Genomic DNA, 57,671 nt, shown 5'->3' with positions numbered 1-57,671 from the left:
GCATGCCCAGTGCTCCTGAATTGTCTTCTAATGGCATACATCACGGAACTTTCAGACATGAGTATGGCGATAGTACTCTTAATACCGAGAGAGGATGGCAGGTGGACTTAAATCTTACCTATCATACAGAAGGTTTTCATGCCAGTCTTACTCCATTTTATAACTACTTTAAACACTTTATATATCTTAGCCCAACCGCGCAATTCTCTACCTTACCAGAAGGTGGCCAGGTTTATCGATATACTCAGGATAATGCCATTTTTGCCGGAGGTGAAGCTACTATTGAATACCATTTTATAAAAGCTCTTCACATCAAAACTGGTTTAGAATACATATGGAATTATAATATGAATAATAATCTGGCACTTCCATTTACTCCGCCATTTTCTATTCTAGGTGAAGTTGAATATAAGTTGCCTTTTAAATATACTTATTTCAACAATATGTTTGTTGGAATTTTAACACACTACTTTGCTGATCAAAACCGAGTTGACAGAAATGAAAAACCTACTCCAGGCTATACTCTTTTAAATTTTTCAACTGGTTGGGACATTAATATTAAAAATACAGCCTTGAAATTTATTTTTACAGTCCAGAATCTTGCTGATGTGCAATACATGAACCATCTAAGTAGATACCGTCTGCTAAACCTCCCTGAACAGGGACGTAATTTCAATATTACATTGAAATTACCTTTTACAATAATAGGTAAGAAATAAATGGTAATTATTTTGAATCAAATAAACGATGGTAAATTCATTCAAATACTACCTCTATTACTTTCGCACTTGAATTGTTGAATGTATCGTATCCTATTACGCTAAAAATATGCTTACCTGTAGTAGCAGAGGGTGGTATTTTTAATTTTAAATCAAAAGAAGCTTCTGTACCTTGTTCTTCGGGAAAGAATTCCTGAATAGGGAAGAACTCAGTACCTTTAGGATCCTTGTAGGTGATTTCAATTTTTCCATTGGAAAGTGAATTATTATCAGTTATACTACCTGAAAAACTCAATTCTTCTCCCCTTGTTATATTTACTGTGCCAGAAGAAGGTTCAGAAAGTGATATCTGTGGAGGTACATTATCAATTGCATTTTCAACTTTAATACTATAAATTAATGGGTCTGCCTCGTTTCCGGCTTCATCAAGACATAAAATTTGTAAGTGGTAATCTCCTGCAAGAGCATCTTCAGGAACTTGCAACTCCTCTTTAATTGAAAGGTCATTGCTATTAATATTCTCTATCTTTAACAATTGCCAAGAAGAACCTAAAATTCTGCTGTGCGAGTGACAATCAAAATTATTATGAACATCAATTTTGTATTGTGATAGGTTAAGATTGTCTGTAAAGCGTAAATTCAATACAACAGAGTTGCCTGTAGAAACATAAATTATATTTTGCTCAGTAGAATTACAAACCAGACCCTCTTTCGCTTGAGGCGAGGTATCTACCATAACTATAGTAGGTTTTTCTATATCCGGCCCTTTATCTATTGAATCATTTTCAGAACAGCCATATCCTACTGCAGTAAACAGTATGAATAATACGTAAATTTTTTTTGTATACTTTCTCATTTGACATCTAAACTTGAAGGAAACCTCGCTTTTATCCATTTTATCTGACCTCTATGACTTATTTCGTCTTCCATTACATGAAACCATTTGTAATAATTATTTGATCCGGAAACGCTTTGTACATACAACCACTCATCCTCTTTATTTTGTAGTTCCTTTATGGTTTGTGACCTAATATTATGCAAACATTCCAAATAGTAATGAATATCATTACCTTTTATTAAACCTAAATCCAGCTCCCCTGGTAGAGCACCTTGCCAAAATATTCTTTCCGCACTATTTAAGTCTCTTCCATTAAAAGTAAGGTTATAATACCATGTTTCAAGTGCAGCTATGTGTTTTAATAAAGTGCCGATTGAATTCCATCTATTATTATCATTAAAATCCAATTGCTTTACACTCAGCTTCATTACTTCTTGTATGGTGACAGAGCGTGTAATACTCATCATCGCTACAAGATGTCCAATTTGTTGATCAAAACCATTTACTTCGTTGATAACCCTGATCATTCTTTGGTAAATCCATTGTCCATAGCCAAATAATTTCAGTTTACTACTACCCTCGCAGCTAATTTTGTAATACCTGATTGTATAGTTACAATATAAACACCTGATGATAAACTGTTCGTATCAATTTTCTGTATATACTCACCTGAAACCAAATTACCTGTATTATCAGTATAAAGTATTTCTCCACTAAGAGATAGCAGGTTTATTGTAACATTGGATTTCTTGGTTAAAAAATACCTGACAGAAACTTCACTTAGAGCAGGATTAGGAAAAGGGGGATACAGTGTAAGCTGATTATGGCTTACCAATTTATCTTTTATTCCAGTAACAGGGCCATCCTTAAATTCAACGATAGGAAATATAGCAAAATGAGTTGCTACAGGTGTAAAGTTCTGAGTGTAAAAATCTCTCCAAAGCCTTGTGCCATGGTTATGGTATCTGATGGCATTTCTACCATATAAAGCAAGGTCTTCTTCTGTCCTTGAACCATCTTCTCCACTTAAAACAGCAATTGTGTCACCCGCATAGCCACCATGTGCATAGTCTTTCAAATTAAAAGACACGTAAAACGAATCCTTAACACCTATTGGCTCATCAAAAAAGGTGGTCATAGATTCTCCAGATAAATCAATATCTTTATATGCCACCTCTTTTGTTCCTAAAATTGATCCTGGAAGTTTACTGGTGCTAACTTCGTATACATTAAATTCTGCGATATTATCATTGGTATTTATCCCGGTGTGGTGACTTATCACTCCCACTACAGTAGTCGCACCATCAATGTAATATTTCTCAGCAAATTCCTCCCTGAGCAAGTTACTATGGCCTGTATAGTAGCCCCAACCAGTTTCATAAGTATAGGCGGTTAAAGAAGTACCTTGCGGTAGATTCCGCAAGGTATCTCTCTCTTCTTGGGTGAACCCATCATACGAAATGATTAGAAGAAAAAAACAGAAATATATGTGCTTCATATTATTAGTAGTTTCCTGGTCAAAATAAGTCGGTCTTCTTTATTTGTTATTTTATCAAAATTTTTCTTTGTATTGATGACTTACCGAAATTAACATTAAGAATATACATGCCTTCAGCTAATGAAGAAGTATGATAAGTTTTAGATATTTCACCCTGCTTAAGGTTTATAACATCTTTTTGCACTATACGCCCTTGCATATTATAAAGATTAATATGCAAATTTTCTTCTATTGGCAATCCATTAACGGCTATCGTAAAGTAGCTTTCTGATGGATTCGGATAAATGCTTAGGGAGTTATTCAGTTTTTCTTCGGCTCCCAGTGCAATCTGAGTAGTGAAGTTAGTGGCACTTACTGCGGTACCTTCAGGTGTAGTTACGGAGATAGCTCCACTTGCCAATCCATCTGGTACAGTAGCCACTATAGTTGTATTATTTTCTACTGTGAATTCAGCATCTACATCTCCAAATTTAACTGAGATGGCACCTGTAAAAGCAGATCCTGTAATAGTAACCAAATCACCTTTACGACCTTCTTCAGGCGTAAAACTAAAGATATTCAGAGCGTTATAGTATTTTAGTATTGCTCCACTAGAACCAACGAGCCAACCTGAATTAACAGTTAAAAAATCAAGGCCATAAAATGTTCCTGCTAAATCTTGTTCAATAGCCCAATTTTCTCCCCCATCGGAAGTAAATAAAACGATTCCCTGCCTACCAGTTATAAAACCTGTTGTGTCATCAAGGAATTGAACTTCATATAAATCAACAGGTAAATATATGTCATCGTTTATATACTCTACCGGACTTGTTTGAGGAGTCCAATTTTCTCCACCATCTATCGTATGCAGAATTTCACCTACATTACCCACAGCCCATCCACTATTCTCATTGATAAAGAACACAGAATTCAGTGTTGCCTCACTTTCACTAGTCTGAATATTCCAACTACTACCTCCATCAACAGTGTTTACAATTGAACCGTCATCACCTACAGCCCATCCCGTATTGTTATCGGTAAAATATACCGATCTTAAAACAGTTTCTGTATTGCTATTTTGGAAGCTCCAGGTGGCTCCACCATCTGTAGTTGCAGAAATGGCCCCCAAAGAGTCGCCTACAGCCCAACCCCTCTCGTTACTGGTGAAAAACACACTACGAAGATGTTTGCTAGTGCCACTTTCTTGAGGAGTCCAATTACCTCCTTTATCAGTTGTTTTCAAAATAGTGCCCTCATTACCAACAGCCCAACCTGTATTTTCATCACTAAATACCAGAGAGTTAAGTGTGTTTTCGGTGTTTGCGGACTGTGGTAACCATTCATTGCCACCATTTGTGGTACTCAAAATCGTTCCTGCATTTCCTACTGCATACCCCTCTGTATAGCTGGTAAATTCAACTGACCTTAAAGTAGTCACTACTCCATCCCTTTTTGACTCCCAATTCAATCCTCCATCAGTTGATTTTAGGATTAAACCTGCGGAACCTATTGCGTAGCCTATGTTATCATTTAAGAAGACCATATTTAGTAGTGATTCTCCTCCGGGAGCCGCATAAATTTCCTCCCATGAGTCACCGCCATTAGTAGTTTCCATAATCTTACTTCTACCAGCTATATAACCATGCTCAGCATCAAAAAAATGTAATCCTCCTACATAGCTCATAGTAGTTTGATCAGCTGTAGGCTCCCAGGTTTCCCCACCATCAGTAGTTTTAATAATTTTGCGCACAGTTGAGCTTTGGAAAATTGTGGTAGTGGCATAACCAATATTTTCATCTTGAAATTGCATTGAAGTAAAGAAAGCAAATCCCTGGTCAGGCTCAGTTGTGGTTTGTTTTACCCACGTGTTTCCTCCATCTGTAGTTTTGAAAATTTCATATTCATAACCACCGATCCAACCGATGTTTTCATTTAAAAAGAACACTGTAGTAAATCCACTACCGCTAAAAGAGTTATGCTCTTGTTGTGTCCACGTTGTACCACCATCTTCAGTATATAGTATTACCGGAAAATCAGACCCTCTACCAACTACCCAACCCTTATTCTCATCGATAAATTGAACATCCCAGAACCTTCCGTCACTAATGCCTGTGTTTAAAGCTGTAAAAGAACTACCACCATCTGTAGATTTATAAATATTGCCAGCATCCGTTACCATGTATCCTGTACTGGCATTAACGAAATCAACGGCCCATAAACCTTCTCCTTCAAATCCGGTGATTTCCCAATCTTCTCCACCATTAGTAGATTTCAAAAATTGACTATCCCTGTTTCCTGCAATAAATAATGTATTTTCATCCAAAACATCCAACCCGTAAAAAAAAGAGGTAGTAGTGGAAGGGTTTTGCCATACTAGTTCTACTTGAGCAAGTAATAGCTGTATTGGGCAAACTTGCAAAAGCATTATGGACATTAATTTGTAAAATGTGCGTAAAATTTTCATCATGTTTTAAAGTTTACTGTTTGGTTAGTTTGAACATGTAGTTGCCTGTTTCCCCTCTATTTTGCGGATTCCCCTCCTTTTTGACAAAACTCATGATTAAGGTGGTTACGTTTACTTCTATGTCAATAATGGTTCCGTCTGCTCTTTGTATTTTGTTAAAATTCCCCTCTACAAAAGACCATACCCCTTCGGTTGGCCACACTTCAGGGTATGTGTTGGTTGTTGTGTATCTATTCTCTCCAATGGTTATAGAAAAACCTAGCCATTGATTAGATTTGATATTATCTCTGGTAACAGCTCCCTCTTCAACTACTTCCCATGTTCCTAAAAGCGCCTGAAATTGAACCTCTTCATTGCTTAAACTTTCGTCATCATCTTTGCAAGAAGCGCAAATAATGATCGGCAGAAGAATCATTAAAAATCTGGTAATCCTTTTTTTCATGTAAATTTTATTTAGTGGTTGTATAGTATATGATGTTTGAAAACAGTAAGAAGCTTTAGTTGGTAATTCAAATGCCTAAATGATTAATAAATTACAGTTAGTTAATAGATTAACTAAAGCAACTCCATTGCAAATAATATAAATAAATTTGCAAATGCAACAAAGTTGCGGTTATTTTATTGAAAAAAATATGAAGAATTCTACCCGTGGTGATAGCTCTATATATGAAGCACTTATTTCTTTAGCTAACAACATTTTAGCTAATGCAAAAGAGGATGAAAAAGGGATTTATTGGGAGACTGAGGAAGTGTCAATGATAGGAATGCATTGGCAAAGTAATGGAACATTATTTACAGGAAGTGCTGGTATTACTTTATTCTTCATTGAATTATATCAATTTACTGGTAATATAAAATACATGAATGCAGCAAAAAGAGGTAGTAGTTGGATTAAAAACTATGCCGCTTCAGCTAAAATAAAGCATCCTGCTTTTCATATCGGAAATACAGGCATTGCTTTTGTGCTTACCAAAATGTACGAGGTCACCCAAGAATCCAACTATCTTGATGAGGCACTATCTATAATAAAAGAAACGTCAGAACAAATTAAGCGAAATGATTTGTCGGCAGATTTAATAAGGGGAAGCGCTGGAATTTTGCTTTCTTTAACATACCTACATTCTATTCATCAAAATGATATTTTAATTCCATTAATAGAACATCAGCTTAACCAATTGATCCAATCAGCAATGCTTTCAAAAACAGGTATTAAGTGGGATTACAAAGAAAAAAATATTAACAGTCTTTGTGGAGTCTCTCATGGTGCTTCTGGTATAGCATATGTTTTCTTGGTTTTAGGTAAATACTTTCAAAACGAGGCGTTCTATTGGCTGGCAGAGCAGGGGTTTCGTTACGAAAGAGAGTACTACAATAAAGATATAAATAATTGGGAGGATCTTAGACTTGTTGTAAATCAAGAAAAGGCTATAACGGCTTATAAGTCAAATAATATGGATTATTTCTTAAAAGGAAGAGATACCAATTGTTGGAGCCATGGTGCGGCAGGTATAGGCGTTGTGAGGCTTTTTGCTCATCATTTAATTGGAAATACTGATTATTTGGATGAAGCTGAAAAGGCAATATTAAAAACCTGGGAGACAGATATTCAAAATAACATCACTAATGCCAAATGTAATTATGCTAATGGCAAAGCTGGTAATGCTGAATTATTTCTAGAGGCTTTTTGCTATCTGGATAATCCAATTTACCTGGAATATGCAAGACAAGCGGCTTTCACTATTATTGATAACCTCAACGATATTAACCCCTCCAACAAATCACAAAACCGACAAGATGAAGGATTATTTCTTGGCAGGACTGGATATGCATACTTTTTCCTTCGATTTCTCTCTCCAGATAAAGTAAGTTCAATTCTATTTCCGAAAATAAAGGGGCGTTACAAAAATGATAGTTTGGAGCATGATAGTATAATTAATATCACTGTTGAGCAATTGAGAATGAAAATCTATGGAAAATATTTTCCTGAGACAATAACTCTTTTAAATGAAAGAGTTAAAAATGCATTCCCAGAGTTAATTCCAGATTATAATAAGAAAGCAACGGATTTTATAGAGTATTTAAAAGAAATAATCGATAGAGAAAAACACTATGATCTCAAGCAATCCTTTGAACTTGAACATACTTGCTACCAGATATTTTTGAATAACACTAGCTACCTGTATACTGCCACCAGAAATGCTTGCTTACATCAAGAAACAAAGGAAATAAATAAATTGGATGAGTCTGAAATTGTTAAAAAGAAAGTAAAATTATGCAACAATATTGTTCTTAAGGTTTCTGAGGATAATAATCTATTAATTGATTCTATTATAGAAACAAAATTTAATAATTACTTTATTTCTATAAATCAAAGAGACAATACTTCTAAAAAACATTTTCTAAGTAGCTTCTCTTACAAAATACTTTATGCAATGAAAGATGGTATACAGATAAGTAAATTGGTTGCAGACTTCTTAAAAGCTAATGAAAATTCTATTGTTGATACTGAAACAGAAAAAATCCAGACCTTACTAATAAATCAAGTAAGAGCTTTTGCTGAGGGGAGAATAGTGTGTTTTGAATAAAAAGGGACAGATAAACTGCCCCTTTAATATAAAATATAAGAGATACTATATTGCTCTTACTTCTTTTGCAGCACAGTGATCCGGATCAAGAACAGGATCAGTATGAATAGTTGTATGTGATGGGTCTGTATCAAGACCACCTAATACATTCTTTTCAACTTCTGAGTCAAGACTTGTGACGAAGCTCTGCACTTGCAAATCTTCAAGATTCAATTTTTCACTTTTTGAATTTTTCATTTTATAAAAAATTTTGGTTAAAGCTTACTCTAATACGGTTTTCAGCATCCCCGTTGTTGCAACAATTTAAAAGTAGAAAAAAAGAAATATAAACGCAACCAAGTTGCATTTTTATTTGAGTATTACTTAATTTGGGAAATACCAAAATCTGGAGCTTAGACTTTTATGAAAAAATTCCCTTTCTACAAGCAGTTAGATAAAATGGACTGTGGCCCTACCTGTTTAAGAATGATTGCTAAGTTTTATGGAAAATCTTATTCTCTTGAAAGGCTAAGACAAAAAAGCTCTATTTCAAGAGAAGGAGTATCTCTTACGGGAATAAGTGAAGCTGCGGAAGCAATTGGGTTTAGGACTTTATCTGCACGAATGCCATATAAGGAATTAATGGATCATGCTCCCTTGCCTTGTATAGTACATTGGCGTGAAAGACATTTTATTGTAGTATATGCCTTTAAGAAAAATAAAGTCTTTGTGGCGGATCCCGCTCATGGCCTTATTAGATATTCAAAAAATGAATTTTTAGAAGGTTGGTTTAATTACAAGAAGAATAATGCTGAAACAGGAATAGCACTATTTTTTGAACCATCTCCTGAATTCTATAAAACTGATGACGATAGTGAACTAAGTAAGTCAAGTTTCAAATTCTTACTATCGTACTTAAAGCCTTATAGAAAATACTTGGTGCAATTGGTACTGGGAATGCTATTGGGTAGTATACTATTGCTCATTTTTCCCTTTCTTACTCAGGCTATAGTAGATGTAGGTATTAATAATCAAGACATAAGCTTTATTAATCTAATTCTGATTGCTCAACTGATGTTATTTTTTAGCAGAACAGCAGTAGATTTTATACGAAGCTGGATACTTCTTCATATCGGAAGCAGAGTGAATATTTTTCTCATTTCTGACTTTCTCATCAAAATGATGAAGCTCCCACTGGTTTTCTTTGATACTAAAATGGTAGGAGACCTTCTGCAGCGCATAAATGATCATAAAAGGATAGAAACCTTTCTAAGTACATCTACTCTAACCGTGTTGTTTTCCCTTTTAAATTTTCTAGTTTTTGGTGTTGTGTTAGCCTACTACGACATTCAAATTTTTAGTGTGTTCGTAATTGGTAGTGTTTTATATGCTTTCTGGATATTGGTTTTTGTAAAAAAGAGGAGAGAGCTAGATTATAAACTTTTTGATCAGCTGGCTCGAAACCGGAATACATTAATTCAACTGATTTCCGGAATGCAGGAAATACGACTCCATAACGCAGAAAGGCAAAAACGCTGGGAATGGGAGAGAATTCAGATTAAACTTTTCCAGGTAAATGTCAAAAACCTTTCACTAAACCAATATCAACAGGCTGGCTCAATTTTTATAAATGAGTTAAAAAATATACTTATAACATTTCTAGCAGCAAAATCAGTTATTGATGGTGAAATTACATTGGGGATGATGTTAGCCGTACAATATATTATAGGCCAATTAAATGCACCTCTTACTCAGTTGATGGGTTTCGTTCATACAGTACAGGATGCTAAAATAAGTCTGGAAAGATTAGCTGAAATACATGACAAAGAAAATGAAGAAGATAGCAATGAGGATAAAGTTTCCATATTTCCCGAAAATAAATCATTATTTATAAAAAAGCTTCACTTTCGTTATGAGGGTTCGCAATCTCCTGAGGTATTAAAGGATATTACGATGAGTATTGCTGAAGGCAAAATAACCGCTATTGTGGGAGCCAGTGGTAGTGGAAAAACTACGTTGGTTAAGTTATTGCTGAAAATATATAATCCTACTTCCGGGGAGCTAAAGCTCGGAGATATAAACCTGTCAAATTTTAGTAATAAAGTATGGAGAAGAAAATGTGGTTCTGTACTACAAGATGGGTATATTTTTTCGGATACGATAGCGAAAAATATAGTTATTGATGATGAAAACATTGATAGACAGCAATTAATATATGCTGTAAAAGTAGCTAACGTACAAGATTTTATTGAATCACTTCCTTTAGGTTATAATACCATGATAGGAAGAGATGGACATGGGTTAAGCCAAGGGCAAAAACAAAGAATTCTTATTGCCAGAGCTGTTTATAAAAACCCTGAGTATATATTTTTTGATGAAGCGACTAATGCCTTAGATGCAAATAATGAAAAAATAATAATGGAAAACCTGGATAGGTTTTTTGAAGGCAGAACTGTAGTAGTAGTAGCTCACAGACTGAGCACTGTTAAAAATGCTGATAAAATAATAGTTATGGATAAGGGACAGATTATTGAAGTGGGTAACCATCAGGAGTTAGCTCTGCAAAGAGGTGCATATTTTAACCTCGTTAAGAACCAGTTGGAATTAGGTAATTAAATCAATATAGTATGCCCCGGAATAAAATAGAAGATGTGCGAAGCGAAGAGGTTCAGGAGGTGTTGAGCCAAATACCTGGCTGGATCATAAGGTGGGGTATAACTGTGATTTTTGTATCAGTAGGGTTACTTCTAATAGCAAGTTGGTTTATTAAATATCCTGATACTATTTCAGCAAAGGTTATTATCACAACAGAGAGTGCACCCGCTACTATGATAGCAAGATCCAACGGCAGGTTACTCTTTTTTTCCAAAGATCAACAAAAAGTAAAGGAAGGAGATTTTCTTGCTGCTATAGAAAATCCTGCGAATATTGAAGATGTGTTTTATTTGATTAACAAGTTCAATAATCCGAATATGGATTTCAGAAAATTATTCAGTTTATCTCCAGATTCTCTGAAAGAAAATCTCAATTTAGGGTCATTGCAAAATAGCTATATTGAATTTATAAGCTTGCTTAAAAGCTCTTCATTATACAAACAACTTAACTTTTATGAAAAGCAAATCAATATTGTTCAATCAAGAATCAATAATTATAGACAGCTTAACCTGCAGTTAAAAAAGCAAAATGATATAGTATCTCAAGAGTTAGCTTTATCTAAAAAGAAGTACACTATCGATTCTATGCTTTTAAAGCAAAAAGTAATATCAGAACTTACTTTCGATGAATCAAAAAATAATTACCTGCAAAAGAAAAGGATTTTTGAATCAGCAATAGCTGACATGATTGATAATCAGATTTCGACCTCTCAGCTGGAAGCAAATCTATTAGAACTCAATATTCAACAACAGGAGAAAGAAGCAAATCTTATAAATGAAATAAAAGATTCATTTAAAACTCTGAAAAATGAGCTTGAAAAATGGAAGGAACAATATTTAATAGAGGCTCCTATTGATGGCAAGGTAGCATTGTCAAATTATTGGAGTAATAATCAATTCATTCAGGAAGGCGAAGAGCTAATGACAATTATTCCTAATTCAACAGATATATTTGGTTATACTTTGATGCCCATTTCCGGCTCAGGAAAAGTGGAGGTTGGGCAAAGAGTAAATATCAGATTTGAAAATTATCCCTCCCATGAATATGGAATGGTTACCGGAGAGGTAGAGTCAATTGGACTTTTACCAAAAGATGAGGTTTACACAGTAAGGATTGGCTTGCCAAATGGATTAATCACTAGCTATGGTAAAAAGCTTTCATTTCGACATGAGATGCAAGGAAGTGCCGAAATTGTTACTCAGAATAAGCGACTTATTTCAAGAATTTTCAATCGCTTTAAATCGCTAATAGATCGTCCAAACTAGTAGAGTAGAACTTGACCTTTCAACCAATTAATAATTAATCATATGAATTTATTTCCTCACATACTTTGTAGAATAGCTGGTGGTTCATTCAATGAATTTGCAGAAAAAATGTGTTTTCATGAACTAAAAGATATAGTTTCTTCTCAATTTTTAAATCATCAGAAAAGGAATACTGCAAAATTAGAATTTTGCGAAAATTTAAAAATTTTCATAAAGAATAAACAAGATTCAAAAATTCAAAATCTGTTACAAAACTTCAGGCGAGATGTCTATAATGATAGGCGAATAAAAGAAGAAACGGAATCGGAAATAAGAAGCGTATTTAACAGCCAATTAAATGAAGAATGGGGCAATTATCTGCAAATAGTAAAAGAACAAAAGGCTTTACAGGAGAAAGCTGAAATAGCTTATAATCAAGAAATCAATAAAACAAGAGGCAATATCAAATCTTTATTGCTAAAAGATAATTTACAAAATGGATTATTGCTATCAAGTAACACTTTGCTAGATCAAATACCGAAAATTATCAATAAACACCCAAAAGGTTATTCCAAAAAAGAAATAAAAGTAGAACTTAGCTTATTACAATATTTAAGCAGAATTTACACAAAAACATCTCCATTTAGTAGTTTCACAAATCTCACATTGGCAGAGGCTAAATCTGAAGTAGAAGAATTAATAAAGCTTACTGAACCTGCGGATAGCAAAGAATTAATCACCAGCCATGTGCGATTGAATAATTATTTATTTAAGTACCTGAAAAGCATACTTATTCAATACAGGCCTGCTTATTTAAAAATATATATAAGACCTAACCCTACTATTGAGATTAAGGAAAATCACTTTCATTACCTCACAAACATTCATAATATTGAATCTTTCCAACAAATTTCAACAAATGCTTTTTTAAACCTCTTACTTGATTTATTAAAGGAAAATAAGCAAGGGAAAAGATTTGAAGCACTTATCAATGATACTATTGATCAGGTAAATGCAACCGAAACTGAGGTGGAGAATTATATAGTGCAATTAGTAAATCTTGGTTTTTTGGAGTATAATTTTCAGGTATCCGGACTTGACCCAGATTGGGATTTAAAGATGATTGATACCTTCGGCCCCCTTATAAAAAGCAACGCCCTTATTGAAGAACTTGTACAAAGCCTTATTAGCATAAGAAAACTAATGCAAAAATATCAAAAAGCAACAGTTGAGGCACGTAAGGTGATATTGAAAGAGGTATATAGTAAATTTAAAAACGTATGTTTTAAAATTCACAAAGCAGTTGGTTTGCCTGAAGATGAAAGAGTTATAGAACACAATAACTCTTATGCTAAATCGGAAAACTCCAACAACAATAACCTTCCAGTTGATAAAGAAAGGCCAAGTGTATTCATTCATAACAATCTTTCAAAATTCAATTTTAAACCTGAGCAGTTATTATATGAAGATACTTCCCGGTCCACATCTTTATTTTTTGACAAAGAGAGTTTACAGGATTTTGTAAGCAAATTAGATGGGCTATTACAGGAGTTAAAACTATTTAAAGGGGATACCATTGAAAAATTAAAAATGCAACATTATTTCTTACAGAAATATGAAAAACAAGCTCATCCTAGTGTACTTGAATTTTATCAAAAATATTATAAAGATTTAAAATTACCCGAGCTTGCTTTGCAAGAAAACTTAAAAAAAGATTCCAAACACACAGAGCTAAATGATTTACAAAAACAATCTGAAGGGGGGAGCTTAAATGTTCAGGTAGAAAAAATACCTCCTGTTTTGGAAAAAAGATTTGAGGATATAAGAAACTGGAAAGAGAATTTTCTTCATAAAGCCTCATTCTCAGGCATAAATAAAAGTAATGAAGTAATCTTAAATAAGACAAATCTTCTTTTTCAGCCTAAAAACACCAAGGAGAGATCAAGAGGCTCATTAGGAGCATTTATACAGTTTTATGTAGAAAAGGATAAAACAGGAAAAAATAAGCTTAAAGGGGTATTAAATAATTCTTTCCCCGGCTATGGAAAAATGATGAGCCGGTTTCTTCATGTGTTTAACGACCAAGTCAGTGATGATATAAGAAAATGGAATTTAAAATTATCTGATGGAGAACTTCACTTGGAAAATTGTGACGCTTCATATTTTAATGCCAACATACATCCAAGTTTAATGCCTTATGAAATTCAAAGTCCGGGAGGAAATAATATACACTTTGAAAAAACTCAAATTCCTGTAAAGGATTTTGATATAGTTTTTAAGGAAGATGATTATGAGTTACAATTACAACATAAACCAACTGGAAAAGCAAGCTATGTATATGATTTAGGATTTCAATCGCGCAGCGGCCGGTCTAAACTCTTTCAATTATTAGACCAATTTACACTATCCGAATATTTGAGTGTTCAACCAATGATCAATTCTATTAACTCTCAAGCTAATAATACTATAGGTAAGAAAGTTAAAAGTGAACAAATTGAAATTCTACCCAGAGTAGTATATGAAGATCAGATTATTTTACAGCGAAAAAGCTGGGTAATTGTTAAACATGGTTTACCCGACAGAAAGCATGCTGAAACAAACGCAGAATTTTATTCAAGAATGCAAATATGGAGAAAAGAGCAAGGCATTCCAGATGAAGTTTTTGTATCAATCCTTAGATCTACTGAACAATCAACTATCGATAAAAGGAAGCATCTTAGTAGAGACGACTACAAACCTCAATATATAAATTTTAACAATCCTCTACTGGTCAATATTTTTGAAAAGATGACCAATAAAACATTTACAAAGCTCCGAATTCAGGAAATGTTACCTTCAAGTGAACAACTACTTGAAGTAGAAGGAAAAAAAATTGTATCGGAATTTATGGTGCAGTGGTATAATTTTTAATCAAAACCTTAAAGCGATGAAAGAATGGGTAAGTGTACATTTGTATTATACCGAGCCATGGTATAATTTTTTAGTTTATGGAGTAGGGGACTTCGTTCTAAAAATGAAAAATGAAAAAATAATTAAAGAGTTTTTCTTCATAAGATATTGGCATCAAGGTCCACATATTAGATTAAGAGTTAAATGTGATAACCAAAACACAGAATTATTACGAAGGCATGTTGATAGTTATTTCACAAATTATTTTAATATGCATCCCTCCAAGAATTTAACTACCAAACTAATTGATAATCAATTACCTAACAATAGTATACAATACATTCCTTATGCGGCAGAAATCGACAGGTATGGAGGAAAGCAAGCATTAGAGATTGCAGAAAAGCAATTTGAAGCATCTTCGCAAGTAGTACTTTCTATAATGAAGAGCAATAAAACATGGAATTATAATGAAGCTTTAGGTAAAGGGCTCTATCTTCATTTAAGCTTTGCATATGCTACAGGAATGGACTTAGCTGAAGCGGAAACCTTTTTTAAAAAAATCTTTGAGATGTGGCTACCTAAATCAGATAATTCTACCTCCCATCAAATCATACTTAAAGCATTTGTTGAAAATTATGAGTTGCAAAAAACATCGATAATGAATTCTGTTCAGAAATTATGGTTGGCCTTACAAAATAAATTTGAAATTGAACAACAGTGGCTGAAAGTGTGGATTGATCAAATGGCAGAAATTTCTAATAGACTTCAGCAGGTTCAAAAAAATAATAATTTTATCACACCAGGGAATTTTAAAAACGATGGTACTTTAAATATTGACAGCTGCATACAACAAAGATGGTATGTATATTATAGTTATGTTCATATGACTAATAACAGGCTAGGTATATTAAATAGAGATGAAGGATATTTAGCCTATATTCTTATGCGAGGATTCGAAAACTTAAAGATTTTAGAAAGCTAATCTTAAATTTTCTTTAAACATTTTAAGGTTGCTCTTCTCTTATAAAATTACTTACATTATTTAACTTAAAGCTTGATTTCTACCTTCGCGTAAAGTGGTAAATGGTCAATTATTTACCACATATAGCCCTATGTTTGAATTAGGTAAATGCAAGTTTCAGTTAATTGGCATTTACGTTATCAGTATTCCTGTTTTAAACCCGGCAAAATTTTTTGTGTAATTTTTTTCAGATCTAAATTGATCACAAAACAGCAGATAATAGGTAAGTTGACTTTCTTTAAGCAATTCTAATTGTACTTCAATGCAAAAATGTTAAAAAAGATATGTGTATTCTTTATTTCTTGCATAGATATTTCTATATTTTACCATTATTAAAACCATAACTAAAATTCAACAAAATGAAAAATTATTTGAATTTAACAACCATTTTAACCTTAGTAGCAGTATTTGTTCTTGCTGGTTGCGGAAGTAATCCATCTGAGTCAGAGGAGCATAAGGAACTTGTTAAAGCACATGATGAAATGGAGGCAAATCATAAGGAAATGGAAACTATCCATGATGAGATGGAAGCCACTCATCAGGAATTTATCGATACTCATCGCGAAATGAGCAGTGGTGAAATAGATAGCGTTCATTTGGCTATAGAGGATACTCATCAGGCCATGATAGATTCCCATGCTGAAGTAATTGATAAACATGAAGCGTTTATTCAAAAACACAAAGAACTAGAGGAAAAGCATGCTTCAGGAGAGATCACAAAAGAAGCTATGCAGGAGGATCATGAAAAAATGAAATCTGAGCATGAAATGATGCGTGAGGATCATGATGAGTTGGTAAAACAACATGAAAAAATGAAAGCTGAACATGAGCAAATGAAATCTGAACATGAGCAAATGGAAACTGAACCTAGCGAAAATAGCTAAAGGCTGGTTATATTTACGAGGTAATCAATGTTCACTAAAATAAATAGTGACCTGAGAGGAAAGCTAATTGTAGCATAAAAGCAACCGGTAGATTGATGTTATTAGTTTCGTTTTGCTGATAATGGATATAGTTAACTATTCAAAACTGCCACATTTCCAATGAGTTAATTTTAGTTGGGGTGTTGCAGTTTTTTTTTATTAATGAGCGCGCCAAAAACCAATTCTTTTGAATCTTTGCTGCGCTACGATTTAGCTCATATGCGTGAAGGCATGCCGCACTGGCTCTCGTGAACCGGCCGTTGTCCGGTTTCGAACCTCGGTTCTCATCCTGCTTGAGCAACTCACAACTTATGAGCAAAAAAGAACGGCATAAAAAAAGCCAGCAGATTGCTCTACTGGCTTATATGTCGGGGTGGCAGGATTACAACTACCCCATGCAAATCTTTATGTATCAGTAAGTTACAAGAACAAATTTCAGCAGGTTCACCGTTCAGTTCTCAATTTATCCGAACTGGTTTGAGTGCATTTGGTGAACTCCGAAACCTTTACAAATATACAAAAAAGCCTGCTGTTTAGGTTCAAATCGTGGCAAAAAGTGTTAAATTTTATTGGTAACGGGTCATATATTTTAGTGCCGTTTGACTGCCTTATTATGCCAGGTCAATCGGTGATGTAGCGCTCAACGATGGTCGCTGACAATCCGGTGAACTCGCAAAACTCATCCACACTCACAAACTGGTGTGGGTCTTTAGCGAGCTCCTCCCTGATCTTCTTCAGCAGTTTCCTTCCGTATCGTTCACTCTTACCAGTAATCCGCTGTACATCTTTTGGATAGATACAGGCTCTTTTGGTTTCGATCATACTTTATCTATGCTTCATCTATGCCTTTTGTGTACTGTAAATATATGAAATGCCATTGGCAGTTCATTTTGAACCAATCGGAATAAACGGTATTCAATGTTCCTAACCGGAACCAGTCTTTTGTCTGCCCTACGTAATTATCGGATTTTCGAAGAGTTGCAACGAAGCAACGAATCAAAATTTCAAATGATATGGCAAGACAAGCTGGGATTATCAAGTTGAAGGGCAAGGTCGGTGACATGTCCTTTTACAAAACGAAAGATGGCTACCTAGCCCGGGAAAAGGGCGGGGTGGACAAAGACCGGATCCAGAACGATCCGGCTTTTCAGAGAACCCGTGAAAACGGTGCTGAGTTTGGCCGTGCAGGTGCAGCCGGACGGACTTTGAGAACGGCCTTCAGGCCGCTTCTTCTGCGAACCTCTGACAGCCGATTGACCTCTAGGCTGACCAGGGAAATGGTGAAGGTCATCAAAGCGGATGCAACCAGTGTCAGGGGAGAACGGAATGTTCTCGATGGCGAGCTGGAGCTTCTAAAGGGCTTTGAGTTCAATGCAAACGGTCGCCTTGGAGCTACCATGTATGCGCCTTTCGATGCAAGCATTGACAGGGCCACAGGTGAAGCTGTGGTCAATGTGCCTGGCTTTGTACCCCAAAATACCATCGCTGCTCCTCAGGGTGCTACGCACCTGAAATTCGTTTCTGCTGGGGCGGAGATTGATTTTGAGGAGGATGATTTCACTTTGGTGACTTCCGAGAGCGGTGAGATTGCGATTGGCCCACAGGCCGAAGTGGCCATAAACCTGACCAATGGGTTGCCAGCAAACAGCACCAAACCGCTTTTGCTAGCCTTTGGAGTTGAGTTCTATCAGGAAGTGAATGGGAGCTTCTACCCGCTGAAAAACGGGTCTTACAACGCCTTGGCGTTGGTGGCTATTGATGGTGCTCCTGCCGCTCAACAGACCTAATTCTGGTTCGGATGGAATTGATTCTGAGAAGAGACCATCATCCGGAAGGAACGAACGGTAACCTATGCGATGGGGAGCAGCAAATCTGCTCCACCATCGAGCTTCCCTGGAGGGAAAATCAGCGAATGGTATCCTGCATCCCGGAAGGAAGGTATGAGCTGGTCAAGCGATATACCGACAAACGGGGTTGGCACCTGCTGGTGAAAAACGTCCCTAACAGGAGTGGTATCCTGTTCCACCCGGCCAATGACGCCCTGAAGGAACTGAAGGGCTGTATCGCCCCGGTTTCAAAAGTGGTTGGGCCAGGTAAAGGAATAGAATCTAAAATTGCCGATTCCAGGCTGAAAACACTTGTGTTTGAGGCCATGGATAAAGGCGAAAGTGTATTTCTCATTATTCAAAAAGCAAGTAGCGTATGACAATCATAGAAAGGGCGAAAGCCCCAACTCCAAAGTTTTTCAAAGTGCTCCGCACGATAGGTTTTTCACTGGCGGCAGCTGGTGGCGCATTGCTGGCTGCACCGATCAGTTTACCGGCCGGTATTATTGCCCTGGGCGGCTACCTCACAGTAGGTGGAGCCGTACTGACTGCAGTCAGTCAGGTGACCGTAGAGGATGGCACAAAACCGGCCAGGAAAGATGGCTAATCTGGTTAGCGGTGGCGATACGAAAGCAGGAACTGCCGGAGGCACGTTACTGAGCGTTCTTGTGAACATAAATTCCGGGGATATCCTCCAAACCTGCATTTTGGCTGCTGTCGGAGCGTTAGTGAGCTTTACCGTGTCCATCCTGCTAAAGTTGTTACTCCAATGGTTCAAAAGAAAACATCCACCTCCGAAGGGGATGTGATTCCCGCTTGTCGGGATAGTTTGTGTTCCTCTCAATGAAAAAGGCCTCCTCGTGGGGCCTTTTTTCATTCCAGGAGCATCCGGAACATAATAGCCCTCTTGACCTGCTTTACAAGCTCTACCTGCTTTTGCAGGATCTTGGCTTTCTGCTCAAAGTCCTGAAGGAGTGCCAGGGACTTCAAGTACTTCCTGCGATCTTTCATGGCTTTTTCCTGACCAGCCAGCAATACCGCTCTGGCATCACCTATCCTTATGAATGGCACAACTGATCCGGTCAGGTGTGGCGAAAACGCCTGAGCTTGCCAAAGACCGTAAGAGAGCCAGAAGTAAAAGTTTCGTGCCTCCTCAGATTCGGTGACGATGGCAAAGCAATTGGGGCATGGGGTTTCAAGTGGCTTCCCGGCATTCAGGCCTTTGGACAGGATGAAGAAATGGGGCTTGGTGCTAGTGAAGCCTTCCCGATAAGTTTTGATCTGAAAATTGTGCATAGTACGAGCATTTAAAGTTTTGCTCGCTGCGCTTCGCACACATTTCAAAAGAGAAAAGAAAAAAGGGAAAAAAAGAAAAGAGAAAGCCTTTTGTCAGGTGGGCATAGACAGGGCGGTCAAGGTTTTTTGGAAAAATACTACCCGTAGGGTGGAGATTTTTTCAAAAACCCGAAGGGCTTGACCTTGACGGTCCTGATTAGGGTCGGCCTAGTGCGGCCCGCCTAACTTAGCTGCACTCTTTGTTTTTGTTCTTCTTTGTCCGACACCAGAAAAAAAATAGCCCCCCTAAAAGGGAAGCTCTGAAAGGCACAACTCGAACCATAGAAAGCGAAGCGTATAATCTGTGATACCACAATGCTGAACGCCTGCATGGAACGGACGACCTGAGGTGCGAACGCCCGCCAGCAACCACCGGCTGCCGCAACGGACTCTAAATAATAACTTAAACATAATGCCCTTCATCACAGGAACGGTGTGATTGCGGCAAGGGCTGTGAAAAAAAAATACTACCTGAAGGGTGGAGATTTTTTTTTGAAACAGGCAAAGCGGACCCTTGCAAGCTCTCACATCCGCATGCCTGTAACTTTGCTTTATGTTTTGGTTATTTTGAACCCGCTCTAATTGATGTTATTTACAATATCTCTTTCATTCAGGTAGTTGTTCGATTCATCAAACCTCAAATCCTTTAATTCATTGTTCTCCCTGAGCTGGTCTATCATTATTCTTAACGAACGTCTTTGTCTATCCTTCCCTACTATTTGATTAAACCACTCAATACCATTATAATTTGGGGTCTCACTCCGCCTTCGGGTAAAAGTTATGATCTTGTCCAGGCCTGATTTAGGAATAATATCCCAGGATATACAAAGCATATTGATAGCTGTAAGTAACTCTTGGTTAAATGGGTGTAACCTTTTATTATCACCGGAACTGGAGGAAGGGCTATTGCCTGGAGAATGATTCTCTTGTTCATGTACCAGTGGATTAAAAAGTGGAAGTGGATCATGTTTGGTTATATCGAGAAATTCATTGGCACAATGTGTACCAACAAAAAAGTATTGAGGCGAAGCTTTATAATCTCCCCTTAGCTTGTATGAAAATGTATAGTACTTATCGTCCAATGACCCGCAACAGCCTTCTTTGTGTTGACCGTTAAGAAGTTTTATGTAGTTGACTGGTTGAATGTAATACTGTCGACAAATGTCTTCTTTTCTCTTTCTGGTTCTGCAATTCATAGTAGTAATAGTTGTTTACTGTGAAATTGAATTTAGTGCGGGAACGCAGGAAAACCAAAAAACGGCTGGCTGGCGGATGCAATGAGCGAAGTGTAACGGAGCGGGTTGCATCCCGACAGACAAGCTTCGCGAGCCGTCCTGCGAGTGGAGCAAGGGTGCCAGACCGGAAAGCTGTGAGGAACGAACAGCGGGGGATGGCTATGTGTGGAGTGGAATGCAGGGCTTTTGTATTTTTACTTTCGACAAAAGCCCGGAATGGAGCGGAACTACACAAAGGCTGGCGTGATTTTTTGCCTTTGTGCGTTGGCCAGGTATAAGCGATCGCCTTAGCGGTTGGATACCATGCGTTGATGCAAAAAGCATGACAGCCCGCAGCCCGCAGCGACCCGCAGGCGAGCAAAAACACTGGCAGCCGGTGGATGTGTTGCGGCTGAGCGGAACGAAGCGATAGCAGAGTGTAGAGAAGCGGCAAAAGCAGACAGAGTAGGCTGCCGTGAGGATGACAACCGAGCTGCAAGCAGCATGACAGGCTGGCGATAGCCACCCGAAGGGCAGCATAGCTTATTTTCTGACCTTAGAAAAAATAACACTTTCAGAAAATGGGCTGTGATGGCCTGGCATGATGCTTTGCCGAGGGCGAAAGACGAACACCGCTTTTCCTGCGTTGGGGTCAGGGTTGGGAAAAGCAAGTGTGGCACGGTATGGAATGAAGCAAAGCGGAATGGAATAACGGGCTACTCTTGCTGTGCGGTGCTGGAAGCTTGTGAGTGCAGCACAGCGGAATGAGCAGGCTGGAGGCACATGGGTATGGGGAGGTCACCCGTAAATGTCATCGAACTCTGAGTAATTTTTGTAACCCTTACCTCTGTTAATCCTCCCTTGTTTTGTATTGTCAATGCGCTTTTGAAGGAATAGACATAACGACTCAAATTGTGTTTCTGGGACTTGATAGGCACTGGCCTTGAATTCCTTCTTGATAATGCCCCAGATAGCTGCATAATTCATCTTTGATTTACCGACATCTCCTTCCTTATATTCATTGTACCGGTCAATCAGATGCTTCACATAGTTTTTCAATTCCGCTTTTTTACCAATGGCACCATCAGCGAATTCCATCTTTGGTTTGCTTCGGGATTTATAAACAATGGTCTGTGCACTGATCGAATTGGCCACTGTAGAGTTAGCCACATTGCCTTTGATGTTGATGGTATTTGATGACTTTGCACTGGATTTGCCTTTAGCTTTAATCATAAGATAGTTCTTGATTTGTTTGACCTCCTCCTCACTAATGTCACCTTTTGTAACCTTAGAATGGCAAATCGGGCAAAGCATCAAAAGATTGTCAGGGGAATTGTTCTCCGGATTTTCGTCAATATGATGAATTTCAAAATGATCTACATTCTGATCATCACAGATTGGACATTGGGAGTTAATCTCTTGTTGTAAAAGAGATTTCGTTTTTTGGGGTATGGATTTTCGAGTTTTTGCCATGGTCTAGCTTTGCTTCAATAGTTCATATAATTGCTGATTGATGAAAATATTCTCTTTGCCGATAGGTTCGAGTTTCAGTATTCCAATGGATTCCAAAGTCTTTAAGTATCTGGAAGCGGCTTTTCTTTCTACACCCAACCCATTGGAGATATATTCTATTTTGGTATAGGGGTGGACAAATAATTGCTCGATTAAATCCTTAGAATAGATTTTCGGGGCTTCATGTTTTACTTTATCCTGTATCTCATTGAAGATGCCGTTGATCCCGTGGATCTGGGAAATGGCTTTTGTAGCAGTATCCTCAATTGCTTTGAGGATAAACAATATCCAACCTTCCCAATTGGCTTTAGTCCTCACCTCTTGTAGCAATTTGTAGTAAGCTCCTTTGTGGTCTATGATGTAGCCGCTGAGGTACAGCATGGGTATTTCCAACAGATTGTGAAGTATGAGGTAAAGCACGTTGATAATCCTTCCCGTCCGGCCATTGCCGTCATAGAAAGGGTGGATGCTTTCGAACTGGTAGTGTTGTATGGCCATCCTGATCAGGGGTGACATTGCATCGGGTTCATCGTTAATAAAGTCTTCCAGATTTTTCATCAGTCTGACGATTACTTCCTTATCATCTGGCGGTGTATAAATTGTTTTCCCGGTCAGATCATTTTTCAAAGAAGTACCTGGTAGCTGCCTGATCCCGGCCTCATTCTCTTCCAGTATAGCCTGAATGCGAGCAATACCATTGGTATTCAGGAAGCCTTTCTTTTTAATTTCCTCAAAACCATAGAGCAGGGCTTCCCTGTACCGAAGGACTTCCTTGGTAGAAGGATCAATTGTCATTGACTTGGCGGCTAAAGCCTGATAGAGCTTATCGTGTGTGGTAATGATATTCTCCACCTCAGAGCTGGCCTGTGCTTCTTTAAGTACAATGGCATTGATCAAAATACCCTGATTGGGTAAGGTTCTTGCCAATCCCTTCAACTCAGCAAGGGCAACCGCTGCTTTACTTTCCTGTTTGAGGATTTCTATAGTCTCCACCTTTTCCACCGGAGGGGGTAGAAGAGGTAAATCATTGAATGGCTTTGAGGGATCTATATTCTTCATTTTATAAATTACGTGAGACAAAAATACGAAAATTGGGACATGAAACAAGTTATATGTACCATCATGGGACATGAGACAAAAACCTTAAGAATAGAACATGAAAACCTAAACATGTACCACGATGGGACATGTTCATACCCGCTTATCCTTCGCCTCCTTACCGAAGGCAATCACGTTCATCATCTCCCTTAATCTACTCCTTACCCGATTGCCGTAGCAGTTTTCGATTTCACTGGCTGAAAGATTGGTGGTGGCATGGGTGAGCATGTGACGGCTGATGAACATATCGTAGCGGCTTAGAAGGATCTCAGCCATTACGTTGGTTTCGTTTCCATAATATTTGATGTTGGACTCTACTCCCAGATCATCAAAGCAATAGGCTTTCGAGATCAGCTCTCCACCTGTCTGCTGGAAGGCTGCTTTGGAATATTTGTTAATAGTAGAATAGCCGTCCTGAATGAATTCCAGGGTGATGTCACGAGCAGATTTGATGATGTACTGCTCTTTGGGTGCGAGCATAAAGCGAAGCAGGGTCATCAGGGAGGTTTTACCACAGCCGACCGGACCTGTGATCAAGATGCCTTTGTGGAGGTCAATGCCATGCTTTTCGGCATTGACCTCATCACGGTAAAAATAGACCAGGAGCTTGAACAGGATAAGATGATCTTCCCTCCATATCCTGAATTTTTGGCTGACGTATTCTTTTCCTGCCTTTTCAAAGAATTCAAGGCATTTATCGAACTGAATGATGTTGCTTTGAACACCCTCCTGCTTTAGCCTATCTTTTGCCACTGAGGCCTTAGAGCGGCTCGCCATAGTCTTTGCCGGTTCCTGTGTGGAGGTTTCCGGGTTTAGGACCTGATTGATGGTTTCGCTGATTTTTTGCATTGGTATTAAATTTTTGAGCGTTCAGCATCCAGTTACGGGCGGCTGCTTTCCAGTCTTTCATTTTGGAGCGGCCTCCTACCAGCCAGCCATTGCTCTGGAAGTAGTTGTAAAACTTCTCCGCCTCCACAGGTGGGTAGCCCTTTTCTTCAAAGTAGATTTTGACATGCTCTTCCAGTGGGGGAATGTCCGGGCCAAAGCCTGATGCTTCTTTTTTCTTTTGGCGCAACTTTTTCCCGACATCAGCCGGGATTTCGTTCGCCTGTGGCGAGCTCAACTTTCTTTTCATTTCCAAATCATTTGAATCGATCTCCATTTTTTTTGAATGCTCACCCAAGTTTGTTTCGTTTTCATAGTTTAAAGGGTTTGTATTGTTTGTATAAGGTCTCACAGCAATTTCACTGCCTGTATCAGTACCCTTATCATCACCTTTATCAAAACTGTACAGGTAAATGAGGCTGCCCCGATGCGGATTGTATGACGGTTCATAACGGATATACCCGAATTGATCCAACTGTTTCAGACACTTGGTGTAGGTGTTCACTGAGCCAATTTTTGACAACCTCATCAGCTCGTCCCTGGATACAGAAATGGGGTTCTTGAAAAAGTTGAGGTTCCACCGCCTGAACAAGGCCATATACAAACTGATGTGGTAGGGCGTGAGCCTGGTATCTGCATCCATCTGCTGGAACGCTGCGGAAAGGTGCCTGATGTAGTTCATACCCGCCCATGTGTTTTTACCTTAAGCGGTTTTGAAACTTATTAGATTGGAGCATGGACTGAATGTCAGCATAGTCGTAATAGATCACTCCACCAATCTTTGTAAAGGGTAATGTGCCGTTTACCCGCAGGTTCTGCAATGTACCTGGTGAGATGCTAAGGAGCTTGCGGACTTCATAGGACTTTAACCATTTCTTGGATGGCTGTCCTGAATGCTCTTTAAGTAATCTTTTTAAATCTTCCAGGAGTTCGATCTTGAACTCTCGAAGGTCATCTGTGGTAATAACTTCTGTTGCCATTTCTTAACAAATGTTGATTGAACAGCGAAGGTGTTACCGTTTAGTGGGTTTTATTCACAAGTCAAACCGAAGTTGGGAAAGATTTTTAGCTATTTCTCATCAGCTTCATCCATTCTACGGATGACACTTTCTTTGAGGGAATCCAGGAACTTGGTACGTCCGGTCTTGCGAATCCTTATTTCAAGAAATGTACGATGATATTGTCCAAGGTCTATATCAAACAAATCCTCAAAGAAAGCAGCAATTTCTTTGAGATCAGCAATCCCATTATTAAATACACCCCTGGCCTGTAACGCATACATCAATTCAATTAGCGCCACCTTGGAATCCGTCCAAGCCAGTTTCACCTTCGGTTCAACTTGTGATTTTCCGTTGTTTATGTCCCTCATATCCAATTTATTCAATTCATCTTCCAGATAGACGTTGAGCAGGTCATTGGCCAGGATGTTAGAAACCTTAAAATCATGGCTGGTAGAAAAATTAGGATCGGTTTCAAAGAAGAAGGAATCAAGCGTTAACCTTATGTCCTGTTTGCCCCGGACAAAGTATTTGTGATCCAGGTAATTACTGTGGGTACGATAGTAGCGGTAAAATTCCAGGTTGTTATCAAAGTACCGTTTGAGCTTGTCCAATTCATTCTGGTAGTACTTGCGTCTTACCTTAATTCCACCATTCGGCTTGTTGGTTTCAATATTGAACACACTCAAATGATAGATTAGCTTGCTGATGAACTTGGGTTTGATCTCCTTGAAAAACGAGATTTCATCATTTTGTGAAACCAATGGTTTCTGTTGCAAATCATCTCTCAACTGGTTGATGGCCTGAAGCACTGTCTGAAAACTTTGCTCAGATTTTTTGAGAATGTTGTCTTCTTCCAGATCAATCATTCTAAGCCTGTCCTCTAAATCTTCATATAGCTGGTCATTGTTGAACATTCGCAATTATTGATTCACCACTCAGTGTACATTGCTTACCGACAGATACAAACCACCGAGATAAAGAAATCTCGACTTCATACACTGAGGCCTCCAGCAAGTTTTCAACCGGCTTTTGCCATTATTTTCTGTGCCCTTCAAACCTCCCATGGGGTTTTCAATTGCGGAAATATCAAGCGGCTCCAGTGCTATTTCCAATGGTTTAGTCTATTTAAATTTCTGTATTTCAAAATCGTCAAAGTACGTCACGGCATCTGCTTTTGTCCAAAAACCCACTTTACCGGCTTTTGTGAAGGTTTTGTCCTGCACTTTGAAAAGTTCCTTATCGTCAAGAAATACCGTGAATACATCGTCTTTTACTGTTAACTTCAGTGTGTGCCACTGGTTTCCCATTGGGGGAACGTCAACCCCATATGTCCTTCCTTTGCCCGCCAGTGGCAAGTCGGTGCGTTTGCCGTCTTCCACCTTGTACAATACCACATTATCTTCGAGCGGATTGGCCCGCACCACGTAATAGTTGTACTTATCTGTGAAGCGCCACACAAAGCCGCCTCCCTGGTCGTGATTGCCGGTAACACCCTTTAGCCGGGCAGTAAGTACCATGTCCTTGGCTACAATGCCATCATTTACAATCACATTAAAGTGGTTGTTGGGATTGTCGCTGTACAATTGTGCCAGCACTTTGTTTCCATTATCCTCTGCAACTTTCCATTCCGTGCCATCCGATCCTGTATAATATTCTGACCATTGAGCTGGCAGTTGACCGGCAGTATTATTTTCAAAATCAAACAGGGTTGTTTCTTCCGGATTCAATGAGTCTGTGGATTGTGCTTGTTCATTCCCGTCTATCGTACGAGCAGGGGATTCTTGGCTTTGTTCGTTCGAGCCTTCTGATTTTGGGTTACCACATGCAACTGCTATCAAAGCAGATGCGATTAACGGCACTACATATTTTGCTGTTGTTTTCATAATTTCTTCTTTTTTATGTTTTTATAAATGATCTTACAAATCTGGATGATGAATGGCTTATTTCTTCTTTTGATCCGGCAGCCTCTATTTTTCCGGCATTCATGACCACTATGTAATCACCTGTGTTCATAGCTTCTTTTTGGTCATGTGTAACATACAGCATAGTGAACTGTTGCTGTCGCTGAATATCTTTCATATGCTGAAGAATGCGCTCTTTTAAATGAGCATCAATATTGGCCAGTGGCTCATCCATAAGGAGTATCTCCGGTTGCATGGCCAGGGAGCGTGCAATGGCTACCATTTGCTTCTGTCCACCGGAAAGCTGATGCGGGTATTTTGGGGCTTTATCACTTATCCCAAATAAGTCCAGTAATTCAGCTACTTTACCTTTCACATTCTTTTCTTTGTTCTCTTTTAATCCGAAGGCGATGTTATCATACACCGTAAAATGCGGCCAAAGTGCTAAGTCCTGAAAAACGAAACCTATTTTACGTTGATGGGGCGGAATGAGAATTGCCCCATTTTCACTTACCACCGTTTCGCTTATTTTTATTACACCTTTTGCAGGCTTTTCCAGTCCGGCAACCAGGCGCAATACCGTAGTTTTACCACAGCCGGAAGGCCCCAGCAGACAAGTTCTTTTTCCCTGCTCAAAAGAAAATGAGAAATCCTGCAAGACTTCTTTATCCTCATAGCTGTGCATAATATGTTCGAGGGTAATCTTATACATACTGAAATTTTTTAAATATCCATTTACCAAAAACAAAGAGCAAAAGGATTAAAAAAACCGTCACCCCCAGGTTGATCAGTGTCATGCTGCTGGTGAGGGCCTGGGGTGCATTAGCACTAATAGCGAACGTTTTTACCTGCATCAGCTCCATGCCGGGTGGATAAACCATCATCGTGGCCCCCAATTCTCCCAAACACAAGATGAAGGATAAGACGAATGCGGTAAACAAGGACGGTATGAGCAAAGGCAGGCTGATCTTTAGAAATATTTTCTTTGAAGGAATCCCTGCCACAGATGCTGCTTCTTCAAAGGAAACGGGTATTTGTTTGATACCATTACCTATTATCCTGGATGCGATAAAGCCAAACTTTCCCAGGTACGCTATCAACAGGATGAGCGAAGTGCCATAGATGAAGTTCACGGCAGGAAGGTTATAATGCCGTATCAATGCTATTCCCAGCACGGTGGAAGGAACAATGAAAGTTAGCAAAAGCAACAAATCGGGCAGTTTGTGGTTCCTTCGTTCTTTACCGTAAGCCGTCCATAGCCCAATGATGGTGATAATGCAAGCTCCCGCAAAGGCAAGTTTGACAGATTGAAAAGCAGCGGGGCGTATAAGCTCCCATGCCTGGGCAAAAAACATTGTCCTCCCGGTTAGAGATTGTACCGTTAGCATAAGAGCAGGCATCAGCAAAGATGAAACCAGCAACATCCAGAGGAAACTGTGCAACATTATCTTGCGATTTCCGGCATGGTATTTTTTAGAAACGCTTCCTTTTACCGATACGGAAAAGAAAGGTGCATCTGATAAATAACGAGCTTCTGACAGCATGAAAAGAAGACAGATAAGCAGCAGTATAACCGACTGCCCAATAGCCAGCGGGAAATTATAAAGGGCGGAAAACTGTGTGAATATCTCGGTGGTAAAGGTACGCACACAAAAAAAGGCGGGAACGGAAAAATCGCTTAGGCTGAATATCAGGCTAAGCAAAAAGGAGATGGTCAGTGCAGGGCGGATAAGGGGGAGTATGATCTTTATCATCATTTTCCTGAAAGAGACGGTCATTAATCCCGCTTCTTCATAGCCGGCATGAATTTGGGATAAAGCACTTCCGGTAATCAGCATCGCCAGAGGGAAAAAGACAATGGTATGTACCAGGATCACCCCTGCTTCCGAATAGATAGCGGCTGTATTTCCCAATAACCAGAAAAACCCGTCTTTCCATGCCACTGCAAAAATGTAGGGAGAAATAAGTAATGGCAATAGCAATGTCAACTTGTAAAATCCGCTAAATGGAAATTGAAACTTGTAAAGCAGAAAGGCACAAATAGTTCCGGTAAGCGTTGCCAGCAGCGCTACTATACCGGACATCAGAAGGCTTTTCCCGATAAGCAGCAGGTTTTCCCGGTTGATGATGGAAAGCAGGACCGTATCTTCTCCCGCTGTCAACCATTGCAAAAGCAGCAGCATAATCGGCAATGCCAGCAGCAGGAAGAGCAGCAGAAAAGAAACGAATCGTATGATATTTTTGCCTATTGTTCTGTCCATGCTTTTAACCAGGGTTGTATGACTTGCAGTTTTTCAGAAGTTGTTTTGTAATCAATTTTCATTGGTTGGATGTTGTCTAAGGAAGGAACGTTCTCCGGTACTTCCGTTCCCTTGATCAGCGGCATCTGTGCACAGGATTTGGCCAGTTTCGTTTCCGTTTCCCGTGTCAGCAGGTAGTTAATGAGCTTTTCCCCGTTTTCATTTTGAGGCGAACCTTTAATAAGACTAAGGGCATTGGGCATGATGAGCGTCCCGATACCATTTTCCTGTTGATCCAGAAAAATGTAATCCACTTCATCACTTTCTTTTTTAGCTTCAAAAGCATCATCGGTATCGGTAAGGCCAAAAGCCATTTCTCCGTTCATCACCCGCTTTTTAACGTCCCCATTGCTGGCAGCTACCACCGCTCCATTTGTTTTAATATCATTCATCCACTGTTTGGCTTTTTCATCGCCCAATGACTCAAACAAAGCAGCCATGTGGAAAGTGGTGGTGCCGAACAAGGGGTTGGCGATGGAAAAGCGGCCTTTGAAGCGGGGTTTTGTGAAGTCAAGAATAGACCTGGGCAATGAATCAGGTGGGATAAGCGTCTTGTTATAGATCAGCACCCTGGCCCTTGCTGAAAAACCAATCCAATGGCTATCTTTTTCTTTGAAGTGATCAGGGATGAGCCGGGTTTGCTCCGATTGATAAGGTTTCGTAATATCCCTGGATTGCAACACGCTATTACGCACCGGATCGCCACTCCAGAGCACATCGCACTGTGGGTTATCTTTCTCAGCAATCAATCGGTTCATTACCCCGGTGGACTTGGTTTCTTCGGTATCATACACCGCTTTTACTTTAATGCCGGTTTCTCTTTCAAAATCCTTCAACACCGGTTCCGAAAAGACCTGGTCAACGGTACAGTAAACGGTTACTTCATCTGGTGAAAGGTTACATGCGGTGAACATTAGCATGAACAGTACAATCGTATTAAACAGGTGTCTCATATCTCTTCTTTTTAAATTACAAATCTCCAAATCAGTTTGCCTAAAATGGTCGTCCTTTCAAGTTTCCAATCATTCCCTGATGTATCATAGGCCTGGTTGACAATAAAAAAGAAGTCCGCTCCGATTATTGGAATCCATTGCAGTCTGAAGTTGAGGATGGCTTCCTCATCTTCGCTGTTCCATTGTGAAAACAAGGATCCAAACAAATTCGGGTTGACTGCATATTCCATCCGGCTTCCGATCAGGTCGGTATCAAAGCTTCCTTCCGGTAAGTCAATCCAGTTTTTTTCATAGTTGGCGCCTATTTTAAGATAGCGGCTGGCTCGCCAGGAAAGTTCGTATGTACTTTCGGTACTTTTGCCTGTAAAGAAATCTCCCCAGTTTATTCTGGAATACACCGACCAAGTGCGACCACTGAATGTAGCGGCTTGTATTTCCATCCGGTTGTACCAGTAATCGCCTTCAGGTATGGTAATGCCTTCTTTGATCTCAAAAGGTTCACGCAAACCTTCTGCCTTCCTTTGCAGGTTAAACTCAAAAAATTCCCCGCTGCGTGTTTCAAAGCCTAATGGCCGGATTTCATAAGAGAACGATTGCAGTTCCCCTGTATCATCAAAGACAAAGTAGTTCATATCAAGCCCCTTAAAGCTGAACTGCCGTATCCATTTCAGAAAGTTTTTAGGCCGGGGCTTCCATTCGAGTTCTGCATAAAACTCCTGGAAATTGTCCCTGCGCAGGAAACCCACCTCCGGGTTGAAAGCGGGAGCGCTTCGTTGCCAGGCCATATCAAATTCCACTTTGTCGTTGGGATAGCTCAGATAGATGCGGTGAGCATTGGCTTTAGAATCATAATTATCAGAATTAATATTTTGAGTAAAAGAAGCTCCAATATTCAAATTTTTATCACCGAATAGCTTGGATGTACTGTAAAGCCCGTAGCCACCGGTAGTGCTGTGCCAGCGTCCATTTTCGTATTTATTGGCAGACAGAATGCCTATGGAGGATTGTTTCATCACATCCTGACGCCAGCTTACCACTGAGTAGTTGGTGGACGGAATGCTGTCCCGGCTTGCTGTCTGCATAGACAATGCTCCCAGGGTGGAATTTTTTACTTTACCCAGAATCCTTGCCCCGGCAATAATGGGTACGGTGGAACGGTCTTCGGCCAACCCAATCCTCCTGCTATAAAATGGGATAATGCTATTTCCCATTCCCATATCAAAATAGTCCTGTCCTTCCAGGAAAAACTCCCTGCGCTCCGGGAAGAACAGGGGAAATCGGGTCAGGTTGATCTGCTGGCGGTCGGCTTCCACCTGCGCAAAGTCAGTGTTGAAAGTCAGGTTCATACGGAGCGTGGGCGTAATGAGGTAGTTGATATCCCCACCGGCATTCAGTTGCCCTTTTTCCTGACCGGGTGTAAATTCGCCTCCTCCAATGGCATAAGGTTTTATTTCAATAAAATCCTTGCTGACAATGCTGTCCAGACCAGCCAGCGTACCCGCCCTGTTGAGCAGTTCCAGTTCGGAATCCCTGGACCAACCCTGCCAAAGCAGTTGCTCACGCTTTCTGCGGATATTCCGCTCGAAGTTGATGCCCCATATCTGCTCCTGTGCATCAGTGGGGAATTTTAAAGTGGAAAAAGGGATGGCTATTTCTGCAAACCAGCCTTCATCGGTAATAGTGGTTTTGGCATCCCAAACGCCATTCCAGAATTTATTAAAAGATTCACCGTTATTGAGAACCTGCGCATCCGCTCTTGCCGCATTGGGATTGATAGCAAACAGGAATCCGTTGCGGTCGTCATTGTAGGTATCAATGATCACCTCAAAATTGTCTTCTCCTCCCCAGTCAAAGTCTCTTTTCATCTCGCGGGCTATTATCTTTTGAGGATTCCTGTCATATCCCCAAAACCCGATGTACAGGGTTTTGGCAGTATATAGAATCGCAACTTCTGTTCTTTCGGTAGCCGGTTCACCAATGTTCAATTCCCGCTGTGTGAAATTTTTGATATGTACGGCTCGCTTCCATACTGCTTCATCCGGCTTGCCATCAAGCTGAATTTCTTCCTGAACGTACTCTGCGTAAATCGTATCCGGTTTACTTGTTTGGGCTTTGCAAGTAGCATAGCAAATGGCCCAAACCAGAAACGTGATAAAGAAACGGCCCATACAAACGGAAGTTAGTTGATAGGCATTCCCTCTGTCATTTCTTCATTGGGCTGCAAGAGGATGTGATCCCCGGCATCAAGCGCGCCAAACACCTCAACCGTACTTTCGTTTTTCATGCCTGTTTTTACTTCTACCCATTTCAGCTTACCCTCTACCACCTTTCCCACAGCTTTTCTACGGAGGGTGGTCAATACAGCACTTTGAGGTACCCACATACTTCCACCGGTTCGCTGAATATGTAATTGTATTTCTGCAAAAAGCCCTGCATTCAACTCACCTTTTTGATTGTGCACGATAAATTCCCACATCTCTGTGCGGGTGTCCGGATCGATGCTTCTGGCTCTCCGGTAAAAATCTGCATTGAACAATGTCGCGGGAAATGGCTCTACTTTAAATGTCACAGCGTTCTCCGCCACAGAACTTCCGGTCAAGGCTTCCGGCACCGGTACCTTTAACCGCAATTTTTGATTGTTTTCGATCACCAACAAAGGGACACCATTATTTCCTCCGACAAGATTTCCCGGATCGGTATTCCTTTGGGTGATCACTCCGTTGAAAGGTGCCCGGATGGTAAGATAATCCAGCAATTGTTGCTTTGCCGTGGCGGTATAATCTGCTGCCACCAGCCGGGTGCTGTCAGCCATAGCTTTGTTCTTTGCTTTGATCAGGTCGGATTCTGAAACCGTACCAGGCTTTCCGGAGGCTTTCACCAACCGCTCAAAGACATCTTTGCTACTCAAATAATCTGCTCTGGCAGACTCTACCTCGCTACGGGCTTCAGCATAAGCTGCCTTTACTTCCGGTGCTTCTATTTTTATCAGGACTGCTCCTTTTTTTACTTTATCACCAATATCCACCAGCACCTCGCTTACATATCCCTGCACCCTGGCATTCAGCCCGGCCTTTTCAAAAGCATGCAACTCTGCCGGGAGTGTCAGGGCCTGTGGGGCATTTTCGTAACTCACTGTTATTATTTCCGCTTTTTTTGCCGGCCCACCTTTGCTTTCCATGTTGCTGTTTTCAGCTTTATTCGAACAGCCAGAAACAATGGCCATATATAAAATTGGTAGGATGTATTTTCTCATTATGTTTAAACTTTACTGTTTTTTCTGGTTTCATGTAAATTTTACTACTGTCCAAAATAGGCGCTCTGCTCATCGTCCGGATCGAGTGATATGCTCTTATAGTGTTTTCTTCCCGTAAGTTGCCAGTAAACGGAAGGCAGGATGAACACGGTGGCAAACACGGAAAACAGCAACCCGCCAATCACGGCTAGCCCCAGTGGGGCGGTTTGCTCGCCTCCCTCGCCCAGTCCAAGCGCCATAGGAGTCATACCAGCTATCATGGCAATGCTGGTCATGAGTATGGGTCTCAACCGATCCTTTATTCCTTCCAGGTGTGGGTTTTGTCTTTGATCTTTCCGATATTGCTCGGCTATGGTGACAAATAAAATGGCATTGGCCACCGCCACCCCTATGGCCATGATACTGCCCATGAAAGATTGAATATTGAGCGTGTTCCCACTTATCCAGATAAGAAGGAAGGATCCGGCTATGACGGCAGGAACAGTAGATAGCACTGCGAAGGAAAGCCGGAACGACTGAAAGCTGGCTGCCAGTAGCAGAAATATTACAGCTACTGCCAGCAAAAGGCCGGTGCTCAGTTCATCAAAGGTTTGGGTGAGAGGTTCTGCGAGTCCTCTGAATTTAACACTCATCCCGGCAGGTGGTTCACCCATTGCATTCACCTCATTACGTAGGGTTTTAATGGCGCTTCCCAGGTCTTTGTTATGCAGGTTTCCTGTGATGGTGATGAACCGTTGCTGGTTAAGGCGGTCGTATTCCCCAATCACGGTAGCCGGTTTCCATTTGCTCACGTCACCCACATAGACGGTTTTTCCATTTTCCGATTTAAGCGGCACCTTTTCGATATCACCGGGTTGATCTACCATATATTGTGGAAACTCTACCTGCACTTGATAAGCATTACCCGATCCGGCATCCAGCCAGTAATTGGGCTGGGTGAAACGGCTGGAAGAAGTGGAGGCCGTTACCGACCGGCTGATGTCTTCAATGGTAAGGCCCAACTGGCCGGCACGTACACGGTCGTACTCCAGGTCAATGGAAGGATAGTTCAACGGAATGCCAAACTGTACATCCCGCATAAAAGATAACCCTTCTATTCTGTTCTTTATTTCTTCAGCAAATTTTCGTGATTCAACAAGGTTTTTACCCTGCACGGCAATTTCCACCGATGTATTGGCCCCCTGGCTCATCACCTGGTCTACCAGGTCAGCAGGTTCGAAAGAGAGGCGCATTTCAGGTATGGTTTCCGCTATGCTTTTCCTGAGGGTTTCTTTGAGGACGTCCAAGTCTTGTCCTGTTTCTTTCAGCTTGATCTTGACAACTGCCTCATGCGGACCACTTGTCCATAGAAAAATAGTATTGACCGGGTAGCTCGGAGGCTGGATGCCGACAAATGCTGAAGTGATCTCTACATTTTCTCTACCCACCACCTCGTCTACTACCTCCAGGAATTTTTTTGTTTTCTCTTCAGTGTTTTCGATACGGGTGCCATCGGGCATCCTTAACCGGACTTGCAACTGTCCGGAGTTTACTTTTGGAAATATCTCTGTGCCGGTAGACTGCCAAACGGACGCAAGCATAGCAATAATGACTACCAGGTAAATACCGATGGCCCATCCGCCCATGTTTGTGATACCTTTTGTATATCCTGTTACCCGGTTTCTAAACCGTTGAAACTTTCCATCTTCGTTTTTAGGAACATGATCTTTCAAAAACCAATTGGAAAGAATGGGTACCATGGTTTGAGAAAGCAGAAAAGAGGCGATCATGGCAAAACCTACCGCCAGCGTAAGCGGTAAGAACATGGCCCGGGGCGTGCCGCTCATAAAAAAGGACGGGACAAATACGGCAAGGATGCTGATCAGGATGAGGAGTTTGGGCAAGGCAATTTCTTTGCAGGCATCCAGAATGGCCCGGGCCTTCGTCTTGCCCATTTCCTGATGCCGGTGGATATTTTCAATCGTCACAGTCGATTCATCTACGAGAATACCTATCGCCAGTGCCAGTCCGCCTAATGTCATGATATTGATTGTCTGTCCGGTCAGATAGAGGCACACTACTGCCGATAATATGGCAAGCGGTATGGTGAGAACCACAATGAGTGCACTGCGCCTGTCACCCAGGAACAGCAATACCATTAAGCCGGTAAGCACTGCTCCCAATACCCCTTCAAAGGACAGGGTTTTCAGGGAGTTGATCACGTAACCCGACTGATCAAATTCATAACTTACTTTGATGTCATCCGGCACAGCCGCCTGCATTTCCGGCAGGCTTGCCTTTATGCGCTTGACGACATCCCAAGTGGAGGCGCTCGCCCGTTTGGTTACAGGAATATACACCGAACGGCTGCCATTGATCAGAGCATAGCCTGATGCTACATCGGATCCGTTTTGCACCTCGGCTACATCCCTTACGTATACAGCGGGTCCGGAACCTTTCTTTAAGGGGATATTGGCCAGCTCCTGAATATCACTTACCACCGTATTCTGATTTGCGATCAAGAGTTTGTCCGCTGTCCGGATGTTGCCGGAGGGAGATATGTTGTTGCCTTTGGCAATGGCCATAACCAGTTCATCCGGGCTGATGTTGTAACTACGCAGCTTGGAAGGGTCGGCTTTGATGAGCACCGTACGCTGGTTTCCGCCAAAGGGAGGAGGAGCTGACACGCCCGGGATAGAAGCAAATTTGGGGCGTACTTTAAAAAGCGCCAGATCTTGTATTTCACCCAAGGACCGGGTTTCACTGCTAAAAACCAATTGGCCTACCGGTGCGCCTCCTCCGTCAAACCGGGTAATAAAAGGGGGTACGGTACCCGGAGGCATAAATGCCCTGGACCGGTTGACCTGGGCCACTACTTCCGCCAGAGCCTGAGACATATCGGTTCCTTCATGAAAGGTGAGCTTCATTAAGGAAACGCCCTGGATCGTTTTGCTTTCTACTTCTTTTATACCATTAATGTACAGGAAATGATATTCGTAGTAGGAGGTCATAAAACCCTCTATTTGGTTGGGAGCCAAACCTCCATACGTTTGAGCCACATATATAGTTGGCGTACCCAGCTTCGGGAATATATCGACCGACATGTTCCGGATAGCCAACACAGCAAAAAACACGATAGCCAAAAGGGCTACCATAACTGTTAAAGGTTTCCTTAAAGCAGATATTATTAGTTTGATCATCTTTATAATTGGTTTAAAAAGATTTCCAGATTACCATTTATAGCGGCTACATACAGTAGTGCTTTCCAGGCTTCCCAATAGGATCTTCGAAGTTCTATTTCTGCTGTTACCAGCTCATTCCGGGCTTCAATCAGCTCCGTAAAGGTTATCAGCCCTGCCTGGTACTGGGATTGTATGGCTTCATACGCATAACGGGCATCCTGGAATTGTACAGGGGTTTCCCCGGCAATGGCCAGTGCAGTGATTAATGTGTTATCAGCAACGGACTTTTGCTTATTGAGGGCCAGAAGAACTTTTTCCAGTTCTTGTTTATCGGCATCAGCTTCCAATTCCCTTGCTTTCCACTGGGTTTGATAGCGGAAGATCTGGGTCAGCGGTATGGCAAGTTGTACACCAATGCCATAATTGAACCTGTTGATATTAAACCCGTCAGACGGGTTATCGACAAAGGTGTTACCGTTGTTGTCAAGCTGCACACCGGAACCTCGACCATAAGCAGTACCCAATACACTTAGGGTGGGCATCCAGCTTAATTTCTCTGCTTTAAACAGGTATTGTGAGGTTTTCCACTCAGCCATGGCCAGTTGTTCTCTCGGATGGATCATTTCGGCAACTTCTGAAACCTGAGGGAGTACCTTAAAAAAGGACGAGTCTACCAGGTTTTCAGGTAAACCAGCCGCAATCAATTGTGATAGCGCTGCTTTGTGTTCATAAATGGTGTTTTGCTGTTGCAGAATTTTGATCTTTGTCTTGGATAGTTCGGTATGAAAACGTGCCGTATCCACCCCCGAAACCAATCCGGAAGTAGCCAGGCTTACAGCTTGTTCATAATTTGCTTCAGCTCTTTCCCGATCGCTTTCCAGTACATTCAGGATTTGAAGGGCCAGGAGGTAATCCAGGTAGGTGCTAGATAATTGCACGTTATGTTCCAATAGCGTAAGGCTTTTCATGGCCACCCCGGCCTCATAGGTGCTTTCGGCTGCTTTTATCTCATTGCCTCTGCGTCCGAAGGTGTAGGGCTCCCATTTCATGAGCAAACCGGCAGCCGAACCCCAGACCATATTATTGAGATTCTCTGTAGAAGGGGGACCGCTCACCGGTAAAATGTATTCAGGATAAAACATCCCCGTAAGGTTGTTATAAGTCGAATAGTTGGCCTGGGCAGAAGCATTAATATCGGGTATAATTGTACGCCTGGTGGATTTGACCCTTTCTCCGGATGCCTCCTTTTGTGCCTCCGCAGCAAGAATTGCGGGGTAGTTTTTTGTGGCTGTTTCCAGTAGCTGTTTTATAGGAACCTGGGTCTGGGAATGTACATTCGTCCAGGCAAAGGTAATGATGGCTACTAGCAGGGGGATCTTGAATATTCGAACCATTTTTCAATTTTGTCATTAATTATCACAAACCTATGATGCGATTCTGTAGAAATATGGGAATGGAGTTGGAAGCGGGGAAATGGGGAGAAGGAAGTGGGGAGGGACTTATATTATGAAAAGGTGAAATAATACAGGATGCCGCATATTATACTGACCAGGATTGTTTTCAGCATGTCCCATTTCAGGATGAAATAAACAAATGCAGCAATAAGTCCAATCACCAATGAAGGAATGTTAATTGTAGCCCACTCAGGTATCATCCACCTAATCCCCAGGGAATGGCTTTCGTTTACTTCTCCAAAAAGTGTATGGATAGCGAACCACACGCCAAGGTTGAGCACGACTCCTACAACAGCAGCCGTAATTCCGGACAAGGCAGTAGTGACGTTTTTATTGCCTCTTAAATACTCAATATAGGGAGCTCCGGTAAATATAAACAGGAAGCAAGGCACAAAAGTAGTCCAGGTTACCAGTAAGGAAGCTAAGATTCCGGCCAGAAGTGGATCCATCGTACCAGATAAGCGATAAGCTCCCATAAACCCGACAAATTGCACAACCTGAATGAGCGGCCCGGGGGTGGATTCTGCCATGCCCAATCCGTCAAGCATTTCCCCACTTTTGAGCCAGCCGTAATCCTCCACAGCTTTCTGGGCTATATAAGCCAACACTGCATAGGCACCACCAAAGGTGACCACAGCCGTTTTGCTGAAAAACAGGCCTTCCGAAAAGAAAATATTTTCTGTTCCTATCCACAGGGCGATCAGTACTAACGGCAGTGCCCATAAGGTTATGAACAGCAAAACTGTTTTGACTGTTTTCTTTATTGAAGGCTTAACGGGCTGAATATAACTGTCAATGAAATAATTATTCTCCTGATCCGATTTGGCCTCATGTCCTTTTATTACATGAAATTTTTCTTCCCAAATTCTGCCACCAATAAAACCGGTCAGCCCTGCCACAATAATGATGTAAGGAAAATCCACCTCGAAGAAAAATATGGCCACAAATGCCAGTGCAGCCATTATTATCATCACTTCATTTTTTAGCGCCCTTTTACCTATTTTGATGACCGCACCAATAACGATGGCCAGCACTGCTGGCTTTATACCAAAAAATATGGCTTCAACGATTCCTACGTCCCTGTAGGCTGCATAAAGAATACTCAGGATCAGAATGGAGATGAATCCCGGCAGGATAAACAGTAATCCGGCAACCAATCCTCCTTTGGTCTTGTGCAATAGCCAACCGATGTAAGTGGCCAGTTGTTGTGCTTCAGGGCCCGGCAACAACATGCAATAATTCAATGCATGTAAGAAACGGTTCTCGCTGATCCATTTTTTTTCTTCTACCAATATTTTGTGCATCACGGCAATTTGACCGGCCGGGCCTCCAAAACTGTAGATGGCAACTTTAACCCACACTTTTAGGGCTTCTTTATAGGAGACCTGTTTATCGATCATATATTATCTATATATACTGAATATACTGGTGGTAACAGAGGAGAGGTCATGTGGTCTTAGTTCTATATTCCAACAAAAATTATCCGTGTAATTTTTTAGCTGTTACAAACCGTTCTGCCACATTGTCCCAATTGATAATTTCCAATACAGTGTCGACAAATTCTGCCCTCTTGTTTTTGTATTTCAGGTAATAAGCATGTTCCCATACATCAATGACCAACAGGGGAACCACACCCCACTGCGTGAGCTTCTGGTGGTTTTCGCATTGCAGTAAAGTGAGGGATTGTGAGTAGGGCTGATAGCCCAATATTCCCCAGCCACTCCCTTCTACAGATTTGGAAATTTTGGATATGTATGCTTTCAGGTTATCAAAAGAGCCAAAGTCTTTCTCTATCTGTTTCAGTAATTCCGCTTTGGGCTGTGTTTTTTTATTGGTCAGGTTAGACCAGAATATGGAATGCAGGACATGACTTGAAAAATGATAGGCCAGCTTACGAGTCCACATATCTACTTGATCCATCTCGCCTGATTGAAGGTGTTTTTTGATGTTTTCCAGGTCTTTATTCGCCCCTTTTACTGCTCCTCCATGATGGAATTCATAATGCAGGTGCAGGGTTTCTTCATCCATGTGTGGTTCTAAGAATGTCTTGTTATATGGAAGCGATTTTTGGATGAAATTACCATTGCTGTCCACCAGTTTATCCATGCCATTTTCTGTTACATTCTGTGAAAAAACGTTGTTGATGGGAAGGATGCTCGCTCCACCCAATATTGCCGAATTCCTGAGAAAATCCTTTCTGTTCATCATTGAAGTCATTTTATTTTAGATAATACACGTATTTATAAAGGTAAAGTAAATCATCAAATCTGTAGAAATTTGGGAAGATCGTCTGGTTACCCGAAATCCACTTCAAAAATGTGCAACCCTTCTTCTTCACGGTAATGAAGCTCCCACCCACTTGTATCGGCTATCTTGCGGGCAATTGCCAACCCTAGCCCCCAGGTATCGGGATTACCCGATTGTTTGTAAAAACGGCTGAATAATTTGTCTTTTTCTAATACCGTCCCTGTTTCTTGTTTTTCATGCCCTGTATTGGCAATCATGAACTTTCTCTCTTTTGTTTGAATGTTCACCGTGCCATTTTCCCTGTTATGCAGAAATGCATTTTTAAGCAGGTTCTGTACCAGTATCTCGGCAAGCATCGTATTACCCTGCACGATCAAATTATTTTGTATTTCCGTTTTCACCGATATATTCAGGGCAGCTTTCTGTTCTTCATAATATTCCATTGATCGGCTGATTATTGTGTTTATATCAACCTGTTCTGAAAGGAGAAACTGCCGGTTTTCGATTTTAGATAAGAGCAGCAGGGTTTTGTTCAATTTTTTTAAGCGCTGTGTGGAGCCGATAATGCCTTCCACAATTTCCGCCTGCTCTTGTGTGAGTTCTGCCTGTCCGATAAGCCCTTCCAACCTTGACTGGATAACAGACAGGGGTGTTTGCATTTCATGGGAAGCATTTTCGATAAATTGCTTCTGGCTTTCAAACACTTCCATATTTTTCCGGGTCAGCTCATTCACAGCTTCATTCAGCATCCGGAACTCATCAATATGTGTAGATGGCAGTGCAGGAAATTCTTGTTTATCAAATCGAAAGAGCCGGAGTTTTTCGAGTATTTCGAAAAACGGGCCCCATATTTTCCGGGAGATAACGCGCTGGGATACATAAAAAGAAAGCAACAGGGCCAGGAACAAAGATCCCAGCGTGATAGCAATGGTTCCGATCATTTCAGCCGCTTCCAGGTGAGGTTTTATGATTTCCAGCCGGTAATGTTTGCCATGTAGTCTCACAAAAGTGTTCAGCATGCGGTACTCATCGAACTCGTCATCAACAGGCTCATAAATGAGGGTATCGGTATAACTTTCGTATCTTTCCTGAAAAGCAGCTTCTTCAACAAGATAAAAAGTGAAATCGTCCAGCGGATTGTCCTCTTTAAACGGTGCTTCAGGGTTTTGTTCAAGGTAAGCCAGTAGGTTGACTTTACGGTTGTACAACACTTCATCTACATTTTGAAGTACGTTCCAGCTTAGCACCAGGTAAAACAATATGGAAAAAATTCCGAAAAGCATCAGGAAATAAAGCAATTGAATGCGGGAGGTGTAGGTAAGCAGCTTCATAATGCCTGGATTTGATAACCTACCCCATAGATGTTGTTGATTTCTAGCTGTGCCCCGGCATCTTTCAGCTTTCTTTTGAGGTTCCTGATCTGAGAGAACAGAAAATCAAAACTTTGGGCCTCATCCACATAGTCGCCCCAAATATATTCGGCCAGCGATACTTTGGAGATCACCCGCTTATGATTATTGATCAGGTGTGTAAGAATAGCATACTCCTTTTTTGTAAATGAAATAAGATTTTCAAGGTCGTTTACCCCGACCAGATACTGGTCCGGTTCTATAACCAGGTTTGCAAAGCGGACAAGTTTGTTGGTTTTGAATTGTTTTCTGCGGATGATGGCTTTTATCCGGGCATTGAGTTCCGAAAAATAGAACGGCTTGGTGAGGTAGTCATCAGCCCCAAGTCCCAAGCCTTTCAATTTGTCATCCAGCGAGTTTCGTGCTGAGAGGATGATCACCCCGTCCGTCTTTCCATTCTTATGAAGTGTTTCCAGCAGATCAAATCCGCTACCATCAGGAAGGTTAATGTCCAGTATTATGCAATCATATTCATAAAGGGAAATACGCTCCATAGCAGACTGAAGCCCTGTTACAGAATCATAAATAAACCCTTCTTCGGAAGCAAAGTCTTCCAGGCTTTTTAGCAACTGCGGCTCGTCTTCTACGATGAGTAATTTCATAAGTTCAAAATACGGGATTAATTCTGTAGGAATATGGGATTACACTAAGGAACCTGATTTTGGCCTGAGGGTCTTTATAGATTCCTGTTTGATCCCATGTTTTGTAAGCAAAGTAATAAGCGTGTCAACTCTCTTTTTTGGACACTTTGGTACAAATACAAACAGCTGCTTTAAATAAATGAAGGACTACTTGGCCCTTCTCATCAATTTTGGTGCTGCCAGCCTTTCACGGAGAGCCTGCATGTCTTCGCTCACTTTCTTCTCCACCACCTTTGCATAAACTTGGGTAGTGGTGATCTTTGAATGGCCGAGCATTTTACTCACCGTCTCCAAAGGTACGCCATTACAAAGAGTTACGGTGGTGGCAAATGTGTGTCTGGCCAAGTGAAAGGTCAGGTTCTTTTCAATTCCGCACAGGTCGGCAATTTCTTTCAAGTAGGAGTTCAGCTTTTGGTTAGAGATCATAGGGAATACCGATCCTTTCTGCAATGCCCTAGGATGGGTCTTGTATTTCTCTATTATTTCCCAGGCTTTAGGAAGGATAGGAACCCTTACTGGCTGGTCAGTCTTTTGCCTGCAGGTCGAAAGCCAGTATTCTCCGTCTATGCCAATGGTAATGTTGGATGGCGTCAGGTTCATTGCATCGATGTAGGCCAGCCCGGTATAGCAGCTGAATACAAACAGATCCCTTACCCACTGCAAACGTACAATTTTGAAGTCTTTGTTTTCTACTGCCTCGAGTTCTTCATGATTGAGAAAATCCCTATCCACTCGATGAAATTTAAGTTGGTACTTATCAAATGGATCCCGACTTACCCATTCCATTTTTACAGCCATGGTCACCATTTTCCGGAAACGTTCCAAGTGCTTCATCACTCCATTGTTACCAAGCGGTTTCTGGTGGTCTTTGGGTTTGTAGTTACGGAGGTAGAATTCAAAGTCTGTGATGAACTTGTACGACAGTTCCGAAAGGAACATGTCAGTAGTGCCAAAGCGCTCTTTCAAAAATCGGTGGATGTACTTCTGAGTGGTGAAGTAGTTTTTCATCGTACCCCAAGCCAGTGTATCTCGCATAGCCTGGTTGTGATAATCCACCAGCTTGCATAAGGTGAAGTCTTTTTGATCTGTGCCCAGGAACATGCTTTTGATAGCATCTGCGGTGATCAATCGCTTTTGCACTTGCATCTCCTGGTAGCATTCCATGATACGGGCCTGGACTTCATCCAAATAATGATTAAGCGATTTGATTTCTTCCCGGCTGCCCTTGGCCATGCCTTTGCTGCCATTCCAGTCGCCTGGTTTGATCCAGCGTTTCAATGATATTTCTACCCTGCGGCCATCAACGGTGACCCTGGCATAGATTGGGAGTAGGCCATCTTTGGCCTTGTTCGTTCTTGTGATGAACTGAACTCCGAAGGTGTTTGTAGTTCTCATGACAATTCAGCTTTTGAGTGTTTGTGTTAAAATGATTCCTCTCGTGGTGAACTGCTTCCACAAGGTCACTCAAACAGACCTAAAGCAGTTCAAAATGTGTGATGCAACTATCTGTTTTACAGTTATTTGCATCAATCTGGTGAACTAAAATAAACCATTCATTTGGTTCACCGAATAGGTCTCATTTTTGCTGAAATTGTCTAAATCGAACTGATACGTAAAAAATAAAAAAGCCCGCAAATCGTAAGATTTGCAGGCTTTTGGGTTCAGATGAACCTTTGTTGTCGGGGTGGCAGGATTCGAACCTACGACCTCCTCGTCCCAAACGAGGCGCGATACCGGGCTACGCTACACCCCGCGACATTATTGTTAATTTCTTTTATTCTTTCTCTGAAACACTCTTTCAGAACTCCGTGCGGAGGAGGGGGGATTCGAACCCCCGGAACCTATTACTAAGTTCGGCAGTTTAGCAAACTACTGGTTTCAGCCACTCACCCACTCCTCCAAATCGTGTGATATCGCTATCTCTTTCCGAATTGGAATGCAAATATAAGGGAATGATTTAAACTTATACAAATAGCCTCCCGAATATTTTGAAAAAAAATGCACTTTAATTCGTAAGTTTTTGTGAATCAGTGACTAAATATTTTTAATGATTTATTTTTTTTGAAAAGCTGATAATTTATGCACTTACTAAGCCTTCATTTTAATTTTCAATTGTCAAAATTCGCTATCTTTAATCTTTTCATTTCAACATACTGTTGGGCTTTCCGTTTCGTTTTATATTTTTGTGTTAAACATTGCTTATGACGTGGATTAATTCTTTGGGAACAGAGGAAATTTTCTTTATTATCATTTTTCTTGGGCTATACTTTGCCTATACCTTCAGGGTTTTTACTGTAGCAAAAAGAATTGGACAGGCTTACTCCAATGTGCTTCCTAAATTTTTATTACGTTCCGCTATTTTCACCTTGCTTATTATGGCCCTACTCGGCCCGGCTTTCGGAGAAGATAAACAAGAAGTTAAAGCAGTAGGAAAAGATATTATGATTGCAGTAGATCTTTCCGAATCCATGAATGCACAGGATATATCCCCCACAAGGCTTGAAAAAATAAAATTCGAACTGAAAAATATTGTGGACGCTTTCAGTTCTGACAGGATCGGACTTATCATTTTCTCCTCAGAAGCCTTTGTGCAATGTCCTCTAACTTATGATCAGAATGCACTTAATCTTTTTATTGAAACCCTGAACACCGGTCTTGTACCTGGCGCGGGAACAGATTTTGGTTCTGCTTTGTTTTTAGCGTACGATAAATTGACGAAGGATGAAGAGGTTGCTGAGAATCAGAAATCTAAAATTATTATTTTGATAAGTGATGGAGAGGACTTTGGTGAGGAAACCGAGCAGGCAGTATCAAAAATTGATGAGTCCGGCATCAGGTTATTTACACTTGGCGTTGGCACAGAAAAAGGAAGTAAGATAAATACGCGCAGAGGCTATAAAAAAGATAACAGAGGGAATGAGGTAGTCACTAAGCTGGAATCTGGTTCTTTAAAGAAAATAGCGCGTGAAGCAGATGGGAAATACTTTGAAATTAATTACATGGATAACGAAGTGGGTCGCTTAATTGCCACCATTAACACTATTGAGGGAGAATTGAAAGACACCAGAATAGTAGATGTTTCTGCTAACAAATTCTTTTACTTTCTTGGAGCAGCATTTTTGCTCTTACTGCTTGATGTATTTACATCCGTAAAAATTATAAAAATATGAGCTATAAAAGTTTGATTATTGTATTTTTTGGCCTATTCGCAAGCATTGATGTCTTGGCGACTGATCCAATCAGTAAAATTGCCAATGCTAATGAAGCGAAGGAATTAGCTATGGATGCTTATGTAAACCATAAATTTGAGGATGCAGTTAAATACTACACCTACCTGCTCGATTCACTCGATTATGACAGTGATGAGGCAAGATTAAATAGAGCGCACGCTTATTTTCAACTGAAAGACACAATTAACGCATTTGATGGGTACAGAAGTTTAAGTACTGCTGAAAATAAAGAAATACGCTCTACTGCATTTCTTCAAATGGGCAACCTTTCTGAGCAACAGAAAGAGTATGAAAACGCCCTTAGTTACTTCAAAGAAGCACTAAAAACCAATCCTGCTAATCAGGAAGCCAGGTATAATTATGAGTTGTTGAAGAAGAAAATGAAAGAGCAGGAGAAGCAACAACAGAATCAGGATAATAAAGATCAGCAAGGGCAGGATAAGGAAGGCCAGGAAAAGAAAGAAAGCGAGGAGCAGGATAATAAAGAAGGAAAAGACGGAGATAAGCAAAAAGAGCAGGAGAATCAGGATAAGTCTCAGGAAGATAAAGAAGGTAAGCAAGACAAGGAAAAACAGGATGCTGAGGATAATAAAGAGGGGAAAGAAGGAGAAGAAAAATCTGATGCTGAGCAAAAGAAACAACAGGAACAACAAAATCAGGAAGCTAAAGAAGGGAAGAAAGATGAGCAACCTATGGAGCCTTCTACACGTGAGAAATTACAGCAGATGAATGTTTCAGAAGAGAAAGCCAAGATGATATTGGAAGCTTTGCGAAATAAGGAGGCCCAGTATTTTCAGCAAATGAGGAAAAAGGCTACAGAAAAACCGAAATCTAATAAGCCTGATTGGTAAACATTTTTAAAGGTCAGTATTTGTCACTGGCCTTTTTCGTTTAATTGAAAATGCGCTTACTAATCTGTTTAATTAAGCAAACGTTTGTTACTCTAAATTGAGGAATTGTATAAATTAAATTTTAATAAATTAATATCAATAGAATGAAAGAAGTATATATTATATCAGCAGTTAGAACGCCAATTGGTAGTTTTGGAGGAAGTTTATCAAGCCTCACAGCCATTGAGTTAGGTTCAGCAGCTATTAAAGGGGCTCTGTCCAAAGCAAATGTTGATGCGAAAGAAGTAGATGAAGTATTTATGGGAAATGTGGTTTCTGCTAACTTGGGGCAGGCTCCTGCCAGGCAGGCAGCTATAGGTGCCGGACTTGGTTTTAATGTGCCATGCACTACCGTAAATAAAGTGTGTTCTTCAGGAATGAAATCTGTAATGTTTGGTGCGCAAAGCATTATGCTGGGCCATGCAGATACCATTGTTGCAGGGGGTATGGAAAGCATGTCTAACATTCCTTACTATATTCCTAAGGCCAGATATGGTTATAAATATGGAAATGGAGAGCTGGTAGATGGCTTGTTGAAAGATGGTTTATGGGAAGTGTATAACAAGTTTCCAATGGGAAATTGTGCAGATAATACGGCTAAAGAAATGAATATTTCCCGTGAAATGCAGGATGAATACGCAATTAATTCTTACAAAAGAGTGGCTGCTGCTACAGAGGCTGGTCATTTTAAAGATGAAATAGTACCTGTTGAAGTGCCTCAGAGGAAAGGTGATCCTATCTTGGTGAGTGAGGATGAGGAGTACAAAAATGTAAGCTTCGATAAGATACCGAATTTGAGGCCGGTTTTCTCAAAAGAAGGAACTGTAACAGCTGCTAATGCATCTACTATTAATGATGGAGCATCAGCACTTATTTTAATGAGCAAGGAGAAAGCAGAAGCTCTGGGATTAAAACCAATTGCTAAAATCAGGGGATTTGGAGATGCAGCTCAGGACCCGATCTGGTTTACCACTGCCCCTTCACTGGCTATTCCTATTGCTATGAAAAGAGCAGGTGTTTCTAAAGAAGATGTAGATTATTTCGAGATTAATGAAGCGTTTTCAGCCGTGGCATTAGCGAATAATCAGCAATTAAATCTTGATCCTTCTAAGGTAAATGTATTTGGTGGTGCGGTTGCTTTAGGTCATCCGCTTGGAGCTTCAGGAGCAAGAATTATGGCTACTTTGCATTCTGTGTTGCGCAATAAAAATGGTAATATAGGTGTAGCCGGTATTTGTAACGGTGGTGGAGGTGCTTCCGCTATCGTAATTGAAAAAATGTAAAAAGCAGCTAGTTTTATATTAGCATTATATACCTTTATCCCGGTTTCCTAAAAATAGAATAGGAGCCGGGATTTTTTTATTTGCATTTTCCACTGAGGAACATAATTTCGTTTTCTGCTGTTTATGTGGACTATTTTCAGCATTTTCACGTTGTGAAGTTAATTTGTTATAGTATACCAAAAATTTTAAAATAAAAAACCATTGATCTCTTCCAGCCTTAGCTTTATACCTAAAACCTTCATTCTTTCACTAAGCCTTTTGCTCTTCGGTCAATTCGCTATAGGTCAAAAGCTGAAAAAACTAACCTTTTACTACGATAGTGCCCGCACTATGCCTAAAGAGGTTTTTTATATTGCCAATAATGACACTTCTCAGATAGAGGGGACATACAAAAAATTTTACGATACGGGGGAATTGCTTGCCGAAGGAGAATTTAAGAATGGTAAGGAAATCGGAGAATTTGAAATGTATTATCCCGATGGGAAACTGATGCGCTCTACCACTTATAAAGAAGGTAAAAGGACTGGAAAAACAATTGTATATGGTGAAGAAGGCAATAAAATTCAGGAAGCTACCTTTGTAAACGACACACTGAATGGTAAAATCATTCTTTATTATGAATCGGGAAAAATGAAAAGTGAAAGCAGCTTTTTAAAGGGAAAACCCGATGGCCTGGTGTTGGAGTACTATCCTGATGGTAAAATTCAGCAAAAAATCAACTATAAAAATGGTAAGCCCAATGGTGTTTCCGAGAGATACTACCCTAATGGCAATTTAGAAACTGTTGAAACCTATATTAATGGAGATCTCAATGGTACCTTTAAAACCTTTTATGAAAATGGACAGGCGCAAACAGTCTTTGAAAATGTGAAAGGTAAAAAATCAGGAGAGCTTAAGAGTTACGATCAGGAAGGGAATTTGCTGCTTGAAAGTAATTATCGCAATGGGAAATTGAATGGTATTAATATCAGTTACTATCCAAATGGAAATATTAAAACCCTTAGAAACTACAAGGATGGATTTTTAACAGGGGAGGTAAAAGAATTTACAGAAGATAGCGTACTGATTTCCTCAACAGTATACAGTCAGGAACAGCAAAATAAAGAAGTAACTACTTTTTACCCTTCTGGCAAAAGTAAATCTGTAGTCTATTTCAGAAATGATGCTCCTGAAGGAGAATGGAAATATTATTATGAGAGTGGCACCGAGAAAAAAGTAGAGAATTACAGCAATGGAATGCTGGAAGGTACGGTTATCAGCTTCCATGAGAATGGAAACGTAAAATCAGAAGCTGATTACAAGGCAGGCAAAAAGACAGGTATAGAACAGACTTACTATGAAAATGGGAATAAATTGTCTTCTAAAATCTACAAGTTTGGTAAGCTGCATGGTGAATACCTCAAGTACCACCCTAATGGAACTATAGCGATTGAAGGCAAATATGCAGGTGATAAAAAGGTAGAGGAATGGCTTTATTATAGTGAAAATAAAAAGCTTCAGAAAAAGGAAATCTACTTCAATGACCAGCTTAAAGAAACTATTCTCTCCAATTAATTATAAATTACGAATGGGTTAATTACGAAAAGCTAACTACTAACGATTAATTCTTTAGGCTACTCATGGAAAATGAAATTGAACTCAAAAACCAGATATACTAACCTTAAATAGGAAAACTAAGTATAAAACCTCAAAAAAAGAGAAATTTTGCAAGATATTGAGGTTTCAATTACGCTTTAAGGCATTTTAAACAAGATTTTATTCTTTATCTTTTTGCTACTATATAACAAGACTTGATTTCCTTCAATTGAAAACTATTCTATCTCGTAAAACACCCCTGTAGTCCCAGCCAGCTGGCTGGGACAGCCACACTGCTTAAGATTAGCAGAAAACTAAAAGCATCAACACTATTTTCTATCGTAAGAAAAGTTTTGTTATCTCTTTTGAGGTTCAGTTCAAAGGACTGCGATGACTTGATCAAAAAGATGCAAAAAATCAAGATCCGCCAGCTGGCTGGCTCCCACGCTACAATTCAACGCGCTCCCCGCCTTTTTGTCACCAGCCCGCTCGGTTTTAGCAAGACTTGTACAGAGAACGATCGGGATATTATTTGTTATCCAACAGTGCAGTATTTATCATGAGCATCCTCTTTAATCTGAATCTTGCAATAATTAACAAATGACTATTTCGCTAACTCCCAATTAACCAATTACCAATTAACCAATTCCTAATTATTAATTAAACCTCTACTCCCTCACGTAAGCCTTAAGAATTAAATCTTTAGCGGGTTTTCTAGGATCGTTGGAGAAAACAGTTACTCTTTTTACCTGTGAGCCACCTGTTCCTGCGGTGTCAAAAGTTACTTTGATTTCACCTGTGCTGCCTCCTTTAAAATCCCTCTCTTTCAACTCAGTTTGCAAACAATTGCAGGTAGGCTTCATCTTCCTGATGTTCAGCTTGTCTTTTCCTGTATTCTGAATCAGAAAACTATGTGTAAGCACCTCGCCCACATTTACATGCCCGAAATCATAAGTATCTTCTTCAACCTGAAGCCGTGGAGCTCTGGCAAGCTCCCTTTCCGTCATAGGAGGGAAATATTCCATTACTGTGGCTATTATCGACAATGCTTTATAGTGGTCCTTATCTTCATCAGTAAAGAGCATGATCTGATCATTCAGAAAGCCAAAGTCATTCCTCTTTTTCGTTATATATGTAACCATTAGCTGCCCGTAACTTTTCGGAGGAACAACTTTTGGAGAGAGTTGTAACTGGATAAAATCCCCTGCAACTTGTCTTTCCAGAAAGGAAATAGTGTCTTCAGACTGATTAAAAAATGCAAAGCTCTTCTGTACCGGTTTTTCAGTAGTAATAGTTCCGAAATTCAAATACTGGCTTTTAAACCTTAAATCACCAATGGCAAAAGGAAGTTTGTCTTCAATGGTAAGTGATCTGGGTTCTACAAAACCAGATATAGTCAATAATGAAATTGGAGGTGTTCCATTGCTGGTTACAGTGACAGTTTTTTCAAAACCTCCTGGTTTATTAAGTGGATTAAATGCCACTACTATGTGTCCTGTGTCTCCTGGTAGTAATGCTGTTTTCTCCCAATAAGGAGTAGTGCAACCGCAGGAGCTTTGAACATCTACTAATTTTAATGAGTCACTTCCTACATTAACGAATTTGAAGGTATGCTGCACTTCTCCATCAGACTCCTGAAGTGTGCCAAAATTGTACGATTCCTCAGGAAATATAATTTTATTTTCATTTTGTTGTGCGAAAATGAAATTGTGGAAAAAAAATGCAAAAACAATACTGATAGTATTCCTAAGCAAATGATTATTCTTCATAAATTCGTTTTTTATTAATAACGCGAAGTTAAACATTTCTTCTCTGATGCTTGAATGATTATAACGTAGATGTTGCTGATTTCATACGAGGGTGAAAATATATATAAGCTTAATTGTATGAACATGTGATTCAATATCTCAATTAAATACTTTCTGAAACACAATAAATAACTTAATATAAATTATGAAGAATGCTAATATTAGCCTCCTGATTGTAAGGATAGCAGCAGGAGCAATGATGTTAACCCACGGATATCCTAAATTTCTCAAATTAATTGCTGGTGATTTTGCTTTTGCAGATCCTATAGGAATGGGGCAGGAGCTTTCATTAATATTAACCGTACTGGCAGAATTTGGCTGCTCAATATTACTTATCTTAGGCTTATTTACTCGCTGGGTAGCTATACCATTAGCATTTACTATGTTGGTAGCTGTCTTTATTGTCCACGGGGCTGATCCATTTTCGAACAAAGAGTTTGGATTGTTATATTTAGCTTTGTTTTTGGTGGCAGCTTTAAGTGGCCCCGGTAAATACAGTATCGATAATTATAGAAGAAAATAATTTAGAGTAAGTAAAAAAATAAGCATGTCACGAATATTAACAGGTATCCAAAGTTCAGGAAAACCCCATTTAGGGAATCTTTTAGGAGCCATCATCCCAGCTATCAGGTTGTCTCAGGATCCTAAAAATGAATCTTTTTTCTTTATAGCAGATTTGCATTCTCTTACTACTATTAAGGATGCACAAAGCAGAATTGATAATGTTAATGCTGTGGCAGCTGCATGGCTTGCTTTTGGGTTTGATACAGAAAAAAACCTTTTATACAGACAATCAAGAGTACCTCAAACAACTGAACTTGCATGGTACTTAAGCTGCTTTTTCCCTTTCCAGCGATTAACACTGGCACACTCTTTTAAAGATAAGGCCGACAGGCTTGCCGATGTTAATTCCGGATTGTTTAGCTACCCTATGCTTATGGCTGCCGACATATTATTATATGATGCCGAGTTTGTGCCTGTAGGTAAAGATCAGATGCAACATATTGAAATTACCCGTGATGTGGCTTCACGTTTTAATCACCAAATGGGCGATACGTTTGTTTTACCGGAAGCTAAAATTGATGAGAACATCATGACCATTCCTGGTACAGACGGGCAAAAAATGAGCAAGTCCTACGGGAATACCATAGATATCTTTCTTCCTGATAAAAAGTTGCGTAAAAGAGTAATGGCTATCATTACAGATAGTACCCCTATGGAAGAACCTAAAAACCCTGATAATTGCAATGTTTATAATATTTATAAGCTATTGGGTAGCGAAGAACAAAATCAGCAGATGCGGAAGAACTATGAGGGGGGTAATTATGGTTATGGCCATGCAAAGCAAGAGCTTTATGAGCTGATAGTGGAAAAGTACAGTGCTGAAAGAGAGGCTTTTAATTACTATATGGAAAACCCGGGAGAGTTGGATAAAAAACTAAAAAAGGGAGAGGCCAGAGCTTCTGAAATAGCTAATAAAACGCTGGAAAAAGTCAGGAAGGTTTTAGGTTTTTGAGATAAAATAGGGTTTCGTAATTAGAAAAGTTAATAGCTCAACTTAGGCTGATAAGACCTAACGTAATAGCAGAAATTAAAATCGGATACAATAAAATTAGTTAATTACAAGTAATGAATAACATACAAAAAATAGCCAACGAACTATCTGTTCAAACTTCTCAGGTAGAAGCAGTGGTGCAACTGATTGAGGGAGGGGCAACGGTGCCATTTATCTCCCGATACAGGAAAGAGATGACTGGCAGTTTGGATGAGGTAGCAGTTGCTGCTATCCGTGATAGAAGTCAGCAACTGGAAGAGCTCGACAAGAGGAGAGAGGCTATTTTAAAATCAATTAAAGAGCAGGAGAAGCTTACTCCGGAATTGGAGAAAGAAATAAATGCTGCAGAAACAATGGCCCGTCTTGAAGATATTTACCTTCCTTATAAGCCTAAAAGAAGAACTAAAGGTACAATTGCAAAGGAAAAAGGGCTGGAGCCTTTGGCAACAAAGATCTTTGAACAGGGTAATTTTGATGTGCAGGCAGAGGCAAGCCAGTACATTGATGAAGAAAAAGAAGTTAAAACTGTTGAAGAAGCATTACATGGTGCCAGGGATATTATGGCTGAGTGGATTAATGAAAATGCTGAAGCAAGAGATGCTTTAAGGAAGCTGTTTTATGAAAAAGGAATGTTCCATTCAAAAGTCCTTACCGGTAAAGAGCAGGAAGGGCACAAGTACAAAGATTACTTTGAATGGGATGAACCTGTAAAAACAGCACCATCGCACAGGGTGTTGGCTATGAGAAGAGGTGAGAAAGAGATGATTTTGATGCTGGATATTAAGCCGGAGGAGGATGAAGCGATTTATATCCTGGAAAAACATTTTGTGAAGCATGAAAATGAGGCAGGGGAGCAAATAAAGCTAACAATTGCTGATGCTTATAAGAGATTACTGAAACCATCATTGGAAACTGAAATCCGTATTCTCACCAAAAAGAAGGCAGATGAGGAGGCTATAAAAGTATTCTCTGAAAATTTGAGACAGTTATTGCTTTCCGCCCCACTAGGTCAGAAAAACGTAATGGCGGTAGACCCCGGCTTCAGAACAGGTTGTAAGCTGGTGTGTCTGGATAAGCAGGGCAAGCTCTTATTCAACGAGGCTATTTTCCCGCACGAGCCACAAAGACAGGTGCAAAAATCTGCTGCTTTAATCCTGCAGCTGGTAAATAAATATAATGTAGAGGCGATTGCTATCGGTAATGGTACAGCAGGAAGGGAAACTGAAAAGTTTATCAATGAAATAGGATTACCTAAAAGTGTGTTAGTGGTGATGGTGAATGAAAGTGGTGCTTCTGTTTATTCTGCCTCGGACGTAGCAAGAGAAGAATTTTCTGATTATGACCTGACTGTTCGTGGTGCAGTTTCCATTGGTAGAAGGCTGATGGACCCGCTGGCTGAATTGGTTAAAATTGATGCCAAATCAATCGGGGTGGGGCAGTATCAGCATGATGTAGATCAAAATGCTTTAAAATCAGGATTGGACGATACTGTAATGAGCTGTGTGAACGCTGTAGGTGTTGAAGTAAATACGGCAAGTAAACAACTACTTACATATGTTTCAGGTTTAGGTCCACAAATCGCACAAAATATAGTAGAATACCGAAATCAGAATGGGCCATTCAAAACTAAAGAGGAACTGAAGAAGGTACCACGTTTGGGCGAGAAAGCCTATGAGCAGGCAGCTGGTTTCTTAAGAATAAGTGATGCTGAAAACCCGTTGGATAGCAGTGCAGTACACCCGGAAAGCTACAGTATTGTAGAGCAAATGGCAAAAGATGCACAGGCTTCCATCAGAGATTTGATGACAGGCAAAGAACTGCGTGAGCGCCTGGATATGAAAAAATATATCACAGAAACCATCGGATTGCCTACTTTAAAAGATATTATGCAGGAATTGGCCAAACCGGGTCGTGATCCGCGTGAGCAGTTTGAAGCATTCACCTTTACAGAAGGGGTGAACAGCATTGGTGACTTGAGAGTCGGCATGAAATTACCGGGCATCATTACCAACATCACTAATTTCGGAGCTTTTGTAGATGTAGGGGTACACCAGGATGGATTAGTGCATGTGAGCCATTTGGCTGATAAATTTGTAAGTAATCCTGCTGAAGTAGTTTCAGTGGCTCAAAAAGTAGAGGTAACCGTTTTGGAAGTGGATGAAGCTAGAAAGCGAATTTCATTGTCCATGAAGAAAGATCCTTTTAATAAGGAAAGCGAAGGCAGACCAAAAGGCAAGTTCAGCACAAAGAAAAGAGAAGAGAAAACACCGGAAGGAGATTTTCAGGCTAAATTAGCTGCTTTAAAAGGCAAGTTTGGTTAATTATTATTAAATGAATGAACTCTCCCCCTTTCTTAAAAGGGGATTTTACCGATAGAAACTTATACATATTTAGGGATGGCTATAAATCTCAAAGTAACAAAGGGATTAGCTAATAAGTAGATATAGCTGCTTTAAGAAGCAACTGAGGGTGATTATAGAAGATGAGTTAAGTTGGTTTTAGTCAAAAGTTTGATTGGTTAATATTCATGGTTGTTTGGTAAACATTTAAATATGTCTCTTTTATGCAAGTTGCATAACATATCGTCTGCCCTAACAGACGAAAGCAGGAGGGACGAAAGTTTAGCGGGATAGCGTAAGGCTTGAGAGTGGAAGCATTAAACTTTCTTGATTTTTTGTATCTTTTTTATCAAGAAAAAAGATTAGGTAAAGCCATAATTATCTTTCAAGATCAATCCTCTTCAAAATCAAAGCATAAAAAAAGGTATCGACTAAGCAGTCGATACCTTTTTTACTTTATAGATATGTTTTAAGCTATTACTTAGCCATTTTTGAAATCAAATCAGCAGCTCTGTTAGAGTAACCCGCCTCATTATCATACCATCCAACAACTTTCACCATTTTACCTGAAACAGAAGTTAAAGCTGAATCGAAGATACATGAATGAGTGTTGCCTACAATATCAATAGAAACAATAGGGTCTTCAGTGTATTCCAGAATACCTTTCATTGAAGTTTCAGAAGCTTTTTTCATGGCAGCATTAATTTGCTCTATAGAAGCCTCATTTTTCAACTCTAATGTAAAATCAGTTAATGAACCATCAGGAATTGGAACCCTCATAGCAATACCATCTAATTTACCTTGTAGGTGAGGTAATACTAAACCTACCGCTTTAGCAGCACCTGTTGAAGTAGGAACAATTGAATAAGCAGCAGCACGAGCTCTTCTTAAATCTTTGTGAGGCGCATCCTGTAAATTCTGATCTGCAGTGTAAGCATGTACTGTAGTGATAAAACCTTTTTCAATGCCAAAGTTATCATCTAAAACTTTAGCCATTGGAGCAAGGCAGTTAGTAGTACAAGAAGCATTAGAAACGATAGTCTCTTCGCCAGTCATTGCATCTTCGTTTACGCCTAATACAATAGTAGTGATATTACCTTTTGCAGGAGCAGAAATAACTACCTTTTTAGCACCTGCTTTTAAGTGTTTTCCTGCATTTTCTTCGTCTACAAATAAACCAGTAGATTCCAAAACTACTTCAACCCCTAATTTTCCCCAAGGAAGGTTAGCCGGATCACGCTCAGCCGAAACTGTAATGCTTTTTCCATCTACAACAATAGCATTTGATTCGTGACTTACTTCACCAGGAAATTTACCATGAACAGAATCATATTTTAATAGATGTGCTAAAGTTTTGGTATCTGTAAGGTCGTTAATAGCTACAACCTCTACATTTTCTTTTTGCATGAGTGCTTTGAAGGTTAGCCTACCAATTCGGCCAAAACCATTAATAGCAACTTTTACTTTTGACATGTTGATATATTGTTTTGTTGAGTTAAATGTTGATGTAAATATAAAGCTACTTACGAGTATTATCAAATTAGGATGGCATTCGTTTCGTTAAGAAAAATAATATCATCTTTTTTTCAGTGAAGTTTTGCAATTAAAAATTAGCCATCTATATTTGCATCTCCATTTAAAAACGGCCCGTTCATCTAGGGGTTAGGATATCAGGTTTTCATCCTGGAAACAGGGGTTCGATTCCCCTACGGGCTACTTTTTTAAATGGAATCATGGGAATAAGGCCCGTTCATCTAGGGGTTAGGATATCAGGTTTTCATCCTGGAAACAGGGGTTCGATTCCCCTACGGGCTACGAAGGCTGTCAGCAATGGCAGCCTTTTTTATTTTGCACGCATTTACATACATTAGTATAAAATACGGATCAACCCGAAAAGTTGGGGAGTAGTAATTTCAAGCATAGATTCTTGAGAGTCTATAGAGGAAGAAAGCTACGTTTTTGACCCCTCTGAACTGAGCTCTAAAGGCTTTGATCTTTGCATTAAAT

General features: G+C 40.0%; 48 protein-coding genes and 4 tRNA genes (1 of these 52 running past the window's edge). 20 read left to right on the top strand and 32 right to left on the bottom strand.

Translation table 11 applies throughout. The annotated features are described in order from the left end of the window. Positions 1–719 carry the 3' end of a TonB-dependent receptor gene (locus tag IEV85_RS23045; RefSeq protein ID WP_188467632.1) on the top strand. Its footprint begins 1,651 nt before the window's first position, so 719 of the gene's 2,370 nt are visible here — the last part of the coding sequence; its start codon lies beyond the left edge, outside the window; the stop codon is at positions 717–719. Positions 720–756: 37 nt separating this feature from the next. Here the strand turns inward: IEV85_RS23045 and IEV85_RS23040 are convergent, their stop codons facing one another. The 5 genes from IEV85_RS23040 to IEV85_RS23020 are packed head-to-tail and all read right to left on the bottom strand — an operon-like array spanning position 757 to position 5,940. Continuing rightward, complete coding sequence (locus IEV85_RS23040; RefSeq protein WP_188467631.1) at positions 757–1,575, bottom strand: DUF4625 domain-containing protein; 819 nt, start codon at positions 1,573–1,575, stop codon at positions 757–759. Next, positions 1,572–2,084 (bottom strand): mycothiol transferase, encoded by a 513-nt coding sequence (locus IEV85_RS23035; protein ID WP_188467630.1) that lies wholly within the window; start codon positions 2,082–2,084, stop codon positions 1,572–1,574. The genes IEV85_RS23040 and IEV85_RS23035 overlap by 4 nt, the downstream gene beginning before the upstream one ends. A 35-nt stretch (positions 2,085–2,119) precedes the next feature. After that, positions 2,120–3,055, bottom strand: coding sequence for a T9SS type A sorting domain-containing protein (locus IEV85_RS23030; protein ID WP_188467629.1), 936 nt, complete (start codon positions 3,053–3,055; stop codon positions 2,120–2,122). A 46-nt stretch (positions 3,056–3,101) separates the two neighbouring features. Then, complete coding sequence (locus tag IEV85_RS23025) at positions 3,102–5,501, bottom strand: YCF48-related protein (protein ID WP_188467628.1); 2,400 nt, start codon at positions 5,499–5,501, stop codon at positions 3,102–3,104. Positions 5,502–5,511: 10 nt separating this feature from the next. Beyond that, on the bottom strand, positions 5,512–5,940 hold the full coding sequence (locus tag IEV85_RS23020; RefSeq protein ID WP_188467627.1) for a hypothetical protein: 429 nt from the start codon (positions 5,938–5,940) through the stop codon (positions 5,512–5,514). Between the two features lie 190 nt (positions 5,941–6,130). Here IEV85_RS23020 and IEV85_RS23015 point away from each other — a divergent pair, with 190 nt between their 5' ends. Next, the gene (locus IEV85_RS23015) at positions 6,131–8,083 is read left to right on the top strand and encodes a lanthionine synthetase LanC family protein (RefSeq protein WP_188467626.1); all 1,953 of its coding nucleotides are present in this window, start codon (positions 6,131–6,133) and stop codon (positions 8,081–8,083) included. Positions 8,084–8,128: 45 nt separating this feature from the next. Here the strand turns inward: IEV85_RS23015 and IEV85_RS23010 are convergent, their stop codons facing one another. Continuing rightward, positions 8,129–8,320 (bottom strand): pinensin family lanthipeptide, encoded by a 192-nt coding sequence (locus IEV85_RS23010; RefSeq protein WP_188467625.1) that lies wholly within the window; start codon positions 8,318–8,320, stop codon positions 8,129–8,131. A gap of 165 nt (positions 8,321–8,485) precedes the next feature. On the opposite strand from IEV85_RS23010, the gene IEV85_RS23005 reads away from it, so the two are divergent. From IEV85_RS23005 to IEV85_RS22985, 5 genes are all read left to right on the top strand, one after another. After that, the gene (locus IEV85_RS23005; protein ID WP_188467624.1) at positions 8,486–10,678 is read left to right on the top strand and encodes a peptidase domain-containing ABC transporter; all 2,193 of its coding nucleotides are present in this window, start codon (positions 8,486–8,488) and stop codon (positions 10,676–10,678) included. Positions 10,679–10,689: 11 nt separating this feature from the next. Next, the gene (locus IEV85_RS23000) at positions 10,690–11,982 is read left to right on the top strand and encodes a putative HlyD family type I secretion protein (RefSeq protein WP_188467623.1); all 1,293 of its coding nucleotides are present in this window, start codon (positions 10,690–10,692) and stop codon (positions 11,980–11,982) included. A 42-nt stretch (positions 11,983–12,024) separates the two neighbouring features. Further along, positions 12,025–14,871, top strand: a complete 2,847-nt coding sequence (locus IEV85_RS22995) for a lantibiotic dehydratase (protein WP_188467622.1) — start codon at positions 12,025–12,027, stop codon at positions 14,869–14,871. A gap of 16 nt (positions 14,872–14,887) precedes the next feature. Beyond that, complete coding sequence (locus IEV85_RS22990; protein WP_188467621.1) at positions 14,888–15,832, top strand: thiopeptide-type bacteriocin biosynthesis protein; 945 nt, start codon at positions 14,888–14,890, stop codon at positions 15,830–15,832. A 398-nt stretch (positions 15,833–16,230) separates the two neighbouring features. After that, entirely contained in the window at positions 16,231–16,755 is a 525-nt protein-coding gene (locus IEV85_RS22985; RefSeq protein ID WP_188467620.1) for a hypothetical protein, read from the top strand. Between the two features lie 660 nt (positions 16,756–17,415). Here IEV85_RS22985 and IEV85_RS22980 read toward each other — a convergent pair. After that, the gene (locus IEV85_RS22980) at positions 17,416–17,616 is read right to left on the bottom strand and encodes a hypothetical protein (RefSeq protein WP_229712704.1); all 201 of its coding nucleotides are present in this window, start codon (positions 17,614–17,616) and stop codon (positions 17,416–17,418) included. Between the two features lie 191 nt (positions 17,617–17,807). On the opposite strand from IEV85_RS22980, the gene IEV85_RS22975 reads away from it, so the two are divergent. Genes IEV85_RS22975 through IEV85_RS22965 form a run of 3 tightly spaced genes read left to right on the top strand, consistent with a single transcriptional unit; the run spans position 17,808 to position 19,227 of the window. Continuing rightward, a complete protein-coding gene (locus tag IEV85_RS22975) occupies positions 17,808–18,581 on the top strand; it encodes a hypothetical protein (protein ID WP_188467619.1) in 774 nt (257 codons plus the stop codon). An 11-nt stretch (positions 18,582–18,592) separates the two neighbouring features. Continuing rightward, positions 18,593–19,000, top strand: a complete 408-nt coding sequence (locus IEV85_RS22970; protein ID WP_188467618.1) for a DUF5675 family protein — start codon at positions 18,593–18,595, stop codon at positions 18,998–19,000. After that, positions 18,997–19,227, top strand: coding sequence for a hypothetical protein (locus IEV85_RS22965; RefSeq protein ID WP_188467617.1), 231 nt, complete (start codon positions 18,997–18,999; stop codon positions 19,225–19,227). The genes IEV85_RS22970 and IEV85_RS22965 overlap by 4 nt, the downstream gene beginning before the upstream one ends. 266 nt (positions 19,228–19,493) lie before the next feature. Here IEV85_RS22965 and IEV85_RS22960 read toward each other — a convergent pair whose 3' ends face one another. Beyond that, positions 19,494–19,916: a DUF6943 family protein gene (locus tag IEV85_RS22960; RefSeq protein WP_188467616.1), complete on the bottom strand. Its 423-nt coding sequence runs from the start codon at positions 19,914–19,916 to the stop codon at positions 19,494–19,496. A 617-nt stretch (positions 19,917–20,533) separates the two neighbouring features. Then, on the bottom strand, positions 20,534–21,151 hold the full coding sequence (locus IEV85_RS22955) for a hypothetical protein (protein WP_188467615.1): 618 nt from the start codon (positions 21,149–21,151) through the stop codon (positions 20,534–20,536). 35 nt (positions 21,152–21,186) lie between these two features. On the opposite strand from IEV85_RS22955, the gene IEV85_RS22950 reads away from it, so the two are divergent. Beyond that, positions 21,187–21,468 (top strand): hypothetical protein, encoded by a 282-nt coding sequence (locus IEV85_RS22950; RefSeq protein ID WP_188467614.1) that lies wholly within the window; start codon positions 21,187–21,189, stop codon positions 21,466–21,468. Positions 21,469–21,967: 499 nt separating this feature from the next. Here the strand turns inward: IEV85_RS22950 and IEV85_RS22945 are convergent, their stop codons facing one another. The 21 genes from IEV85_RS22945 to IEV85_RS22845 form a co-directional block, all read right to left on the bottom strand. Beyond that, a complete protein-coding gene (locus IEV85_RS22945) occupies positions 21,968–22,642 on the bottom strand; it encodes an HNH endonuclease signature motif containing protein (RefSeq protein WP_188467613.1) in 675 nt (224 codons plus the stop codon). A 3-nt stretch (positions 22,643–22,645) separates the two neighbouring features. Next, complete coding sequence (locus IEV85_RS22940) at positions 22,646–23,740, bottom strand: Fic family protein (RefSeq protein WP_188467612.1); 1,095 nt, start codon at positions 23,738–23,740, stop codon at positions 22,646–22,648. 132 nt (positions 23,741–23,872) lie between these two features. Further along, positions 23,873–24,628, bottom strand: coding sequence for a P-loop NTPase family protein (locus IEV85_RS22935; RefSeq protein ID WP_229712703.1), 756 nt, complete (start codon positions 24,626–24,628; stop codon positions 23,873–23,875). Further along, entirely contained in the window at positions 24,540–25,346 is an 807-nt protein-coding gene (locus tag IEV85_RS22930) for a transcriptional regulator (protein ID WP_188467611.1), read from the bottom strand. The genes IEV85_RS22935 and IEV85_RS22930 overlap by 89 nt, the downstream gene beginning before the upstream one ends. A 16-nt stretch (positions 25,347–25,362) precedes the next feature. Beyond that, positions 25,363–25,644: a helix-turn-helix domain-containing protein gene (locus tag IEV85_RS22925; RefSeq protein WP_188467610.1), complete on the bottom strand. Its 282-nt coding sequence runs from the start codon at positions 25,642–25,644 to the stop codon at positions 25,363–25,365. Positions 25,645–25,733: 89 nt separating this feature from the next. Then, positions 25,734–26,579, bottom strand: coding sequence for an RteC domain-containing protein (locus tag IEV85_RS22920; protein ID WP_188467609.1), 846 nt, complete (start codon positions 26,577–26,579; stop codon positions 25,734–25,736). Positions 26,580–26,786: 207 nt separating this feature from the next. After that, a complete protein-coding gene (locus IEV85_RS22915) occupies positions 26,787–27,548 on the bottom strand; it encodes a hypothetical protein (protein WP_188467608.1) in 762 nt (253 codons plus the stop codon). Positions 27,549–27,561: 13 nt separating this feature from the next. Then, positions 27,562–28,278: an ABC transporter ATP-binding protein gene (locus IEV85_RS22910; protein ID WP_188467607.1), complete on the bottom strand. Its 717-nt coding sequence runs from the start codon at positions 28,276–28,278 to the stop codon at positions 27,562–27,564. After that, positions 28,271–29,827, bottom strand: a complete 1,557-nt coding sequence (locus IEV85_RS22905; RefSeq protein ID WP_188467606.1) for an ABC transporter permease subunit — start codon at positions 29,825–29,827, stop codon at positions 28,271–28,273. The genes IEV85_RS22910 and IEV85_RS22905 overlap by 8 nt, the downstream gene beginning before the upstream one ends. After that, positions 29,812–30,819 (bottom strand): extracellular solute-binding protein, encoded by a 1,008-nt coding sequence (locus IEV85_RS22900; RefSeq protein ID WP_188467605.1) that lies wholly within the window; start codon positions 30,817–30,819, stop codon positions 29,812–29,814. Before IEV85_RS22900 ends, IEV85_RS22905 begins: the two co-directional genes overlap by 16 nt. A gap of 11 nt (positions 30,820–30,830) precedes the next feature. Beyond that, positions 30,831–32,987 (bottom strand): DUF5916 domain-containing protein, encoded by a 2,157-nt coding sequence (locus IEV85_RS22895; RefSeq protein WP_188467604.1) that lies wholly within the window; start codon positions 32,985–32,987, stop codon positions 30,831–30,833. 11 nt (positions 32,988–32,998) lie between these two features. Beyond that, positions 32,999–34,072 (bottom strand): efflux RND transporter periplasmic adaptor subunit, encoded by a 1,074-nt coding sequence (locus IEV85_RS22890; RefSeq protein ID WP_188467603.1) that lies wholly within the window; start codon positions 34,070–34,072, stop codon positions 32,999–33,001. Positions 34,073–34,116: 44 nt separating this feature from the next. Next, entirely contained in the window at positions 34,117–37,251 is a 3,135-nt protein-coding gene (locus tag IEV85_RS22885; RefSeq protein WP_188467602.1) for an efflux RND transporter permease subunit, read from the bottom strand. 2 nt (positions 37,252–37,253) lie between these two features. Continuing rightward, a complete protein-coding gene (locus IEV85_RS22880) occupies positions 37,254–38,627 on the bottom strand; it encodes a TolC family protein (protein ID WP_188467601.1) in 1,374 nt (457 codons plus the stop codon). Between the two features lie 110 nt (positions 38,628–38,737). Further along, a complete protein-coding gene (chrA, locus tag IEV85_RS22875; protein WP_188467600.1) occupies positions 38,738–40,087 on the bottom strand; it encodes a chromate efflux transporter in 1,350 nt (449 codons plus the stop codon). Positions 40,088–40,166: 79 nt separating this feature from the next. After that, positions 40,167–40,895, bottom strand: a complete 729-nt coding sequence (locus tag IEV85_RS22870; RefSeq protein WP_226334942.1) for a superoxide dismutase — start codon at positions 40,893–40,895, stop codon at positions 40,167–40,169. Between the two features lie 86 nt (positions 40,896–40,981). Then, positions 40,982–42,265, bottom strand: a complete 1,284-nt coding sequence (locus tag IEV85_RS22865) for a sensor histidine kinase (RefSeq protein WP_137402991.1) — start codon at positions 42,263–42,265, stop codon at positions 40,982–40,984. After that, complete coding sequence (locus IEV85_RS22860; RefSeq protein WP_188467599.1) at positions 42,262–42,945, bottom strand: response regulator transcription factor; 684 nt, start codon at positions 42,943–42,945, stop codon at positions 42,262–42,264. Before IEV85_RS22860 ends, IEV85_RS22865 begins: the two co-directional genes overlap by 4 nt. Before the next feature lie 186 nt (positions 42,946–43,131). After that, a complete protein-coding gene (locus IEV85_RS22855) occupies positions 43,132–44,379 on the bottom strand; it encodes a site-specific integrase (protein WP_188467598.1) in 1,248 nt (415 codons plus the stop codon). A gap of 284 nt (positions 44,380–44,663) precedes the next feature. Then, positions 44,664–44,737, bottom strand: a tRNA-Pro gene (locus tag IEV85_RS22850). A 58-nt stretch (positions 44,738–44,795) separates the two neighbouring features. After that, a tRNA-Ser gene (locus tag IEV85_RS22845) sits at positions 44,796–44,884 on the bottom strand. 301 nt (positions 44,885–45,185) lie between these two features. Between IEV85_RS22845 and IEV85_RS22840 the strand changes: the two genes are divergently transcribed. From IEV85_RS22840 to IEV85_RS22825, 4 genes are all read left to right on the top strand, one after another. Then, positions 45,186–46,154 carry a vWA domain-containing protein gene (locus IEV85_RS22840; RefSeq protein ID WP_188467597.1) on the top strand — a complete coding sequence of 323 codons (969 nt, stop codon included), beginning with the start codon at positions 45,186–45,188 and terminating at the stop codon, positions 46,152–46,154. After that, on the top strand, positions 46,151–47,065 hold the full coding sequence (locus tag IEV85_RS22835) for a tetratricopeptide repeat protein (protein ID WP_188467596.1): 915 nt from the start codon (positions 46,151–46,153) through the stop codon (positions 47,063–47,065). Before IEV85_RS22840 ends, IEV85_RS22835 begins: the two co-directional genes overlap by 4 nt. 143 nt (positions 47,066–47,208) lie before the next feature. Further along, positions 47,209–48,387 carry an acetyl-CoA C-acyltransferase gene (locus tag IEV85_RS22830; protein WP_188467595.1) on the top strand — a complete coding sequence of 393 codons (1,179 nt, stop codon included), beginning with the start codon at positions 47,209–47,211 and terminating at the stop codon, positions 48,385–48,387. Positions 48,388–48,588: 201 nt separating this feature from the next. Beyond that, the gene (locus tag IEV85_RS22825) at positions 48,589–49,941 is read left to right on the top strand and encodes a toxin-antitoxin system YwqK family antitoxin (protein ID WP_188467594.1); all 1,353 of its coding nucleotides are present in this window, start codon (positions 48,589–48,591) and stop codon (positions 49,939–49,941) included. Between the two features lie 689 nt (positions 49,942–50,630). On the opposite strand, the gene IEV85_RS22820 is transcribed toward IEV85_RS22825, so the two are convergent. Continuing rightward, positions 50,631–51,731, bottom strand: coding sequence for a DUF1573 domain-containing protein (locus IEV85_RS22820; protein ID WP_188467593.1), 1,101 nt, complete (start codon positions 51,729–51,731; stop codon positions 50,631–50,633). A 184-nt stretch (positions 51,732–51,915) separates the two neighbouring features. On the opposite strand from IEV85_RS22820, the gene IEV85_RS22815 reads away from it, so the two are divergent. The 3 genes from IEV85_RS22815 (at position 51,916) to IEV85_RS22805 (ending at position 55,646) form a co-directional block, all read left to right on the top strand. Continuing rightward, the gene (locus tag IEV85_RS22815; RefSeq protein ID WP_188467592.1) at positions 51,916–52,293 is read left to right on the top strand and encodes a DoxX family protein; all 378 of its coding nucleotides are present in this window, start codon (positions 51,916–51,918) and stop codon (positions 52,291–52,293) included. Positions 52,294–52,317: 24 nt separating this feature from the next. Next, positions 52,318–53,286: a tryptophan--tRNA ligase gene (gene trpS / locus IEV85_RS22810; protein ID WP_188467591.1), complete on the top strand. Its 969-nt coding sequence runs from the start codon at positions 52,318–52,320 to the stop codon at positions 53,284–53,286. Between the two features lie 113 nt (positions 53,287–53,399). After that, positions 53,400–55,646, top strand: a complete 2,247-nt coding sequence (locus tag IEV85_RS22805; protein WP_188467590.1) for a Tex family protein — start codon at positions 53,400–53,402, stop codon at positions 55,644–55,646. A gap of 495 nt (positions 55,647–56,141) precedes the next feature. On the opposite strand, the gene gap is transcribed toward IEV85_RS22805, so the two are convergent. After that, positions 56,142–57,137 (bottom strand): type I glyceraldehyde-3-phosphate dehydrogenase, encoded by a 996-nt coding sequence (gene gap / locus IEV85_RS22800; protein WP_188467589.1) that lies wholly within the window; start codon positions 57,135–57,137, stop codon positions 56,142–56,144. Positions 57,138–57,308: 171 nt separating this feature from the next. Here gap and IEV85_RS22795 point away from each other — a divergent pair. Continuing rightward, positions 57,309–57,380, top strand: a tRNA-Glu gene (locus IEV85_RS22795). Between the two features lie 27 nt (positions 57,381–57,407). Then, a tRNA-Glu gene (locus IEV85_RS22790) sits at positions 57,408–57,479 on the top strand. Positions 57,480–57,671 lie beyond the last annotated feature (192 nt).

This window comes from Marivirga lumbricoides (genome assembly GCF_014636295.1).
Classification (GTDB): domain Bacteria; phylum Bacteroidota; class Bacteroidia; order Cytophagales; family Cyclobacteriaceae; genus Marivirga; species Marivirga lumbricoides.
This window is presented reverse-complemented; position numbering and strand designations above follow the sequence as displayed.

Excerpts from the sequence above, each read along its gene's own strand:
- IEV85_RS22925 (WP_188467610.1), bottom strand. The coding sequence starts at position 25,644 with ATGGCAACAGAAGTTATTACCACAGATGACCTTCGAGAGTTCAAGATC.
- IEV85_RS22865 (WP_137402991.1), bottom strand. The coding sequence starts at position 42,265 with ATGAAGCTGCTTACCTACACCTCCCGCATTCAATTGCTTTATTTCCTG.
- IEV85_RS22880 (WP_188467601.1), bottom strand. The coding sequence starts at position 38,627 with ATGGTTCGAATATTCAAGATCCCCCTGCTAGTAGCCATCATTACCTTT.
- gap (WP_188467589.1), bottom strand. The coding sequence starts at position 57,137 with ATGTCAAAAGTAAAAGTTGCTATTAATGGTTTTGGCCGAATTGGTAGG.
- IEV85_RS22970 (WP_188467618.1), top strand. The coding sequence starts at position 18,593 with ATGGAATTGATTCTGAGAAGAGACCATCATCCGGAAGGAACGAACGGT.
- IEV85_RS22955 (WP_188467615.1), bottom strand. The coding sequence starts at position 21,151 with ATGAATTGCAGAACCAGAAAGAGAAAAGAAGACATTTGTCGACAGTAT.
- IEV85_RS23025 (WP_188467628.1), bottom strand. The coding sequence starts at position 5,501 with ATGATGAAAATTTTACGCACATTTTACAAATTAATGTCCATAATGCTT.
- IEV85_RS22915 (WP_188467608.1), bottom strand. The coding sequence starts at position 27,548 with ATGAAAACAACAGCAAAATATGTAGTGCCGTTAATCGCATCTGCTTTG.
- IEV85_RS23040 (WP_188467631.1), bottom strand. The coding sequence starts at position 1,575 with ATGAGAAAGTATACAAAAAAAATTTACGTATTATTCATACTGTTTACT.
- IEV85_RS23020 (WP_188467627.1), bottom strand. The coding sequence starts at position 5,940 with ATGAAAAAAAGGATTACCAGATTTTTAATGATTCTTCTGCCGATCATT.
- IEV85_RS22905 (WP_188467606.1), bottom strand. The coding sequence starts at position 29,827 with ATGGACAGAACAATAGGCAAAAATATCATACGATTCGTTTCTTTTCTG.
- IEV85_RS23035 (WP_188467630.1), bottom strand. The coding sequence starts at position 2,084 with ATGATCAGGGTTATCAACGAAGTAAATGGTTTTGATCAACAAATTGGA.
- trpS (WP_188467591.1), top strand. The coding sequence starts at position 52,318 with ATGTCACGAATATTAACAGGTATCCAAAGTTCAGGAAAACCCCATTTA.
- IEV85_RS22990 (WP_188467621.1), top strand. The coding sequence starts at position 14,888 with ATGAAAGAATGGGTAAGTGTACATTTGTATTATACCGAGCCATGGTAT.
- IEV85_RS22975 (WP_188467619.1), top strand. The coding sequence starts at position 17,808 with ATGGCAAGACAAGCTGGGATTATCAAGTTGAAGGGCAAGGTCGGTGAC.
- IEV85_RS22985 (WP_188467620.1), top strand. The coding sequence starts at position 16,231 with ATGAAAAATTATTTGAATTTAACAACCATTTTAACCTTAGTAGCAGTA.
- IEV85_RS22980 (WP_229712704.1), bottom strand. The coding sequence starts at position 17,616 with ATGATCGAAACCAAAAGAGCCTGTATCTATCCAAAAGATGTACAGCGG.
- IEV85_RS22940 (WP_188467612.1), bottom strand. The coding sequence starts at position 23,740 with ATGAAGAATATAGATCCCTCAAAGCCATTCAATGATTTACCTCTTCTA.
- IEV85_RS22835 (WP_188467596.1), top strand. The coding sequence starts at position 46,151 with ATGAGCTATAAAAGTTTGATTATTGTATTTTTTGGCCTATTCGCAAGC.
- IEV85_RS22860 (WP_188467599.1), bottom strand. The coding sequence starts at position 42,945 with ATGAAATTACTCATCGTAGAAGACGAGCCGCAGTTGCTAAAAAGCCTG.
- IEV85_RS23005 (WP_188467624.1), top strand. The coding sequence starts at position 8,486 with ATGAAAAAATTCCCTTTCTACAAGCAGTTAGATAAAATGGACTGTGGC.
- IEV85_RS22820 (WP_188467593.1), bottom strand. The coding sequence starts at position 51,731 with ATGAAGAATAATCATTTGCTTAGGAATACTATCAGTATTGTTTTTGCA.
- IEV85_RS22870 (WP_226334942.1), bottom strand. The coding sequence starts at position 40,895 with ATGATGAACAGAAAGGATTTTCTCAGGAATTCGGCAATATTGGGTGGA.
- IEV85_RS23010 (WP_188467625.1), bottom strand. The coding sequence starts at position 8,320 with ATGAAAAATTCAAAAAGTGAAAAATTGAATCTTGAAGATTTGCAAGTG.
- IEV85_RS22805 (WP_188467590.1), top strand. The coding sequence starts at position 53,400 with ATGAATAACATACAAAAAATAGCCAACGAACTATCTGTTCAAACTTCT.
- IEV85_RS22900 (WP_188467605.1), bottom strand. The coding sequence starts at position 30,819 with ATGAGACACCTGTTTAATACGATTGTACTGTTCATGCTAATGTTCACC.
- IEV85_RS22930 (WP_188467611.1), bottom strand. The coding sequence starts at position 25,346 with ATGAACTACATCAGGCACCTTTCCGCAGCGTTCCAGCAGATGGATGCA.
- IEV85_RS22920 (WP_188467609.1), bottom strand. The coding sequence starts at position 26,579 with ATGTTCAACAATGACCAGCTATATGAAGATTTAGAGGACAGGCTTAGA.
- IEV85_RS22830 (WP_188467595.1), top strand. The coding sequence starts at position 47,209 with ATGAAAGAAGTATATATTATATCAGCAGTTAGAACGCCAATTGGTAGT.
- IEV85_RS22935 (WP_229712703.1), bottom strand. The coding sequence starts at position 24,628 with ATGCAAAAAATCAGCGAAACCATCAATCAGGTCCTAAACCCGGAAACC.
- chrA (WP_188467600.1), bottom strand. The coding sequence starts at position 40,087 with ATGATCGATAAACAGGTCTCCTATAAAGAAGCCCTAAAAGTGTGGGTT.
- IEV85_RS23030 (WP_188467629.1), bottom strand. The coding sequence starts at position 3,055 with ATGAAGCACATATATTTCTGTTTTTTTCTTCTAATCATTTCGTATGAT.
- IEV85_RS22895 (WP_188467604.1), bottom strand. The coding sequence starts at position 32,987 with ATGGGCCGTTTCTTTATCACGTTTCTGGTTTGGGCCATTTGCTATGCT.
- IEV85_RS22855 (WP_188467598.1), bottom strand. The coding sequence starts at position 44,379 with ATGAGAACTACAAACACCTTCGGAGTTCAGTTCATCACAAGAACGAAC.
- IEV85_RS22965 (WP_188467617.1), top strand. The coding sequence starts at position 18,997 with ATGACAATCATAGAAAGGGCGAAAGCCCCAACTCCAAAGTTTTTCAAA.
- IEV85_RS22890 (WP_188467603.1), bottom strand. The coding sequence starts at position 34,072 with ATGAGAAAATACATCCTACCAATTTTATATATGGCCATTGTTTCTGGC.
- IEV85_RS22960 (WP_188467616.1), bottom strand. The coding sequence starts at position 19,916 with ATGCACAATTTTCAGATCAAAACTTATCGGGAAGGCTTCACTAGCACC.
- IEV85_RS22995 (WP_188467622.1), top strand. The coding sequence starts at position 12,025 with ATGAATTTATTTCCTCACATACTTTGTAGAATAGCTGGTGGTTCATTC.
- IEV85_RS22885 (WP_188467602.1), bottom strand. The coding sequence starts at position 37,251 with ATGATCAAACTAATAATATCTGCTTTAAGGAAACCTTTAACAGTTATG.
- IEV85_RS23015 (WP_188467626.1), top strand. The coding sequence starts at position 6,131 with ATGAAGAATTCTACCCGTGGTGATAGCTCTATATATGAAGCACTTATT.
- IEV85_RS22840 (WP_188467597.1), top strand. The coding sequence starts at position 45,186 with ATGACGTGGATTAATTCTTTGGGAACAGAGGAAATTTTCTTTATTATC.
- IEV85_RS23000 (WP_188467623.1), top strand. The coding sequence starts at position 10,690 with ATGCCCCGGAATAAAATAGAAGATGTGCGAAGCGAAGAGGTTCAGGAG.
- IEV85_RS22910 (WP_188467607.1), bottom strand. The coding sequence starts at position 28,278 with ATGTATAAGATTACCCTCGAACATATTATGCACAGCTATGAGGATAAA.
- IEV85_RS22815 (WP_188467592.1), top strand. The coding sequence starts at position 51,916 with ATGAAGAATGCTAATATTAGCCTCCTGATTGTAAGGATAGCAGCAGGA.
- IEV85_RS22945 (WP_188467613.1), bottom strand. The coding sequence starts at position 22,642 with ATGGCAAAAACTCGAAAATCCATACCCCAAAAAACGAAATCTCTTTTA.